Annotated in this window: 58 protein-coding genes (2 of these 58 cut by a window edge); 25 read left to right on the plus strand and 33 right to left on the minus strand. The window is 37.3% G+C overall.

What is annotated here, in order from left to right:
* The 4 genes from FW768_RS22825 to FW768_RS22840 form a co-directional block, all read right to left on the minus strand.
* A protein-coding gene (locus FW768_RS22825) for a serine hydrolase domain-containing protein (protein WP_153399546.1) crosses the window boundary here: on the minus strand, positions 1-384 show its beginning. 867 nt of this gene lie to the left of the window's left edge; only the first 384 of its 1,251 coding nucleotides appear in the window; its start codon is at positions 382-384; its stop codon lies off the left edge, out of view.
* An 87-nt stretch (positions 385-471) separates the two neighbouring features.
* The gene (locus FW768_RS22830; RefSeq protein ID WP_153399548.1) at positions 472-1,350 is read right to left on the minus strand and encodes a hypothetical protein; all 879 of its coding nucleotides are present in this window, start codon (positions 1,348-1,350) and stop codon (positions 472-474) included.
* Between the two features lie 299 nt (positions 1,351-1,649).
* Positions 1,650-2,303: a hypothetical protein gene (locus tag FW768_RS22835; RefSeq protein WP_153399550.1), complete on the minus strand. Its 654-nt coding sequence runs from the start codon at positions 2,301-2,303 to the stop codon at positions 1,650-1,652.
* A gap of 525 nt (positions 2,304-2,828) precedes the next feature.
* A complete protein-coding gene (locus tag FW768_RS22840) occupies positions 2,829-3,257 on the minus strand; it encodes a DUF4268 domain-containing protein (RefSeq protein ID WP_153399552.1) in 429 nt (142 codons plus the stop codon).
* A 300-nt stretch (positions 3,258-3,557) separates the two neighbouring features.
* On the opposite strand from FW768_RS22840, the gene FW768_RS22845 reads away from it, so the two are divergent.
* The 3 genes from FW768_RS22845 to FW768_RS22855 all read left to right on the plus strand — a co-directional run bounded on the left by FW768_RS22845 (position 3,558) and on the right by FW768_RS22855 (position 5,434).
* A complete protein-coding gene (locus tag FW768_RS22845; protein ID WP_153399554.1) occupies positions 3,558-3,965 on the plus strand; it encodes an RrF2 family transcriptional regulator in 408 nt (135 codons plus the stop codon).
* 201 nt (positions 3,966-4,166) lie between these two features.
* A complete protein-coding gene (locus FW768_RS22850) occupies positions 4,167-5,054 on the plus strand; it encodes a sulfite exporter TauE/SafE family protein (protein WP_153399556.1) in 888 nt (295 codons plus the stop codon).
* A gap of 89 nt (positions 5,055-5,143) precedes the next feature.
* On the plus strand, positions 5,144-5,434 hold the full coding sequence (locus tag FW768_RS22855) for a putative quinol monooxygenase (RefSeq protein WP_153399558.1): 291 nt from the start codon (positions 5,144-5,146) through the stop codon (positions 5,432-5,434).
* A 93-nt stretch (positions 5,435-5,527) separates the two neighbouring features.
* Here FW768_RS22855 and FW768_RS22860 read toward each other — a convergent pair whose 3' ends face one another.
* Both FW768_RS22860 and FW768_RS22865 read right to left on the minus strand, forming a co-directional pair.
* Positions 5,528-6,832, minus strand: coding sequence for a T9SS type A sorting domain-containing protein (locus FW768_RS22860; RefSeq protein ID WP_153399559.1), 1,305 nt, complete (start codon positions 6,830-6,832; stop codon positions 5,528-5,530).
* Between the two features lie 194 nt (positions 6,833-7,026).
* Positions 7,027-7,836, minus strand: coding sequence for a T9SS type A sorting domain-containing protein (locus FW768_RS22865; RefSeq protein ID WP_153399561.1), 810 nt, complete (start codon positions 7,834-7,836; stop codon positions 7,027-7,029).
* Positions 7,837-7,932: 96 nt separating this feature from the next.
* Here FW768_RS22865 and FW768_RS22870 point away from each other — a divergent pair, with 96 nt between their 5' ends.
* The 9 genes from FW768_RS22870 to FW768_RS22910 all read left to right on the plus strand — a co-directional run bounded on the left by FW768_RS22870 (position 7,933) and on the right by FW768_RS22910 (position 17,616).
* Positions 7,933-10,053 (plus strand): TonB-dependent receptor plug domain-containing protein, encoded by a 2,121-nt coding sequence (locus FW768_RS22870; RefSeq protein WP_153399563.1) that lies wholly within the window; start codon positions 7,933-7,935, stop codon positions 10,051-10,053.
* A 10-nt stretch (positions 10,054-10,063) separates the two neighbouring features.
* Positions 10,064-11,167 carry an HmuY family protein gene (locus FW768_RS22875; RefSeq protein WP_153399564.1) on the plus strand — a complete coding sequence of 368 codons (1,104 nt, stop codon included), beginning with the start codon at positions 10,064-10,066 and terminating at the stop codon, positions 11,165-11,167.
* Positions 11,168-11,184: 17 nt separating this feature from the next.
* Positions 11,185-12,063: a heme/hemin ABC transporter substrate-binding protein gene (locus FW768_RS22880; RefSeq protein WP_153399566.1), complete on the plus strand. Its 879-nt coding sequence runs from the start codon at positions 11,185-11,187 to the stop codon at positions 12,061-12,063.
* Entirely contained in the window at positions 12,047-13,087 is a 1,041-nt protein-coding gene (locus FW768_RS22885; RefSeq protein ID WP_153399568.1) for a FecCD family ABC transporter permease, read from the plus strand. Before FW768_RS22880 ends, FW768_RS22885 begins: the two co-directional genes overlap by 17 nt.
* Complete coding sequence (locus FW768_RS22890; protein WP_153399570.1) at positions 13,087-13,857, plus strand: heme ABC transporter ATP-binding protein; 771 nt, start codon at positions 13,087-13,089, stop codon at positions 13,855-13,857. Before FW768_RS22885 ends, FW768_RS22890 begins: the two co-directional genes overlap by 1 nt.
* 2 nt (positions 13,858-13,859) lie before the next feature.
* Positions 13,860-14,510 carry a class I SAM-dependent methyltransferase gene (locus FW768_RS22895; RefSeq protein WP_153399572.1) on the plus strand — a complete coding sequence of 217 codons (651 nt, stop codon included), beginning with the start codon at positions 13,860-13,862 and terminating at the stop codon, positions 14,508-14,510.
* A gap of 4 nt (positions 14,511-14,514) precedes the next feature.
* Positions 14,515-15,543, plus strand: coding sequence for a hemin-degrading factor (locus tag FW768_RS22900; RefSeq protein ID WP_153399574.1), 1,029 nt, complete (start codon positions 14,515-14,517; stop codon positions 15,541-15,543).
* Positions 15,544-15,657: 114 nt separating this feature from the next.
* Complete coding sequence (locus FW768_RS22905; protein ID WP_153399576.1) at positions 15,658-16,530, plus strand: ChaN family lipoprotein; 873 nt, start codon at positions 15,658-15,660, stop codon at positions 16,528-16,530.
* A gap of 456 nt (positions 16,531-16,986) precedes the next feature.
* Positions 16,987-17,616, plus strand: coding sequence for a peptide deformylase (locus tag FW768_RS22910; protein ID WP_153399578.1), 630 nt, complete (start codon positions 16,987-16,989; stop codon positions 17,614-17,616).
* 717 nt (positions 17,617-18,333) lie between these two features.
* Here the strand turns inward: FW768_RS22910 and FW768_RS22915 are convergent.
* From FW768_RS22915 to FW768_RS22925, 3 genes are read right to left on the minus strand one after another with little or no spacing between them, the layout of a single operon-like run.
* Positions 18,334-18,756, minus strand: a complete 423-nt coding sequence (locus tag FW768_RS22915; RefSeq protein WP_153399580.1) for an organic hydroperoxide resistance protein — start codon at positions 18,754-18,756, stop codon at positions 18,334-18,336.
* Positions 18,757-19,191, minus strand: coding sequence for a MarR family winged helix-turn-helix transcriptional regulator (locus tag FW768_RS22920; protein ID WP_153399582.1), 435 nt, complete (start codon positions 19,189-19,191; stop codon positions 18,757-18,759).
* 31 nt (positions 19,192-19,222) lie between these two features.
* Positions 19,223-19,855: an NAD(P)H-dependent oxidoreductase gene (locus FW768_RS22925; RefSeq protein ID WP_153399584.1), complete on the minus strand. Its 633-nt coding sequence runs from the start codon at positions 19,853-19,855 to the stop codon at positions 19,223-19,225.
* Between the two features lie 234 nt (positions 19,856-20,089).
* Here FW768_RS22925 and FW768_RS22930 point away from each other — a divergent pair, with 234 nt between their 5' ends.
* Positions 20,090-20,842, plus strand: coding sequence for an SDR family oxidoreductase (locus FW768_RS22930; protein WP_153399586.1), 753 nt, complete (start codon positions 20,090-20,092; stop codon positions 20,840-20,842).
* Between the two features lie 118 nt (positions 20,843-20,960).
* Here FW768_RS22930 and FW768_RS22935 read toward each other — a convergent pair whose 3' ends face one another.
* The 17 genes from FW768_RS22935 to FW768_RS23010 all read right to left on the minus strand — a co-directional run bounded on the left by FW768_RS22935 (position 20,961) and on the right by FW768_RS23010 (position 33,856).
* Positions 20,961-21,278 (minus strand): hypothetical protein, encoded by a 318-nt coding sequence (locus FW768_RS22935; protein WP_153399588.1) that lies wholly within the window; start codon positions 21,276-21,278, stop codon positions 20,961-20,963.
* Between the two features lie 70 nt (positions 21,279-21,348).
* Entirely contained in the window at positions 21,349-22,299 is a 951-nt protein-coding gene (locus FW768_RS22940; protein WP_153399590.1) for a protein-glutamine glutaminase, read from the minus strand.
* Between the two features lie 217 nt (positions 22,300-22,516).
* Positions 22,517-22,648 carry a hypothetical protein gene (locus FW768_RS23880; RefSeq protein ID WP_262885791.1) on the minus strand — a complete coding sequence of 44 codons (132 nt, stop codon included), beginning with the start codon at positions 22,646-22,648 and terminating at the stop codon, positions 22,517-22,519.
* A gap of 26 nt (positions 22,649-22,674) precedes the next feature.
* Positions 22,675-23,403 (minus strand): lipoyl(octanoyl) transferase LipB, encoded by a 729-nt coding sequence (gene lipB, locus FW768_RS22945; RefSeq protein WP_153399592.1) that lies wholly within the window; start codon positions 23,401-23,403, stop codon positions 22,675-22,677.
* A 78-nt stretch (positions 23,404-23,481) separates the two neighbouring features.
* Entirely contained in the window at positions 23,482-24,216 is a 735-nt protein-coding gene (trpA, locus tag FW768_RS22950; RefSeq protein ID WP_153399594.1) for a tryptophan synthase subunit alpha, read from the minus strand.
* The gene (locus tag FW768_RS22955; protein ID WP_153399596.1) at positions 24,213-24,755 is read right to left on the minus strand and encodes a DoxX family protein; all 543 of its coding nucleotides are present in this window, start codon (positions 24,753-24,755) and stop codon (positions 24,213-24,215) included. The genes trpA and FW768_RS22955 overlap by 4 nt, the downstream gene beginning before the upstream one ends.
* Positions 24,748-25,938 carry a tryptophan synthase subunit beta gene (trpB, locus tag FW768_RS22960; protein ID WP_153399598.1) on the minus strand — a complete coding sequence of 397 codons (1,191 nt, stop codon included), beginning with the start codon at positions 25,936-25,938 and terminating at the stop codon, positions 24,748-24,750. The genes FW768_RS22955 and trpB overlap by 8 nt, the downstream gene beginning before the upstream one ends.
* 17 nt (positions 25,939-25,955) lie before the next feature.
* Positions 25,956-26,492 (minus strand): hypothetical protein, encoded by a 537-nt coding sequence (locus tag FW768_RS22965; RefSeq protein WP_153399600.1) that lies wholly within the window; start codon positions 26,490-26,492, stop codon positions 25,956-25,958.
* Positions 26,464-27,000: a hypothetical protein gene (locus tag FW768_RS22970; protein WP_153399602.1), complete on the minus strand. Its 537-nt coding sequence runs from the start codon at positions 26,998-27,000 to the stop codon at positions 26,464-26,466. Before FW768_RS22970 ends, FW768_RS22965 begins: the two co-directional genes overlap by 29 nt.
* 78 nt (positions 27,001-27,078) lie before the next feature.
* Positions 27,079-27,531 carry an IS200/IS605 family transposase gene (tnpA, locus tag FW768_RS22975; protein ID WP_153399603.1) on the minus strand — a complete coding sequence of 151 codons (453 nt, stop codon included), beginning with the start codon at positions 27,529-27,531 and terminating at the stop codon, positions 27,079-27,081.
* 55 nt (positions 27,532-27,586) lie between these two features.
* Positions 27,587-28,279 (minus strand): phosphoribosylanthranilate isomerase, encoded by a 693-nt coding sequence (locus FW768_RS22980; protein ID WP_394349968.1) that lies wholly within the window; start codon positions 28,277-28,279, stop codon positions 27,587-27,589.
* Between the two features lies 1 nt (position 28,280).
* Positions 28,281-29,060: an indole-3-glycerol phosphate synthase TrpC gene (gene trpC, locus FW768_RS22985; protein WP_153399605.1), complete on the minus strand. Its 780-nt coding sequence runs from the start codon at positions 29,058-29,060 to the stop codon at positions 28,281-28,283.
* A 55-nt stretch (positions 29,061-29,115) separates the two neighbouring features.
* On the minus strand, positions 29,116-30,105 hold the full coding sequence (gene trpD, locus FW768_RS22990; protein WP_153400039.1) for an anthranilate phosphoribosyltransferase: 990 nt from the start codon (positions 30,103-30,105) through the stop codon (positions 29,116-29,118).
* 42 nt (positions 30,106-30,147) lie between these two features.
* Positions 30,148-30,747, minus strand: coding sequence for an anthranilate synthase component II (locus FW768_RS22995; protein ID WP_153399607.1), 600 nt, complete (start codon positions 30,745-30,747; stop codon positions 30,148-30,150).
* A 45-nt stretch (positions 30,748-30,792) separates the two neighbouring features.
* Positions 30,793-32,217, minus strand: a complete 1,425-nt coding sequence (locus FW768_RS23000) for an anthranilate synthase component I family protein (protein ID WP_153399609.1) — start codon at positions 32,215-32,217, stop codon at positions 30,793-30,795.
* A 242-nt stretch (positions 32,218-32,459) separates the two neighbouring features.
* Positions 32,460-32,933, minus strand: coding sequence for a hypothetical protein (locus tag FW768_RS23005; protein WP_153399611.1), 474 nt, complete (start codon positions 32,931-32,933; stop codon positions 32,460-32,462).
* Between the two features lie 278 nt (positions 32,934-33,211).
* Entirely contained in the window at positions 33,212-33,856 is a 645-nt protein-coding gene (locus FW768_RS23010) for a hypothetical protein (protein WP_153399613.1), read from the minus strand.
* A gap of 139 nt (positions 33,857-33,995) precedes the next feature.
* Between FW768_RS23010 and FW768_RS23015 the strand changes: the two genes are divergently transcribed.
* The 4 genes from FW768_RS23015 (at position 33,996) to lysS (ending at position 37,429) form a co-directional block, all read left to right on the plus strand.
* Entirely contained in the window at positions 33,996-34,217 is a 222-nt protein-coding gene (locus tag FW768_RS23015) for a hypothetical protein (RefSeq protein ID WP_153399615.1), read from the plus strand.
* On the plus strand, positions 34,217-34,591 hold the full coding sequence (locus tag FW768_RS23020) for a c-type cytochrome (protein WP_153399617.1): 375 nt from the start codon (positions 34,217-34,219) through the stop codon (positions 34,589-34,591). Before FW768_RS23015 ends, FW768_RS23020 begins: the two co-directional genes overlap by 1 nt.
* Before the next feature lie 3 nt (positions 34,592-34,594).
* Positions 34,595-35,527: a 23S rRNA (adenine(1618)-N(6))-methyltransferase RlmF gene (gene rlmF, locus FW768_RS23025; RefSeq protein WP_153399619.1), complete on the plus strand. Its 933-nt coding sequence runs from the start codon at positions 34,595-34,597 to the stop codon at positions 35,525-35,527.
* A 204-nt stretch (positions 35,528-35,731) separates the two neighbouring features.
* A complete protein-coding gene (lysS, locus tag FW768_RS23030) occupies positions 35,732-37,429 on the plus strand; it encodes a lysine--tRNA ligase (protein ID WP_153399621.1) in 1,698 nt (565 codons plus the stop codon).
* Positions 37,430-37,576: 147 nt separating this feature from the next.
* On the opposite strand, the gene FW768_RS23035 is transcribed toward lysS, so the two are convergent.
* From FW768_RS23035 to FW768_RS23045, 3 genes are read right to left on the minus strand one after another with little or no spacing between them, the layout of a single operon-like run.
* On the minus strand, positions 37,577-38,086 hold the full coding sequence (locus FW768_RS23035; protein ID WP_153399623.1) for a ClbS/DfsB family four-helix bundle protein: 510 nt from the start codon (positions 38,084-38,086) through the stop codon (positions 37,577-37,579).
* An 8-nt stretch (positions 38,087-38,094) separates the two neighbouring features.
* A complete protein-coding gene (locus tag FW768_RS23040) occupies positions 38,095-39,099 on the minus strand; it encodes a cytochrome d ubiquinol oxidase subunit II (RefSeq protein ID WP_153399625.1) in 1,005 nt (334 codons plus the stop codon).
* The gene (locus FW768_RS23045; protein ID WP_153399626.1) at positions 39,096-40,439 is read right to left on the minus strand and encodes a cytochrome ubiquinol oxidase subunit I; all 1,344 of its coding nucleotides are present in this window, start codon (positions 40,437-40,439) and stop codon (positions 39,096-39,098) included. Before FW768_RS23045 ends, FW768_RS23040 begins: the two co-directional genes overlap by 4 nt.
* Before the next feature lie 145 nt (positions 40,440-40,584).
* Between FW768_RS23045 and FW768_RS23050 the strand changes: the two genes are divergently transcribed.
* The 6 genes from FW768_RS23050 (at position 40,585) to FW768_RS23075 (ending at position 49,864) form a co-directional block, all read left to right on the plus strand.
* Positions 40,585-41,982 (plus strand): T9SS type A sorting domain-containing protein, encoded by a 1,398-nt coding sequence (locus tag FW768_RS23050; protein ID WP_153399627.1) that lies wholly within the window; start codon positions 40,585-40,587, stop codon positions 41,980-41,982.
* Positions 41,983-42,151: 169 nt separating this feature from the next.
* Positions 42,152-44,086: a DNA topoisomerase (ATP-hydrolyzing) subunit B gene (gene gyrB / locus FW768_RS23055; protein ID WP_153399628.1), complete on the plus strand. Its 1,935-nt coding sequence runs from the start codon at positions 42,152-42,154 to the stop codon at positions 44,084-44,086.
* A gap of 127 nt (positions 44,087-44,213) precedes the next feature.
* A complete protein-coding gene (locus tag FW768_RS23060) occupies positions 44,214-46,106 on the plus strand; it encodes a DUF3857 domain-containing protein (RefSeq protein ID WP_153399629.1) in 1,893 nt (630 codons plus the stop codon).
* Between the two features lie 9 nt (positions 46,107-46,115).
* Entirely contained in the window at positions 46,116-48,050 is a 1,935-nt protein-coding gene (locus FW768_RS23065; protein ID WP_153399630.1) for a DUF3857 domain-containing protein, read from the plus strand.
* Positions 48,051-48,140: 90 nt separating this feature from the next.
* Positions 48,141-48,968, plus strand: coding sequence for an RsiV family protein (locus FW768_RS23070; protein WP_153399631.1), 828 nt, complete (start codon positions 48,141-48,143; stop codon positions 48,966-48,968).
* Between the two features lie 5 nt (positions 48,969-48,973).
* Positions 48,974-49,864: a diacylglycerol/lipid kinase family protein gene (locus FW768_RS23075; protein WP_394349969.1), complete on the plus strand. Its 891-nt coding sequence runs from the start codon at positions 48,974-48,976 to the stop codon at positions 49,862-49,864.
* A gap of 37 nt (positions 49,865-49,901) precedes the next feature.
* Here FW768_RS23075 and FW768_RS23080 read toward each other — a convergent pair whose 3' ends face one another.
* Positions 49,902-51,182 (minus strand): dicarboxylate/amino acid:cation symporter, encoded by a 1,281-nt coding sequence (locus FW768_RS23080; protein ID WP_153399632.1) that lies wholly within the window; start codon positions 51,180-51,182, stop codon positions 49,902-49,904.
* 371 nt (positions 51,183-51,553) lie between these two features.
* Entirely contained in the window at positions 51,554-53,242 is a 1,689-nt protein-coding gene (gene ggt / locus FW768_RS23085) for a gamma-glutamyltransferase (protein ID WP_153399633.1), read from the minus strand.
* A 285-nt stretch (positions 53,243-53,527) separates the two neighbouring features.
* On the opposite strand from ggt, the gene FW768_RS23090 reads away from it, so the two are divergent.
* Positions 53,528-54,493, plus strand: a complete 966-nt coding sequence (locus tag FW768_RS23090) for an NAD-dependent epimerase/dehydratase family protein (RefSeq protein ID WP_153399635.1) — start codon at positions 53,528-53,530, stop codon at positions 54,491-54,493.
* Between the two features lie 84 nt (positions 54,494-54,577).
* Entirely contained in the window at positions 54,578-55,330 is a 753-nt protein-coding gene (locus FW768_RS23095) for a polysaccharide deacetylase family protein (RefSeq protein WP_153399637.1), read from the plus strand.
* Positions 55,331-55,663: 333 nt separating this feature from the next.
* On the opposite strand, the gene FW768_RS23100 is transcribed toward FW768_RS23095, so the two are convergent.
* Positions 55,664-56,869 carry a metallophosphoesterase gene (locus FW768_RS23100; RefSeq protein ID WP_153400043.1) on the minus strand — a complete coding sequence of 402 codons (1,206 nt, stop codon included), beginning with the start codon at positions 56,867-56,869 and terminating at the stop codon, positions 55,664-55,666.
* 67 nt (positions 56,870-56,936) lie between these two features.
* Positions 56,937-57,671 carry the 3' portion of a 3-oxoacyl-ACP synthase III family protein gene (locus FW768_RS23105; protein WP_153399640.1) on the minus strand. Its footprint extends 333 nt past the window's final position, so 735 of the gene's 1,068 nt are visible here — the last part of the coding sequence; its start codon lies beyond the right edge, outside the window; its stop codon occupies positions 56,937-56,939.

Below are 57,671 nucleotides of genomic sequence, written 5' to 3' on the forward strand. Positions count from 1 at the left end.
TTTCGTAAAATGCGGGTTGACAACTTTAAACGGCAGGTATTTATTAACAGGATCGTTCAGATTGAGTTTTCCCAGTTCCTGTGCTTTTAAAACAGCAATCCCTACAAATGTTTTGGAAACGGAAGCAATATTCTGAATGGTTTGATCTGTATAAGGATTTTTCTCTTTAACATCAGAAAAACCAAATCCTTTCTGATAAAGAACAGACTGATCATCCACTACCGAAACGGCAAATCCGTTGAACAGCTCCTGCTGGTAGATGTTGCTGATGGCTGCATTCAAAGAATCCTTTATGCTTTTATCTTTACTATCTGAGCCGATTTTCGCAGATTGGCAGGAAAAAAATACAGAAGACAGGATGGTGAAAAATAGAATCCTTTTCATATGTTTTTTATAATAAGACACTTATCCGGTGCCTGTTGTTACAAATAGATCCGGAAAAGAACAAAAAAAGAAACCCGGAGGTTTCAGTTAATAATATTCTATTTCATAAAAGTATTCATAAAAATTACTATTGGCATCGGGGCCGGAAGCTTCATAAATTTTATTATTGTAGGAGTCAAATGTATATCGGATAATCCTTGAACTCTTACTAACAGGGTTTTCATACGAAAGATGCGTCATATAACCGTTTTTACCATAAGTTTTTGTATCTGCATCCCACGTTTTACCGTTTCGGATATTGATTTCTCTTATATTCTGACCGAGCTTATTATAACTGTAAAAATAACTGTATTGATTGGACTTTCTGCTGATCAAGCGGTTGTTTTCCGAATAAGTGATTTCAACTCCGGCATCCGCAAATAGTTTTCCGTCCATATATTCTTCAGATTTCACTTTATTTCCGTTATAAGTCAGTTTTTTGACGAGCAGTAATTTTTGATCAGCCTGAACAGCATAGACTAAGATGGTATGATTGCCAGGATCATAATCGACTTTCCAGTGAGCACTCCTGCGCTTACCATTTTCAAAAAGAGATTCAATATATTCTGTGACCTGATTCTTATTGTTATAAGAGTACTGCCTTATATTAAGAGTATCACTGTCATTTCTTACAGTTTCCTTTCTGATAAGCCTGTTTTGGACATCATAGTGAAAATGGACATTGGTCGTGGTGTGAAAATTCCTCTTGATAAGCAGTCCCTCTTTGTTATAAAAATAAGAATCTACAACTTGTTTCTGAGGATCGTTCGGGTATTTATTGAATCTTGTGATTTTCTTTATTTTTCCGTTCCAGGTGCGTTCTTCATACTGATTGGGAAGGGTAACTTTTGCTTCAGGGACAAAATCATCCACCATACGGTTGAAATCGATCGTTGGGTTTACAAACTTATGGTTGGGAAGATACACTTCTTTGAAGCTGGAAGGTTGATAATCTTTTATCTGAGCGTATACACTGTCTGCCTGAGCTTACCCGTGAATATAACATAGCAGGAAAGATACTAAGATTAGAATGGCTTTGATTATTTTCATGGTAACTATAAACTCCGAATTTAAGGAGATTTTTCAAATATATAAACTGAAGGTGGTGTAATAAAAAAGAAACCCGAAGGTTTCTATTTATTTGATCATATTGATTTATTCTTTAATAAGTTTTGAATGCTGCTCACTAATGGATATAATCAGCTTTCCTGTAGTATCCAAAAAAATTAATAAGATGTAATTTCTTCCTGAACCAAATTTTTAGGAAGAAGTGTTGCTGTTTTATAATAGCTTATATCTGTTGAAAACCGGTTCTGAAGTTCTTTAAAAGTACTGTAATCATAGTGTTCCCAATTCAGTTCATTTTCAGGATCGGGTGTTTTATCTATGGCAAGCTCCAGCTTTCCGTCCTCCTGATAGCTGAATTCTATGGCCGCATACTTTTCACCGCTTTTGTCGGTTGTATACCAGCATTTTGTTGTTCTTTCCATGATAGGCTTCAGGGTATCATTGTCAATAATCTGGGAGCAGATGAAGTTTTCAGGATCATCATGATAAAAGATTGTTTTGGAGATCAGTGGTTTTTCATCTGAGGATAATGAATATACTTTATTGGTTGCAATAATAAAATCTCCGGCAGATTCTCTTTTTTCAATATCAAAAAGTTCAGATTTCTCTTTCAGGTATTTGAATACCTGGTTCTCGTCTTCAGTATCATTCATGAAGTAATTGATGCTGTATATCTCATCTTCGGTCAGAAATTCAATTTCTTTTACCCTTTCAGAGCTCTTCTCATAATAATACAGATGGTAGTCGTCCAGTTTTTCGGCTTCAGCCTTTGAAATGACGTCGCCAAAAATATTTTTGTATACTTTTTTCATGGATTAATTGTGTAAATTATGTTATCAATAGCGTGTTTATTCTAAAACAGAGGTAAGTCAGAACTCTGTTTGCTTTTCAGATTTATTACTTTTTTATTTTATTCTCCCCCTTTAGATAGAATTTCCTTTCATAAGTTAAAAGGTTAAAGCCCATAAAGATAGAAAAGACTCAACCAATTAAATATTGAACTACATCAATAATTGTATCTTGTCTCAACTTAAAGTTTGAAAAAGTGGGCTATAAAAATTTCAGGTATATTTTCTTTACAAAATAGATATTTTTACAATGTAAATTTTAAAAAGAATAATTATGGCCTGGCAGTATTTGTTTTTCGGGCAGTATTTTGGAGTAAAAAAAGAGTTTTGCGGTTAATTATCATAGTTAGTTTTTTGAAAGCTCAAATATATTTAAAATCAGAGAATTAAAGAACCTAATTTGTGTTTTTATGATGAAATTTTAAGTTTCTGTGGTACTTATTGTACAGCTATTTGTACATATTAGTTAAAATGGTGCGGCTGGTTCTATTATACATCTTTGATAAAATCCTCATATTCATAGTAAAACCTTTCAAATCCATCCATTTTTTCTACAAAAAATTCAAACATTTCCTGCCATGAATTTTTGTTGAAAATAGAAACTCCATGTTTTTCAGTCCAGATTCTGCTGATGATCTTTCCGTTGTCGAGCATAAAATGTTCCTCTTTCTGAAAATTTCCTATGAAATCTTTCAGAATATCTTCCAGGGACCAGATCTTTTCATAATAAGCATTCCGGTAGATTTCATCTTTCATCTCTATGTCCAGGGAAACTTCTGCTTTTTTGTTATCTGCATAAAATTTGAATGACATATCCTTGATCTTCGTATCATATAAGATCCACTTTCTTGGAAAAGATTTCCCAAAGGCCGTCCAAAACTCCTTTTTTAACTGCTGTGCTTCCTGTTTACTGAACATAAAGACAAACTTAAGAATTTAATGGGGAAAAGGCAAATAGGAAAGGAGTAGCAGGAGGTTTGTTTATTGTATTTCTCGCTGATAATACAGATTTTTTGGTGGTTTTTTTCCCTCGCGGATCTGGCATATTGGGCAGATTTTTTATTGATGACTAATAGAAACTATAAATTTTTAAAACCTTAAATGAATTTCTGTACAAGGCTTAAGTATTATATTTTTATTAGGTATTCGTGCCAATTACCATGTTTGCTTTTTTACAGCTTCTTACACATTTCAAACTATTTTCTTACTTTTGCTGTAATGCTTTCAAAAAAATCCCAATATGCTTTTAAAGCGCTGTCGTACCTGGTAGAAAAAAGGAATGACGGCCCGGTTCTTATTTCCGAAATTGCCGAACATAAAAAAATCCCGTTAAAGTTTTTAGAAAACATCCTGCTGGAATTAAAAAAAGCGGATATCCTTGACAGTAAAAAAGGAAAAGGAGGAGGTTACTTTTTAAAAGAAAATCCTGAAAACGTTAAGCTTGCCAAGATTATTCGTTTGGTGAACGGACCTATTGCCATGCTGCCATGCGTCAGTCTGAATTTCTATGAAAAATGTGAAGATTGCAATGAAGATCACTGCGGGCTGCATGATGTACTGATAGAAGTCCGCGATGCATCGCTGAATATTTTAGAAAGAAAAACTTTAATGGATCTGGTCGATTGACCCGATCCTTTTTTTTGAATAAATAGTCTACTTTTTTTGTAGAGTAATATTTTTATCTGATATTTGCATTACTTCAAATAACCGGATTATGATTTCAAAAGTAGATACAGATATCCTGAAAAGCACTTTATTACTTATCTTTTATGGTTGGGGAGAAGAGAATGCAGTCGGTATTAATGAAACAGAAACCACGATATTATTATGATTATTACCAATAAAATTCGGGTAAGGCTGAATGTCTTTTTTATAGCAGCAGTAATAATAAGTATTGTAGTTTCATCGCTGTATGGTATGGGATTTCTGGACGAACTGCAGGTTGTTTTGGCGAAAGATAACTATATTTTTTACTGGATGATTCTGGTTGGGGTGTTAGCTGAAGTAGTGGCCGGATCTATGGGAATGGGGTATGGAGTAATCTGTACAACAACGCTTTTATTCCTGAATATTCCTCCGCATATTGTAAGTGCAAGTATCCATTCTGCTGAAAGCTTTACGACAGCTGCAGGGAGCATAAGCCATATCAAGCTGAAAAATGTAAGCAAAAACCTGGTGAAAAAACTGGCTGTTCCTGCTGTTATCGGAGCAGTTATCGGAGCAGTTTGTCTTACCTATCTTGGTGAGTATTATGCTAAAATCACCAAAACAATCATTGCCTTTTACACCTTATACCTGGGAGTCCAGATTTTTTTGAATGCTTTTAAGAAAAAACAGGATAAAGCCATGAAGAAAAAAACCAATCTTACCCGGCTTGGAGTGATCGGAGGCTTTATAGATTCGTTTGCAGGCGGAGGCTGGGGACCTTTGGTTACCGGAACACTGATTAAAAATGCATTTACTCCCAGATTTGCAGTCGGCAGCTCCACAGTAGCCAAATTCATTCTTACCATCACCGCGGCCGTTACTTTCTTTTTTACTCTGGGAATCCAGCACTGGAATATTATTCTTGGACTTCTGATTGGTGGAATTTTTACCGCTCCCTTTTCAGCAATGCTTACGGCAAAGCTTCCTGTGAAAAAAATGTTTCTGGTCATAGGAGTTTTAGTCATTGTGATGAGTTGTATAACGATTTATAAATCAGTATTAAGCTGAAATAAATACTCTTTTTAGCAAAATAAAAGCCCATAAAATACTTTTCAGTTTTGAAAATATTTTACTTTTACACCACAAAACAATAGAATATGAATTTACATATCGTAGCACTTTTTAAGTTCAACGAAAATTATCTGATGGAGGCTGTAGAGCTTTTTCAGAATCTGGTGAAAGAGACAAGAAAAGAAGAAGGCTGTCTTCAGTATGACCTTGTTGAAGACAAAGACAACAAAGGAACCTTTTTTCTGATTGAGCTTTGGGAAAGTGTTGACCACCATAACAGACACAACGGACAGGATCATCTTCTGGATTTCCGTAAAGATGCCTCAAAGATCATGGAAAGCTCGGTAGAGGTATATAAAGGTTTTAAGATTTATTAATTTTTGATCTTTTCATTCAAAAAATAAAAGGCGGTTTTCAGAATTCTGAAGCCGCCTTTTGATTAGAAAAAATAGAAAGTATTGAAATTGAGTTTATTTCACAATAAGCTTTTTGGTTTCCGTACTACCTCCGTACGTAATTTTTACCATATAGTTTCCGGAGGTAAGGTGGGATAAATTCAGATCCTGTTTGTAGAATCCTGTTTGGTTGGTTAGTTCTGCTGTATATACTTTTTTTCCGGTAAGATCATATACTTCTACATTACCTTTACTATCTGCTCTCTCTTTTACATCAAAAAGAACCGTTACTTTTTTGTCAGATGCGGTAGGATTCGGATAGATCCCGAAAGAAGCTTTTTTACTTACTTCAGTGATTCCCAGACTGCCGGTTATTTTTTTGTATTTGAAATACATATTTCCGGTTGAAGCGCCCTCATTCGATGTAAAGTACATTCTGTAATAGTCAGAACCCTTTTTTACATAATATACCACATTGGAGAATGGAGCGCCCATTGTAGGTTTCCATGAATATCCGATCGTACTGATGTTTTTTGAAAATGCAGTAGAAGCAGGAATGGTTGTTGCAGCCGTTTCCTGAGTTTCCGGCTGTACTTTGGCAACACTGATGGCCGGGTTTTGAAGAACGCCTGACATTCTGTATTTCATCGTAAGCTGCTGGCCTGTATCCGGATCGATATAAGGGTAATCTGTGTAGAATCTTGTAAACATCATGTCCCAACTAGCTTTCGGCGGTTCAAGATTAGCTACTTTTTCACCTGTATTGAACGAGAAATAATTGAAATAAGCATCATCAGAACCATTAGCTATTGTTTTGGTCTGGGTAGCATCCCATGAAGAAGTTGCTGTATTCCATTTTGCATATTTAAAGGTATAACCAAAGTAATAATCTTCAATCATGAATTTTACAGTGGCTCCGGAAGGGTATTTAAGGATAAAAATTACTTTTCCTTCAACGTGATGACTTCCGAAGTTGTACTCTCCCCACCCTGAAGATTCACTGCCCTGTTCAAAAGCACCTTCCTGGATAGAAGTTGTATTATCAGCGTTGAAAAGCGGAGCACCATAAGAGGCTACACTGTTGCTTGTTATATTGTTCCAGTCTGCAGGATTATTGGAAGCCTGATATACTTTGATATCATAAGCATCATTAATTCTTGTTCCAAAATTGGTGCTTGAAGCTCTGTAGAAAGCTACATCCCAGGTAGTGGCAGGCTGGGAAACGGTACCGTTCGTTCCAAGATCAAAAAATACCCTGTTTTGGTATTGAGGTCCCATCGTCATATTCACAGTTGTGTATCCGTTGGCGTCGGTCTGAGATAAAACAGTCTGCTGGATACCCAGAGTTAATAATGAAGCCAAAAGTAATTGTGTTTTCATAATGCTTTTATATTTTCTTATTTAGAATCGTTCCACAAAAGTATATTAATTGTTTTTAATCATTCTAAATAAAAACATGATTTTTATCGTGTTTTACTTTTGGATGTTATAGGGAATGCCTTTTAATAAGGAAAAAGCCGGGTGATCTGTTGACCATCCGGCTGTATAAAAGGCAAATAATAGTCTAATAAACCTTATTTTTTGATGAATTTTGATTTAATTACAGAACCTTCTGTAGTTTCAATCAGCATATAGTATACGCCTGTCTGAAGTTCACTGATATTAAATCTTTGTCCGTTCAGTTTTCCTTCAGCAGCTTTTTGTCCTGAAGCAGAATAGATCTCAATGTTTTTCGGATCTTTTCTTGTGACGAACTGTAATGCAGTATTGTCCGAAGTAACAGCGAATTTAATGTCTTCTTTTGATTTAGCAGCATCGGAAACTCCTAATGAGCCGGCTGAAGTTAACACAACATTGTCCATACGTAAAGCCTGGTGAACAGATGTTGCAGAAAATTTAAAGGCAATGTACTGTTGGGTAGAAGCAGGAACATTTAAGGTAGTTACTACAGGTGTGCTGGTTGTCATAACAATAGCTTCTCCCAGAGAAGTAAAGGTAGACATATCAGTAGGACTTGTTACAAGACCGATTTCCAGAGATCCTTTACCACCAGGTACACCACCAATTCTTAATGTAGTTACAGATATAGTCTGGCCTCCTGCCGGAGCAACAATTTGAGGCGATACCAGATAAAATGGGGTGTTGGGAGAGGTTAAGGAATAAGCCTGAATATACTTGTCAGCAGCTCCTGGAGCTTCTACTGTAAGAACCGGGGCAACAGATGGGTCCAGAGCAGGCATTACTTTTGTCCATCCGTTTTGCGGAAGAGATTCCTGGCCTTCATTTACTGTAAATGCATCAAAGTTTTCATTAATAGAAGGTAATTGCGCTTTAGCAGTAATGGCTGTCAATATAAAAGCTCCTAGAAGTAGTTTTAATTTCATAACGTTATTTTTATTTAGAATTATTCCACAAAAATAATATTTTATTTTTAATTGTTCTAAATAAAGCACTATATTTGTCGAAAATTTTTTGTGTCTATGAAGAAGAAGGTACTTTCCATACTGTCATTATCTGCCGTTCTATGGGTGAATGCACAGGAAAAAGATTCTCTTAATCAGAAGAAAATAGAAGAGGTTGTCGTTACGGGACAATATAAACAGCAGTCCATCAATAATTCCATTTATAAAGTAGAGGTTATCAATGCAGAACAAATTAAGAATATGGCAGCTACCAATGTATCGGATGTTCTTAATCAGAGCCTGAATATTCTGATCATTCCGGAGAGGAATTCAGGGAATTCTACAGCTAATCTGATGGGGTTGGGAGGTGAATATACCAAAATCCTAATAGATAATATACCTGTGGTAGGGGATGTAGGTCTTGGAAATAATATTGACCTTACAAAGCTTAACGTAAATAACGTTGAAAGAATAGAAATTGTAAGAGGTTCAATGGGAGTTGATTACGGAAGTAATGCCGTAGCAGGAGTAATTAACATCATTACCAAAAAAGGAAGTTCACAGAAAGTGACTATTAATGCCGCCATACAGGAAGAAACTGTTGGAAAGGAATACGACTGGTATAAAAAAGGGGAAGGGCGACATATTCAAACTCTTAATTTAGGCTATAATATCAATGAAAACTGGTTTGTAGGTATTAATTTTAACCGGAATGATTTTCAGGGCTTTAAAGGTCCGCAGGAAGGCTATAAATATTTTGAACAGGATGGAAAGAGAGGATATTTGTGGCAGCCAAAAGATGTAATCAATGCAGACGGGGTGGTGAAGTATAGCAATAAAAACACTTCTGTCTTCTATAAATTCGGTTTTTTAAATGAACAGCTGAATTATTACAATCCTATTCTCGGGGAATATTTCTATGGGGTTGATAATAATACCTATGCTGCTGTAGACAGGGATTATAAAACAACAAGATATCTTCATCAGTTGAATGTACAAACTAAATTGGGAGCTATCAACTATACCGGAGATTTTTCTTATCAGACCCAGGACAGAAAATACAGAGACTATAAATATGATGTGCCCAACAGAACGGTAATCGGGAATAAAGATCAGTACGAATCTTATAATAAAGCCGATGTTTTTTATTCGAGGGGGGTATTCAGTAACTTTTTAGACAGTAAGAAAATTGATTTCCAGCTGGGCTATGAATTAGACCATACTACAGGATATGCGGGAAATATTGCCGGTTTTTTTAGAGAGACAGATAATGTGAAAAGAAAAATTTTCAATTATGCCAATTTCATGTCCGTAGAATGGAAGGCCACCGACTGGCTCTCAGTTCGTCCGGGTTACCGTCTTGCTTTAAGCGACAAATTTGATACCCAGCACAACTACTCCCTGACTGCAAGAGTAAAAGCAGGTGAAAATGAAAATTTAAGATTGGTGGTTGGAAGTGCCAATCGTTTTCCAAACTTTGATGAACTTTATACCTATAGGGTAGATACCAACCATGATATCCAGGGAAATGAAAACCTGGTGCCGGAGCAGGGGATGACAGCTTCCCTGAATGGCGAGAAAAAATTTACAACTTCTTCAGGATGGGATTTCAAAGCAGGAACAAGTGCTACCTATATGGATGTAAAAGACCGTATTGAACTTGCTGTTGTTAACCAGCAGCCACTGAAGTATAAATATATCAACATCAACAAGTACAGATCCTATATTTTTGAAGCCAACTTCAGAGCTCAGAAAGACCAGTTGAGTGTAGCAGCAAATGCTACTTATTATGGGATTTCCAGAGAACTGTCTGAAGGAGGAGTTGATTCGCCGGATAATTTTTATTATACTTTTGAAGCGAATGCAGCCGTAAACTATACCGTTCCAAAAACGAACACAACACTTTCCCTATTCTATAAATATACCGGGAAAACGCAGATGCCTGTTCTGGTTTCTCCCCTTGGAGCAGATGCCTATTATGATATAGGAGAGAGAGGTGATTTCCATATGATGAATTTTATGGTATCCCAGCCATTCTTTAACAAACATCTGGAACTAGGATTGGGTGTTAAGAATATTTTCGACGTTTCTTCGGTGAGAGATACCACCCTTACAGGAAATGCTCATGAAACGGCAAATACGAATTCTAATCTTTTCTATGGCAGAAGCTATGTTGCCAGACTAAGCTATAATTTCTAAAATTCTAACAATGAAAAAAATACTATTTTATCTCCTTATAGGTTCATCATTTATTGCTCAGTCATGTATCAATAATAATGAAGATCCAGTGGCTGTACCGCCGTCGCAGGGAAAGATCGTGGATCCTTCCATAGGTGGTGACAAAGAGCCCAATCAGGTTTGGATAGACCTTAGTGATGTGAATGATGATGGAACTCCCAAGCAGACGGTGAATGTAAGAACAGACTGGGACCTGGCATTTTATTCAGGAAATAACGGATTTAAGGTAATATTAAACTCATCAATTACCATGGCTGCTGCAAAAATTCCGAATGTAACGGATATTGCAGCTGTGAAAGATTCAGACTTGACAGCTTTAAAGGCTAAGGTAAAAGTAGGAAATTATAATCCTGCGAATTCTATATACGTTGATGATGTAACCGGTAACTTTCCTTCCGGATATACTGCAATAGAAGGAATCGCAGCCAATGATGCTGAGAATGGAGTATACCTGGTTAATATGGGTAAAGAACTTTATGTAGGAAATGTAGCATTGGGTTCAGTTTCTACTGGAGGTGCCGACAGAGGCTGGATGAAAATTCAGGTTGTGAGAAGTGGTGAAGGTTATAAAATAAAATACGGAGGTCTTAATGATACTACGCTGAAAGAAGCCATCATCAGTAAGAAAAGTAACTATAATTATACTTTTTACAGCTTAAAAGAAGGCAAAGAAGTAAGCATCCAGCCGGAAAAAAATAAATGGGATATATCCTTCTCTGTATTTACCAACCTTATTGAAGGAGCGGGAAGCTACAGCTATGCAGATTTTGTACTGACCAATAATATGGGCAATGTAGGCGCTTACGAAGTAAAAGTAGCATCAGGTTCCACAATTGAAGCATTTAATAATTTCGAGAAGGCAGATGTTGTAGACTCCAAGCTGGTATATAATGATCAGAGAGTAATAGGGGGAGGATGGAGAGAAGTAGGACCTTCGGGATATCAGGTAATAGGCAACGTTTTTTATGTGATCAAAGATGCTGAAGGGACCTATTATAAATTAAGATTTACCAGACTTACAAGCAGTGAGGGAGTCAGAGGGCATTCATCATTCCAGTATAAAGCATTAAAATAATCAAATAATAGTATATCATGAAAAAATTCATTCTTGCAGCTTCCATCTTAATGGCAGTGTATTCCTGCAAAAAAGAAGAAGGCGCTAAAACAGAAAATACAACGGAAACCTCTTCAGAGGCTCCGAAAAGCAACAATAAAATTGTCACTCTGAACGGTGGGATTACTGAAATCGTAAGTGCATTGGGACACGAAAAAGAAATCGTAGGAACAGATGTTACCAGTACTTATCCGGAAACATTGAAAGCTACCGCTAAAGATCTTGGACACGTAAGATCCATGACGATCGAGCCGATTATGGCAGTAAGTCCTACACTGATCTTAGCTTCAGACAAAGATATCAACCCTGAATTATTAGGAAAAATCAACTCTTCAGGAATCAAAACAGAAGTATTCAAACAGGAATTTACGGTTGACGGAACTAAAAAGCTTATTGCAGATGTTGCCAAAGCAGTAGGAAACACAGACTATCAAAAATTAAATGATAGGATTGACGCTGATCTGAAGCAGGTACAGCCCATCGCGAAAAAACCTAAAGTATTATTCATCTATGCCAGAGGAAATATGCTGATGGTAGCCGGTAAAAATACACCAATGGCTTCATTAATCAGTCTTGCAGGTGGAGAAAATGCAGTAAATGATTTTGAAGATTTCAAACCGTTGACACCGGAAGCCGTGGTAAAAGCAAATCCTGATGTACTGTTCTTCTTTGCAACCGGACTTCAGGGAGCAGGTGGAAATGAAGGAGCCCTTAAGATGCCGGGAGTTTCCCAGACTAATGCCGGGAAAAATAAGAAAATCATCGCAATGGATGGAGGATTGGTTTCCAGTTTTGGACCAAGATTAGGAGAAGCAGCAGTAGGATTAAACAAACTTTTAATTGAGAACACAAAGTAAACTATACTTTTATCTAACTATAAGCACAGTACTGCTTGTCATCATAGCAGTACTGGCGCTTAATACAGGAGTCTACGATTTTGGAGGCAATTCACCTTTCAAAGTTTTGTGGCAGTATATAAAAGGAGAACCGGGAATATCTTTAAGCGATAAATATGTAATCTGGGATGTGAGAGCAGCCAGAATTATTATGGCTATTTTAATAGGAAGTATGCTGTCGGTATCGGGAACAAGTCTTCAGGGACTTTTCAAAAACCCTCTGGCGACGGGAGATTTAATAGGACTTACATCGGGAGCAACGCTGCTGGCGGCAATTGCCATTGTTTTAGGAGGACATTTCAAACAGTATCTTCCTGAAGCCGTACAATTTTCACTGGTGGGAATTTCCGCATTTATAGGATCTTTTTTATCAATGATGCTGGTGTACAGAATTTCAACAAGCGGAGGAAAAACCAATGTAGTGATGATGCTTCTTACCGGTGTTGCCATTACAGCGATCGGGTTTTCAATTACAGGTTTCCTGATCTATATTTCAAAAGATGAACAGCTTAGGGATCTTACATTCTGGAACCTGGGAAGTCTTGCCGCAGCAACTTGGACGAAGAATATTATTCTGGCCATCGTCCTGATCATTTCCTATATCATACTTCTTCCGAAAGGAAAAGCACTGAACGCAATGATGTTGGGAGAAAAAGACGCTCAGCATCTAGGAATTAACGTAGAAAGACTGAAAAAACAGATCATTATCACTGTAGCTCTTATGGTGGGAAGCTGTGTGGCATTTTCAGGAACAATAGGCTTTGTAGGACTGATTGTCCCGTATATTTTAAGGCTTTTATTTAAATCCAATTATACGTTTATTCTGCCTTTGTCGGCTTTATACGGAAGTATACTGCTTCTTACGGCAGATACTTTCAGCAGAAGTATTGTAGAACCTTCGGAACTGCCGATCGGGATTCTTACAGCACTTATGGGAGGCCCCATTTTTATCGCTATTTTAGTTAAATTCAAAAAATCGCTGTAATGATAAAGGCACATCAGATCAGTTATAAGCACAAAGATTTTTATATTCTGGATGGCGTAGATGTTTCTTTGGAATATGGAGAATTTCTTGCCATTGTAGGACCGAACGGGGCCGGAAAATCAAGCCTGCTGAGTGTTCTGGCCAATGAAATAAAGAACAAACAGAAGGTGCTTTTTAAAGATAAACCAATCAGTGAATGGAACGTACAAGAGCTTTCAAAGCATAAGGCGAAATTTTCCCAGCACAACAGCAATGATATTCCTCTGGATGTAAAAGATGTAGTGATGATGGGAAGATATCCGTACTTCGATGCCCAGCCGGGAAAAGAAGATACAGAAGCTGCAGACGGCATGATGAATGAAACCGATATTTTCCATCTGAAAGAAAGGGAATACAATACCTTGTCCGGAGGAGAAAAACAACGGGTGCATCTTTCAAGAGTGATGGCCCAGCTGCAGAATGATATTGCCCATAAACTGGTTTTTCTGGATGAACCGTTGAATAATTTAGATATAAAACATCAGTATAAAGCACTGGAGATTATTAAAAACTTTACCCAAAAGGCCAATAGTGCTATTGTCGTACTGCATGATCTGAACCTGGCAGCACAGTTTGCCGATAAAATTTTATTAATGAAATCAGGAAAGGTTTCCGCCTATGGAACGCCGCAGGAAGTTTTTACTGCTGAAAATATCAGTCACGCCTATAATTTCCCGTGTACCATTTGCGGACATCCTATTACCAATAACCCTATGATCATTTTTGGATAACCATGGAAAAAGACGATTTAAAGATCCTCGCACAGAATCTTGCCAATCCTCAGGGAGAAAAAGGAATAGAGATCGGTGAGATGATGAATGAAACCAACATCAGCATGACCTTGGAAAGTATCAAAACACTTTTAATAGAAGATCATGAGCATATTCTGGAAATAGGGCATGGCAATGCAGGACATGTAAAACATATTTTCAGCAAAGCCCAAAACCTGAAGTATACAGGAATTGATATTTCCGAAACCATGCATCAGGAAGCGAAAAAGCTGAATAGGGAATTTGAAGGTAAAGCAGATTTTATATTATACGAAGGACAGAAACTTCCTTTTGACGATAAAACCTTCGATAAAATATTCACTGTCAATACGGTTTATTTCTGGAAAGAGCCAGTAGCGTTTTTAAATGAAATCTACAGAGTGCTGAAGAAAGACGGAACAGTAGTTCTTACTTTCGGACAAAGGGATTTCATGGAAAAATTGCCATTCACAGAATTTGATTTTACCCTGTACAGCAATACCGAAATGGAAGAACTGGTTTCCAAAAGCCATTTCAAAAGAATGAAGATCTCCGAAAAAGAAGAAGAAATAAAAAGCAAAACAGGAGACGAAACTATAACAAGAATTTATACAGTTTTAACCATAAAAAAATAAGATAATGAGCACATTAGTTAATGACCTAAAGGAAAAATGGGAAGCTCTGAAAGCAGAAAATCCACACATCAGAATAAGAAATGCAGCAGCTCAGCTGGAAGTAAGCGAAGCTGAACTATTGGCAACAAGTGTGGGAGAAGGAGTAACCATTCTGAAGCCTGAATTTCAGAATATCCTTACCGAAGCAGAGCAGCTTGGAAAAGTAATGGCTCTTACCCGCAATGATGAGTGTGTACATGAAAGAAAAGGAACTTACCTGAACGGAGATTTCAGCAGTCCTCATGCCCAGCTTTTTGTAGGGGAAGATATTGATCTGAGAATTTTCCTTAACCATTGGAAATTTGCTTTTGCTGTAGTGGAAGGAGATAAAAAAAGCCTTCAGTTCTTCGGAAAAGACGGACTTGCCCTACATAAAATCTACCTTACAAAGGACAGTAACGGAGCTGCTTTCGATGCCATTGCTGAAAAATATAAAGCTGAAGATCAGAATGAAGCCTTAGTTTTTGAAGCAGTAGCTCCAAAGGCCGCAGAAAAACCGGATTCTGAGATTGATGCAGAAGGATTCAGAAAAGCATGGACAGAATTAAAAGATACCCACGATTTCTTTATGATGACCAGAAAATTCGGAGTGAGCAGAACACAGGCCTTAAGACTGGCTCCTGAAGGATTTACTAAGAAAATCGATAATGCTAAAGTAGTCAACGTACTGGAAGATGCTTCAGAAAAGAACATTCCGATCATGGTGTTTGTAGGAAACAGAGGAATTATCCAGATCCACACCGGAAATGTAAAGAAAACCCTTTGGCATCAGCAGTGGTTCAATGTAATGGACCCGGATTTCAACCTGCATATGGATGTTACAAAAATTTCGGAAGCGTGGATCGTTAAGAAACCAACAGAAGACGGAGAGGTGACTGCCATCGAAGTATTCAACAAAGAAGGAGATTTCATCGTTCAGTTCTTCGGAAAAAGAAAACCGGGAATCCCTGAACTACAGGAATGGAAAGACCTTGTAACAGAATTAGAAAAATAATAATTAGATGATTTTGAATGAGCCGTTTTGTTTTTTTAATTCAAGGCGGCTTTTTTTAGCAGATTTGCTGTTCATTCAAAAAGATGTAATTTGTGATCAATTAAATAAGAGGAAATGAAGAATATTTTCATAGCCGTATTGCTGGCAGGATTCTGTTCATTAAACGCGCAGAATTTTAAAGCCTATCAGTTCTATGATAAAAAAGGAAAAGAAGTAAAGACCGATAAACTAGTTAAAGAACTGGCAGAATATGATGTTGTCTTCTTTGGCGAGAACCATAACAGTTCTGTCAACCACTGGCTTCAGCTGAAAATTACGGAAGCTTTATCCGAAAAGAAAAACGGTCAGATCATTCTGGGTGCCGAAATGTTTGAAAGAGACAACCAATCCCAGCTGAACAATTATCTGAGCGGGAAGTTTGATGCTAAAACCCTTAAAGATTCAACGCGTTTATGGAACAATTACGCTACAGACTATAAGCCTCTTGTTGATTTTGCTAAACAGAAAAAGCTGAGTTTTATTGCAACCAATATCCCTAGAAGATACGCTTCCCAAACGTCCAAAGAAGGAATCGAATCCTTAAATAAATTAAGTACACAGGAGAAAGCATACATTGCCCAGCTCCCCATAAAAGTTACTTTAGATACACCGGGATATCCTGAAATGAAAGCCATGATGGGTGATCATGCGGAAGGAACAAAAGTAATGAACTTTATTTCTGCCCAGGCTGTAAAAGATGCTACCATGGCAGAGTCTATCCTGAAAAATTTGCAGGCCGGGAAAACGTTTATCCATTACAACGGAAACTATCACAGCAAAGAATTCGGAGGCATTTATTGGTATATTAAACAGAAGAATCCCAACCTGAAAATGGCCGTGATCTCTGTTTTTGAATCCGAAGATCCGGAACTGAAAATCCCTTCAAAGGACTATATCCCCACAGATTTTAATCTGATTATTCCTTCGGATATGACGAAGACTTTTTAATTAATAATATTCTATTTAAAACAGGTTTTGGCCTGTTTTTTTATTTCCCGCAGATTACTCAGATTTCACAGATTTTTAAGGGGATTTTATCTCTCGCATATTTTGCATATGGCGCAGATTTTTTTGTATTGATGTGATTAATTCTGCTTCATCAGAATCAATTAATATTCCTCAGACAAATTTCAGTCCATTTAATTTTACCTCAATTCGGGATAAGAGTTTCTTATTGATACAGGTTTGAAGCTGGGAGCTGGAAGAGGGAAGTTATGAAGCCTGCTGATAATAAGTGTTCATTTATTTAAGATAATCTGATCATGCAGTAGCTTTCAGTATCTATAACTGAAAGTAACTTCCAGCCTCCTTCTTCCATCTTCCAGTCTTTTTATCCCTAAATTCCTTACCCCGAGCTCAGGTTAATTTACAACAATCTTTATCTTTGTATTACATTCAATGAAAATGAAAAAATTATCCTTTCTGTTCGTTTTATTTATCGGGGTTGTTAATGCTCAGAAGCTGACACCGGCTGAACTTTCAATCATCAATCAGGGAGACATCAGCACTGCGCTTCCTATTTACCAGACTACAGACGGTCATCAGCATAAAACATTATTGGCTTTTTCTTCAGAAATTGATGCAACAGACCCTCATACAGCTGTTTTAGTTAAGAGAATGAAAGAGTCTCTTCTTTCTACAGACGGGGGAGTGGGGATTGCAGCACCGCAAGTAGGCATCAACAGAAAAGTAATCTGGGTACAGCGTTTTGATAAACAGGATGAACCTTTGGAATATTTCATTAATCCGGTTATTGTCTGGAAATCAGATATACAAAATCTCGGTCCTGAAGGTGATCTTTCCATTCCTGATTTCAGAGACCAGTTCTACAGAAGCAAAGTAATCCAATTAGAATATGTTGATTTGAAAGGGCAGAGATATTCAGAGATTGTAGAAGGTTTCACAGCTGTTATTTTCCAGCACGAAATAGACCATCTTTTCGGCATCCTGATTTCCGATAAAAAAGAACGGGAAAAGAATGATGCTTACAAAAAAGTTGATGCCTATCAAAAGACTGATCTGATGCGAAGGTAGAAACAGAAAATTTATAAAATTTAATGCGAAGTTTTTTGCCACGGATACACGAATTTTTTGCTTTTAAATCTCTTGCATATGTGGTAGATTTTTTTGAGTTTACTGTTGTTGGTTTGCGCAAGGACGCTATTTTTTTCTTGCTTTATGGGTATAAGGCGCTAAGATTTTATTTCCGATAAAATTTAATACTGTATCAGTTGCTGAAAATCCTTGATTTTCTTGCGCCTTAAAACGTTATCATAGTCAAAAACCTTTGCGCCATCGCGTTTTCCAGCCCAAGGATTGCCACTGATGCACGAGTTTTTTTGCTTTTAAATCTCTTGCATATGTGGTAGATTTTTTTGAGTTTACTGTTGTTGGTTTGCGCAAGGACGCTATTTTTTTTCTTGCTTTATGGGTATAAGGCGCTAAGATTTTATTTCCGATAAAATTTAATACTGTATTAGTTGCTGAAAATCCTTGATTTTCTTGCGCCTTAAAACGTTATCATAATCAAAAACCTTTGCGCCATCGCGTTTTCCAACCCGAGGACTGCCACGGATATACGAATCATTTTATTAGTGCATCCGCGGCATAAACCAGAACATCAATTTTTCCCACAGATTTCACAGATTTTTTATTCCTGAGATCCGCTTCTATTTACCATGTTGATATGATTTAGGCACAAAAAAACATCTTATCAAAGAAATAAGATGTCCTTTATTATATAGAAAATAATTAGTTATTCGTTACGGAAAGTTTCACTTCCATATTATTTCTTGTTGCATTAGAATATGGACAGATCTCGTGGGCTTTCTCTGTAAGTGCCTGTGCTTCTTCAATGGAAACACCAGGAATATTGACATCCAGTTCTGCCGCCAGTCCGAATCCTCCGTTGTCAAGCTGTCCTATGCTTACCTGTGCCGTTACAGTTGTTTCACCGGTCTTTATTTTAGAAAGGCTGATGACGCGGTTAAGAGCACTGTCAAAACAGGCAGAATATCCCGCTGCAAAAAGCATTTCAGGGTTGGCGAAATTATCATTGCTGCCACCTAAAGCTTTAGGCATTCTTACATCAAGGTCCAAAACTCCGTTTTCACTTTTTACATGACCGTTTCTTCCGCCTTGTGCTGTTACTTTTGTTGTATATAACGTTTTCATTTATTTTTCTATTTTGTTTAAAATTTTTTGGATCGTTTCCTTAAGGTGAATAAGATCTTCGGTTTCTATACCGATTTTATTCTGGATTTTTCCGGGAATTTCACAGGCTTTCTTTTGCAGCTGTTTCCCTGATTCCGTTAAAAATACTTCAACCACTCTTTCATCTTCTTTTTTCCGTTTTCGGTCAATAATTCCTTTACTCTCCAATCTTTTCAGAAGGGGAGTTAAGGTTCCGCTGTCCAGGAAAACTTTTTCACCAATATGGCTTACCGTAACCCCGTCACTCTCCCATAATACCATTAGTACAAGGTATTGAGGATAGGTAATATCAAGCTCATCCAGAAAAGGACGGTAAAGACCTGTGATCTCTTTAGCAATAACATATAAGGGAAAGCAGATCTGGTTTTCTAATTTTGGCGGGTTTGAATTATCCATAAAGCTGAGTATGAAAGAAATGTTGAAGATATTACTTTTTGATGATAAATTCCTCCATTGGAATCCTTACTTTTTTCATAGAAGACAGCCAGTCATTCGTTTCATCTCTGTATCCGAGGTATAAAAGGCTTACACTTCTAAGTCCCAATTCTTTTAATCCAAGAATTTCATCCACAACCTGATTGCTGAAACCTTCTGCCGGAGTACTGTCAATTTTTAACTCGGCCGCCTGAGCAAGGGCCATTCCCAGAGCGATATACGTTTGTCTGGCAGTGTGGGCAAAATGTTCTTCAGAACTCTGAGCGTTGTACATCTCCTTAATTTTATCGGTATAAGACCCGAAACGTCCTCTTGGAAGTTCTCTTACATCGGTGTGGTAGTCATATACTTTATCGATCTTTTCATTAGAATAGCTGTCCCATGCAGCGAATACAAGAACATGAGAAGAATCTCTCATCACTTCAGGATTCAGGGCACCGGCCACCATTTTATTTTTTAACTCCTGATTTTCCACAACAATAATGCGGAAAGGCTGTAACCCTGAGGAAGTGGGTGCTAATCTCGCAGCTTCTAAAATTTTGTTCAGATCCTCTTCAGATACTTTTTTGTTGGAATCATATGCTTTTACCGCATGTCTCCATTGTAAATCTTCTATTAATGACATTTCTTTATTTTTAAATTAAATTACTTCAGTTAAAATCTCCTGCTTCATAAGCAAAAGGTTAAAATTACACTGCAAATATACAAACAATTAAATTGTGTACAATTTAATTTTAGAAAATTTAATTGTGCTTTGCATAATTTGTTTTTATTGTTGAATGATTTTTTCCGCAGGAATCGGATTTTTTAGAAGGGGCTGTATTTTAATCTTTGCAGAAGAATTTTTAAACAAAAAAAAATGCAGCGATTTAAAAACAAAACCATTTTAATTACAGGCGGAACCAACGGAATGGGATTGGGCACAGCGGAACAGTTTATCCGTGAAGGTGGAAGGGCAGTTATTACGGGCAGAAGTGAAGAGACTGTCCATAAAGCTTTAGAAAAATTAGGAGAAAATGCTTTTGGAATTGTTTCCAATGCCGGGAAAATGCAGGATCTGATGAATCTGCGTAATGAGGTGCTGAAGTACACCGAAAGTATTGATGTACTCTTTCCCAATGCCGGATATGGAAGGTTTGCTCCAATTGAAAATGTGGAGACAGAGCAGTTTGACGAACTTTTCAATATGCTGGTGAAGGGCCCTTTCTTTACCGTTCAGCAGATCCTGCCGATGATGAAAAGAGGAAGTTCGGTGATTTTCAATACTTCTGTAGCAACTGAAATTGCGATGCCGAATTTTTCGGTGTATTCAGCAGCGAAATCGGCGGTACAGTCTTTTATTAAAACCTTTGCAGTAGAATTAACAGATCGTGGGATACGGGTGAATGGAATCAGCCCCGGCCATATTAAAACCAATATTTTTAATAATACAGGTCTGACCGCTGAACAGATTGATCAGGCGGTTATCGGTATTATCCCTACAATCCCCTTTAAAAGACAGGGAGAACCTACAGAGATTGCCAATACAGTCCTATTTCTGGCTTCGGATGATGCCTCTTATATTCATGGTGCAGAAATAAAGGTAGATGTGGGAATTTCTGTGATCCGTTAATAGAAAAAGATCCCGCCGAGAACTGAACGGGACCCTTTAAGAACAGTCTGCTGAGAAGAATGCAGACTGTTTTGAAATCAATATTTTAATCAAAATGTATAGAAAGAAATCAACAGGATTATTGGTTCTTTTTTACTTCTTTCATTTCTTTAATGATGTTGGTATTATTCTCGATACCTATATCAAAAGCTTTTCCTTTTTTATAGCTTTGAGTTGCCTTGTCCAGGATAATACCATCATCTTTCTTTTTGGATACATAGAATACCTGCTGGCTTATTCCTATGGATACGCGCATGAAATTTTCCGGATTGTCCGGGTCTTCTGTAATATTGCTGATGGTTGAATTATTATACCATGTCAGATTTTTTTGGCTTGAATTACCGGAGCAGGAAGTAATCATAACAAATAATAAGAGTATATAAGTCCAGGCTTTCATAAAATAAAGTATTAAATAACAGTTCCTGCAATTTATCAATAAAATAGATACAGGAACTGCTAAAATTTAGTTAAAATCCACAGTGTCCCACATAAGGAGCCGGGGAAGGAGAGCATCCTGATAAGGAGCTGAAAGTGGTCAGTACACAGTTGGTGTTGATGTAGCTGTTATCATACATCAGCGCACCTGCCGGGCTTCTGTAATACACATTTCCTGCTGTATTAGCATATGAACTTACCGATACCGATCCACAGCTGGAATTGGCACATGCAGCTCTCCATACAGCGTCTGTAACCGGTCCGCTTGGGAAAAGGGAAGGGTCAAAGATTCTTTTCTCTGTAACACCGGAAGCGTTTTTATAGCTTACAAGAAGAGCAACGTGGTAGCTCCATGATACACAGCAGGTACCTGTAGAAGCTTTTAAGTTGCCATAGACAAATTGTTTTTCAGCATCATAACCATTATTGATAAGGATCTGTCTCATTTTGTGGGCTCTGGCATAGCATCCGTCAACAGGATATCTGAAAGTAATACAAGGTGAAGAAGCTGTTGAGGTTCCACAAGCCTGATTTTTGATCAGGGTGAACATACTGTTTAAAGTCGCAACATTAGGTAGAGCGCTGGTCAGTTTATTGGTTTCTTCTTTTACTTCTTTTGATAAAACAGATTTAAAATAACGAAGATCTTCATCGGTCGCTTTTTCAATTTTTGCAATTTCAGAGGTATTTGGCTTAAGGAAAACATGAACAGGGGTTTCATTTTTCACGGCTTGTCGGAGCATTTCGACATAACCTTCATTTTCTTTGGTCTGCTGAATGGTATAGAACTGTGCGGTAACAATGAATGAAACTTTAAGGGTTCCGTTTTCTTCCTCAATCCCCACCGGAATGGTTTTTCCAAAGTCTTTTAAAGCAACGTTGCTTTCTTTGGTGGTCAGGTCCTGATTCGCATTGGAATCGGCACAGGCATTAAGTGACAGAACGCTCACAAATGCCATCATGGATAGGATAAGATTTTTCATAATTCTCATGATTTTGTGGTTTATAATATATTAAGTTGGTGTAGTTTTTATTTTTATTTAAAATTAAATTAGTTCACCTAATTGTGATATTAAATGTAAATAAAAATAAAATATGAACCAATTATTTTGAAATAAAAATCAAAATATTTTTGCTTTGAATGAGGGTTGTATGGTTTGAAAACCAGTGATATAAATGATTTTCTCATCTTTCGGTGCTTTAAACTGTTTTTAATACATCCTGATAATAGGTTCCGGACTGGTCTACCATATCATCATTCTCAAGTCCTCCCTCTGTTTTCGTTATGGTTATTAAATAAAAAATTCCCCATGCATCAGTGTGATGATACATAGGGAATATATATTTTTGTTAATAAATTATTTGTAAAGAAGCTCAGCCTGGAAAACATCTGCAAAATGCTTTCTGATCTTGGCTTTTACGTCTTCCATTTCCTCTGGTGTCAGATCTCTTTCAAGTTCTCTTTTTAAAGAAGTTACCTGCTTGTCTTTGATACCGCATGGAATAATATATTCAAAATAGCGCATATCTGTATTTACATTCAGGGCAAAACCGTGAAGGGTAACCCATCGGGAAGCTTTCACTCCCATGGCGCAGATCTTTCTGGCATAAGGTTTACCTACATCCAGCCATACTCCTGTTTCTCCCGGAGAACGCTCTCCTTTAAGACCGTAGTCACCAATGGTTCTGATGATTACTTCTTCCAGATTTCTCATATACAGATGAATATCCGTAAAGAAATTTTCAAGATCCAGAACCGGGTAGCCTACAATCTGTCCATAGCCGTGATAGGTAATATCACCACCGCGGTTGGTTTTCACAAAAGTAGCTTCAATCTCTTTTAGCTTGTCAATTCCGGCAAGCATATTTTCTTCATGTCCGCTTTTGCCCAATGTGTAAACGTGAGGATGTTCCACAAAAAGGAGGTGATTAGGCGTAGTAATATGCTGTTCTGCAGGAAGGTCGCGGTTTTTAATTTTGGTATCGATGATATTTTTCATCAGACTTTCCTGGTAATCCCAGGCGGGCTGATATTCTTTGATGCCCAGATCTTCAAATGCGACTGCTTTATTCTGATTTGTATTCATATACTGATGTCTGTTTTATTTTAATGGATGAAACCATGATTTCATACCACTTTTTTGACCGTACAAATTTAGTGAATTTTACCCTTTTACAGCATGGATAAAATCTATGGCAACATTCTTCCAGTCTTTATGCTGCAACAGGATATTCACAAATGCGGTTCCTATAATACCACCGTCTGCTTTTTCCGTCACATTTTCAAAATCTTCCTTCGATTTGATTCCAAAACCGATCATTACCGGATTTTTTAATGGAAGAGAGGCTAACCTTGTCAAATAGCTTTCATTCTTTAAAACAGCATTCTCATTACCTGTTGTAGATGAGGAACTTACTGCATACAGGAATCCTGAACTTAAGGAATCCAGATACAGAATTCTCTCGTCGGAAGTTTCCGGAGTAACCAGGAAAGTAAAGTTGAGGTTGTATTTTTTTAAGATCTGCTGATAGTTTTTTTCGAATTCAATAGGAGGAAGATCCGGAATGATTAATCCTGAAACCCCACTTTCTGAGCATTCAAGGCAGAATTTTTCAAACCCAAAACTTAAAACCGGGTTGATGTATCCCATCAGAATTACTGGAATCCTGATTTCCTCTTTAATCGTTTTTAATTGTGAGAAAAGCTTTTCAATGGTCATTCCGTTTTGTAAAGCTAGTTCATGAGCCTGCTGAATTATGGGTCCGTCTGCTACGGGATCAGAGTAAGGCATTCCTATTTCAATCATATCAGCCCCAGAATCCTGAATAAGTTGTATAACGTCTGCAGTATCTTCCAGTTGCGGAATTCCTGCTGTAAAGTATATGTTTAGTTTTTTCATATTTTTAAAAAGGTTAATAACGATCCTAAAGCTTCCTGAATAACGGCCAATACTACAAAAAGCCCAAGAATTAATAAGATACTTATGATTTTCTTTTTTCCCGGAATGCTGAATTCAATCGCTGCGTTTTTAATCATGAGCAATACTTTTTCCCTGTTAAACCAAAGCACTCCAATCACTAAAAGCTGGTAAAATACAGCGTTGGCCATGGCACCCCGGTGAACCCCATAAAAATAATCCTGCATGATGATATTAATGAGGATACTTGAGAGAACGATACATCCTATTATTCTTGTTTTCGGAACTAATAACAGCAATGCTCCGAGGATTTCAAATAGGCCCAAAATAGTAGAGTAGCTTTTGGAGTAAGCATAGAATGCCCACATTAAACTCATTCCGTCGTAGGAAAAAAGCGGACGTTTATATTGGGAAATGTTCCCGAACTGTACATATTTTGCACTTCCATAAATACACATATTAAATGCTGTAAAGAGTACAAAAGACCATTCCAGAACGGCAACTAAATATTTTTTATTCATTATTATTAAGATGTTTAAGATAGGTCTCCATGTCTTTATCACCTCGTCCGCTCAGACAGATAACGACGATATGATTTTCCTTGAATTTCTTTTTATCTAAAACAGCAAGAGCATGGGCGCTTTCGAGCGCCGGGATAATTCCTTCCAGCCTTGTCAGCTCAAAAGCCGCTTTTAGGGCTTCATCATCGTTAATACTGAAAAATTCGGCTCTTTTTTCTTTGAATAAATGGGCGTGAAAAGGGCCAATTCCCGGGTAATCAAGCCCTGCGGAAATCGAGTGGGGTTCAATTACCTGCCCGTCTTCCGTCTGCATCACAAGACTTTTGCTTCCGTGAAGAACTCCTGAAGTTCCCAGAAAAGTGGTTGCAGCAGATTTTCCGGAATCAATACCGTAACCTCCGGCTTCTGCGGCAATAATTTTTACGTCCTTTTCTTCTACAAAATGATAGAAAGTCCCTGCAGCATTGCTTCCTCCGCCTACACAGGCAATAACGTAATCAGGATTTTCTTTTCCCGTCTGCTCCAGAAGCTGTTCCTTAATCTCTTTTGAAATAATGCTCTGAAATCTGGCTACCAGATCAGGAAAAGGGTGAGGGCCCACTACACTTCCGATTACATAATGGGTGGTGACCGGATTGTTGATCCAGTCTCTTAACGCTTCGTTTACGGCATCTTTGAGTGTTTTGGAACCTGAAGTAGCTGCAACAACTTCTGCTCCGAGCATTTTCATTCTTGCTACGTTGGGAGCCTGTCTCTGAATATCGATTTCTCCCATGTAAACGATGCACTTCATCCCAAGAAGAGCGCAGGCGGTAGCAGTAGCCACACCATGCTGTCCGGCTCCTGTTTCTGCAATAATTCTGGTCTTTCCTAAACGTTTTGCGAGCAATACCTGTCCTAAAGCATTATTGATCTTATGAGCTCCTGTATGGTTAAGATCTTCTCTTTTAAGATAAATCTGAGTATTGTATTTTTCACTTAAATTTTTAGAAAAATAAAGCGGAGTAGCGCGGCCTACATAGTTTTTAAGCAGATCCTGATATTCTTTCTGAAATTCTTCAGATTCTATAATTTCAAGGTAGTTTTCCTGGAGCTCTTTTACATTCGGATAAAGCATTTCAGGGATAAAAGCACCTCCAAATTCTCCATAATATCCGTGTTCATCGGGGTTTTTATAATTCATTTCTTTTTATTCTTTTATTAATTAAAATAGGCATTGTTTTCAGGGCCGAGGGATTTCAGCAGTTCTTTTCTTTCATCAGACAGATGGAAGATCAGGATGTCATCATCTTCAGAAGAGTTGCATACTGTTCCGTTATTTTCCATAATGTTTTTGGCCTTATTCTTTAAAATTTCAACATCACACTGTTGATAGAACGGGCGCAATTCTTTGAGACAGAATCCTATGACTTCCAGATTTCTCTGTTCCGTATTTTCTTTTAAAAATTTTACCAGAATAGAGCCATATCCTTTCTTTTCCTGTGCCGAAACCAATCCTACAATTTCAGCAAAAATATACTGTTTTCCAGAGATATCAAGAGTGAAATCAAAATTGAGCCGGCTCAAAGCCAATATTTCATCACGCTGATTCACCAGAAAATGAAACTCCGAATTTCTAAAAGAAAACCGAAAATCTGAAGTATTCATGGTCATCCATTCAGAAATATCCCAGAGTTTAAGGATATACTCGATTTCCGGGTTGCTTAATTCATTCGTTTTTTTGATCAAGTAATTCATGGATAAACTTATTTATAAAATCCTGATTGTACTGATATTGCTGTGCAGGGATCAGTTTTTTGTGATAAAGCATTTCAATTTTGTTTGCCAGATCAATCCATGTAGCCATATCTATTTTAGAATCATACATGGTGACTGCAATTTCAAGGTTATCAATTAAAAAATACGGATCGGAATCTTCATAAAGCAGAAAAACTTTAGCGTAAATTTTCCCGAGATCATATTTAACATTGGCTTTGACATGGCTGTCTAAAAATTTATCAGAAATAATCACCAGATAATAGCTGTTCCACAAGCCGATCCGTTCAAAAAAGTACTGAATATCACTTTCATTAAAACCTTTGATGATATTGATAAATTCAAGAAGTGGTCCGTCTATGGTCCAGTATTCCACATCCCTGTCATTTTGGGACACAAAATTATATAGAGCCTGTATTTTTTCATTCCCGAACTTTGGCGGAAACAGGGTTTTGTAAAATGTTTTTTTTAACTGATGGATATTCATCATTTTATTTGTTGTTTTTTTAGAGTTCCCGAAGGAATAATTTAATTAGGGACAAAAAAATCTATTTTCATCTAACCTCTTTCAGTCCCATAAATATTTTTCATCATATTCAATATCATGTTTCTTCAGTATTTCAAGAAGTTCATCCTTAAACTTCTGCTCCTGATGATGAAGACGCTGATTTTTGATATAGTTAATAATGTTATTAATTTCACTCCGGCTCACCGAAAATGCAGCATAACCATCCTGCCAGAAGAAATTTTCATATTTCGATCCTTTTGTTTTGATCCATTTTGATGAATGCGCTTTAATTTCCTGAACCAGTTTCATCAAGGCTGTTTTTCTTGAAAGCAAACACAAAATATGAATATGATCGCCCGTTCCGCCAATCTGAAGTGCCGGACTTTCAAAATCATGACATAATACAGCAATGTAGGAAAACAATTCTTTTTCTATCGCTTCATCAATGAAATCTTCCCGATATTTTGTACTGAAAACAATATGGAGATAATTTTTTACTAATGACTGGGGCATTTTTTTGTGTTTTTATGTTTTTTGTTTCGTTATTTTAATCGGATTGCATCCGATTCTATGTTAAGTCGTCCCTTCGGAACTGGTTTTGGAATATCTTTTTTATTTTATTCAGGTCTTTAATGCCTGGTGATGTTTCAAATTTGGAATTAATATCTACCGCAAATGGTTTTTGCTGCAAATGATTGATATCGTTAATATTATTTTCGGAAATGCCGCCGCTCAGGAAATAGGGAAGGGATATTTTCAGTCCATTTAATAGAGTCCAATCAAACTGTTTTCCCGTCCCTCCGAATGCACTGCTGTCTGTATCAAAAAGAATATAACTGATGGCAGAGATTTGAGAATTCAATATCTTTTGTATCTTATTTCTGGTTTCGTGATTATTTTCACCCACTCTTATCACCTTTATAATTTTAGTTTCAGAGGATAATTTTTCTTTTAACTGACTTGTAAAATCTTCGTTTTCGTCTCCATGGAGCTGGATGAGGTGAAGACCTGCTTTTTCTGCAATGTCTGCAATTTTATTTATTTCCTCATTCACAAAAACACCTGTTTTCCCTGAATGGCTGATGTTGGAAATATCTTCCAGCTTCAGGTGATTCAAAACATATCTTGGCGATTTTTCATAAAAGATAAATCCCAGAAAATCAACTTTCATCGAAATAAGTTCTTTGATTTGATCAACTTGTGTTAAACCGCAGACTTTCAGTTTAGTATTTATATTGCTGGTAATAGATTGCATACTCATCTTACTTACGAATTTCAACACTGAATTCTTCAAACGCTTTCATCGGATTTGCATTTCTCATAAAATATTCTCCCATCAGAAAACCTTCAAATCCTTTATCTTTTAAGTAATGAAAATCTTCAATACGGTAAATTCCGCTTTCCGCAACAGATACCGTATCTTTAGGAAGCTGGTCTTTTAGACGGACAGAATGCTGAAGATCAACCTTAAAATCCTTTAAATTTCTGTTATTGATCCCAACCAGGTCGATGTCTGGATTGAAATGTCCAAGTTCCTCTTCTGTATGGATTTCCAGTAATACATCCAGATCAAGCTGATGGGAGAGTTCTGTGAATTCCTGAACCTGTTGTGGTGAAAGACATGCGGCAATCAGTAAAACGGCATCAGCACCCATACTTTTTGCCTCATAAAACTGATATTCATCAATCATAAAATCTTTTCTGAGGATTGGAATATTGAGTTGGCTTCTAACATTTAGAATATCATCAAAACTGCCGCCGAAAAAATCTTTATCGGTTAGAATTGAAATTCCGGAAGCTCCGAAATTTTGATACGCTGTTGTTACTTCCAATGGTAAAACCAGGTCATTAATGGTTCCTTTGGAAGGTGATTTTCTTTTAAATTCAGCAATAATTCCGCTTTTATTTTGTACAGATTCTTTCAGAGAAAAGCTTTTTCTTCCGAAAAATGCCGATTCTTTCAATTGATCCGTTGAAATTTCTGCTTTTGAAACGGCAACTTCTTCTTTTTTTCTCGCAATAATGGTATCCAGGATCGTCATGGTTTTCTATTTATAAGGTATAAAGAGATCATAAGTTCACTTTTAATGTATATGATCAGCCGTTGATCAATAATTCCAGGCTTCTCAATGCTTTTCCACTGTGCAGGCTCTCCCGGGCCAGCTGCAGACTTTCTTCATATGTTCCGAATTTATGGGTGTGGTAAAGGGCAGTGGCTGCATTGGCAAGGACTACTGAATTTTGGGATTCTGTTCCTTTTCCTTCCAGGATATTTCTAAAAATCCGGGCCGATTCTTTTGGGTGTTCACCTCCTTTTATACTTTCCGGAGTGACAGGCTGGGAGCCTAAATCTTCCGCAGAATAAATTTCCTCAGTATTTTGGGTGATCATCTTACTGTCCTGGGTAAGGCTTATTTCATCATAACCGTCCAGTCCGTGCAGAAGAATAAATTCCTGGTTCTCTTTCTGAAGAAGATACTGGTAGATTCTTGCGATTTCCATATTATAAACCCCGATCACGGAATATTTAGGCTTTGCTGGGTTTACCAGTGGTCCTAAGAGATTAAAAAATGTTCTTAGTCCTAAAGCTTTTCTCAAAGCACCCACAGACTGTAGGGCAGGATGAAAATACGGGGCATGAAGAAAGCAGATATTGGCTTTTTCCAGATCATCATTCAGCTGGTCGGAATTATTTTTAAACTGGTATCCCAATTCCTCCATCACGTTGGATGATCCCGTTGTGGCAGATGCTCCGTAATTTCCGTGTTTGGCTACCTTTTGTCCTGCTCCGGCAACGACAAAGCTTGCCAGGGTTGATATGTTGATTGTGTTTTTTCCATCGCCTCCGGTTCCTACAATATCCATTGTATCATCGGTGTAAAGATTGACGGGAACAGCCATCTGCAGCAAAGCTTCTCTAAAGCCTTTCAATTCGTTAAGAGTGATGTTCCTCATCAGAAATACACTGATAAAAGCGGTAACCTCCGCAGAATTGAATTTATTTTGAGCGATCTCAATCATCGTAGCTTTTGCTTCAGATTTAGATAAGGTATGATGATTGAACAGGTATTGAAGAATTTCTTTCATCTGTGGAGTTTTTACGGTTGTTGAAGAAGAGTTTGTCATTCTTTAATCATTTAAGAAATTTCGGATAATAACTTCCCCGTCAGGAGTTAAGATACTTTCAGGGTGAAACTGCACCCCGTGTACGTCATAGGTTTTATGCTGAAGAGCCATGATCATTCCGTCTTTATCTACGGCTGTGATTTCCAGTTCTTCGGGAAAACCTTCGGGATTAACGGCCCAGCTGTGGTATCTTCCGACTTCCAGCCCGCTGGAAAGATTTCTGAAAAGCTTGGTATCTTCTTTTATCAGTTCCGCAGAGGTTGCTACCCCGTGAAAAATTTCAGAAAGATTGATCAGATTTCCTCCAAAAGCTTCAGCAATAGCCTGCTGCCCGAGGCATACTCCTAAAATACTTTTGCTGGGTGCGTATTCCCTGATAAGATCAAGTAAAATCCCTGCTTCTTCAGGAATTCCGGGACCCGGAGAAAGAATGATTTTGTCATATTTTCCGATCTCTTCTAAAGTAATTTCATCATTTCTTACCACATCTACTTTTTGGTTCAGAATTCTTTCGATAATCTGGACAAGGTTATAGGTAAAGCTGTCGTAATTGTCGAAAACGAGAACTTTAGTTGGGATTTGAGAGCTTATATTATTGTTCATTTTTTTATTTTTAATGGTTTGGAAGATGAATTGGAACACTGCATTTTAATTGATCACTAATTTGCCTGCTTTATCTACTGCTTTTTTCAGTGCATTTAATTTATTGTTAACTTCCTGCAGCTCATTTTCAGGTACTGATCTGGCCACAAGCCCGGCTCCGGCTTGATAATACAGGGTATTGTTTTTACTTAGAAAAGTACGGATCATAATGGCCTGATTACAGCCTCCGTTGAGCCCGATCATTCCAATACATCCCCCGTAATAGCCACGGGAATTCTTTTCATACTGATTGATGAGCTGAAGGGCTTTATGTTTTGGAGCACCGCTTAACGTTCCCTGCGGAAAGGTAGCGGAGACCATTTCCAATGGATTGATGTCTTCCTGAATATCGGCGGTAACTTCACTTACCATATGAATGACGTGAGAGAAAAGCTGGATCTCTTTCAGTTTGGTAACAGTTACATTTTTACCTAATTTGCCAAGGTCGTTTCTGGCAAGATCTACCAGCATGGTATGTTCTGCATTTTCTTTAGGATCATTTTTTAATGCTTCAATGGATTGAAGATCAGTTTCAAAATCTCCCGTTCTTTTAAAAGTTCCTGCAATAGGATGGATGATAGCCTTTCCGTTTTTAATGATGAGCTGGCTTTCCGGGCTGGAGCCGAATAATTTGTAATTTCCGTAATCAAAAAAGAAAAGATATGGAGAGGGATTGATATTTCTTAAAGCACGGTATACATTGAATTCATCACCTTTAAACTTCTGTTCAAATCGTCTGCTTAGCACCAGTTGAAATACGTCACCTCTCATACAGTGTTTCTGGGCTGTTTTTACCAGCTCTATATATTCTTCATCGGTAAGATTAGAGGTTTCATCACCGGTTTTTTCAAAAGGGTAGACCGGAGTATTCTGGTTTTTGATCAGATTTTCCAGCAGATAAACTTCAGATTTTATACCGCTGATCTGGTTTTCAATGATATGCATTTCATCATTGTAATGGTTGATGGCAATAACATATTGGTATAATCTATACCGCAGAATGGGAATTTCTACTTCCGGGCTTTGCGGCTTCAGGCTGATGGTCTCAAAAAACTGTACAGCCTCAAAGCTGGTATATCCGAAGAGGCTTTGGGCAGTCTGTTCAACCGGATCTGTGGAAGCTTCACATTCGAAAGTAGTACGAAATTCATCAAATATTTCTGTAATATTCCGGTCTCCGATAAATTGTTTTACGGGATCGGAACCGGGAAGCTTGACTTCAAATTCGCTGAGGTTTTTAACTTCTATTCCGGCTATGGCATTGATGGCAATAAAAGAAAAATTATTATCAATGTTTTTAGAATCCGAGCTTTCCAGAAGGATGGTATCACGGAAACGGTCCCGTATCTGAAGATAAATATTCATCGGGGTATGAAGATCACCCAATGTTTTTTTCGAAACGGTTTTTATTTTAATTTTTTGAATAGACATCTGCTGTTTTTTGTTTGTTTATTGAGATTGAATCATAAAAAAAGGCTTCAACGGAATCCGTCAAAGCCTCTATATTGTTTTTGCTTATTTCTATTGTAAAATTAACAACAGGACAATACTTCCAGACCCGACGAAGAGTTTGAAAGCCACCACCACATATTGTTGTTGATATTTAACATGGGACAAATGTAGAAATTTTTTTTGATACAGAAATAAAAAAAATAAAAAAACTTTAATACACTTTACCGGTAGTTTGCCCGGTAATATCGTACCCCTTTCATCCCGACAAACAGCATAAGAACTCCCATGACTCCCAAAAAGACAATTATTAAATACGTGTTTTTCTGATGGGTGTTATTGTAATCATTCACCGTTAAATACTGAAAGTTGTTCTTATGAATTTCAACGATGCTTATGGTGTTTTTGCGTAAATAATTTTCCGGAAACGGAACATTTTCTGATCTTAAAATCTTCCTCCTGAATTCTTTACTTTCAATGAAGAAACTAAGAGTATCATACTGCTTGTTTTCGGACATTAATTCGTGAGTATAAGTTTGATCTATGGAAATACTGCCAATCACGAACTTTATTTCCGGATACTCTTTTAATCTGATAACTAAAGTTTCGCTTCCACTTTTTCCTTTTTCAATTATAATATTTTCTTTTAAAATTCCTTTTATTTCAGTAATATTATCAAGGGTTATCTGTTGGTTCATAAAAGCCTTGACCGCAATAAAAAAGAAGATGAAACATGAAATGGAACAAATCCAGATCATTTTCAAAATAGTTTTTTTTTCTATAAAGTCTGTTTTCAATAGATAGTGGTTGTAAAGGGGATAAAGGGCAGGTTCAGTTCAAATGATAATTAAAAACTCTGGACTAAATTTAGAATTATTTTTAAATAAGATTTATTGAATTTCATCAAAGGATAAAATATTTGATAATCATGGATGTATTGAGTGAATTTAAACAGACTTTTAACGCTCCAAAACTGCTATCTGGAGCTGTTTGATTCTTTTTTTAATTCCTCAAGTTTATTCCTGTATTCAGGATCGTCATATAACTGTAAATACTCTTCCAAAGCGGCAGAATATTCTTGAATAAATTCTTTATTGGTCCTGTCTGTTTCATATTTTATTCTTGCAGAATTCACCGGAGCCAATTTTTCATATCTGAGCAGATTTTTTCCTGCTTCCGATTGATAATACAGGATGACAATATTTTTTTCATAGCCCGGAATATATTTTACCGGGAATGGCTTTTCTACCTCTGGAATTCTGATCGCATTTTCAATAGGATAAATAGAGGCCGTTGTGGTAGAAAAGAATGTGGGGGTATATTTTCCGTTCTGATTTTTTACAATAGCTTCATAATCATGAATGTACATGTCATTTAATGTAGAATTGGTCTCAACATCTGAAGTGATAACAGCAATACTTTCTACTCCGTATTGATTTAAAAACCAAGCGTTCAGGTATTGTCCGGCAAAGCCGTTCAGAATAGCCAGCGGCAAAATCGGAGCAAGAAGCCATGCTTTTTTTGTCAGAAATGAAAGCAACCCAAAGAACAGCAGAAGAACGATCACAGTATAAAAACCATGATGGCTGGTGAAAAACAGGATTTTAGAAATGAAAATCATAGTTTAAATTTAAAATTATCTGCGGATATAGCCGTTATAAAATCATTAAATTTCTGTATAAATATCATGAATGTGGACATATGTCATGAGTTTAAACGCTAATTTTTTATATTTTTGTCTAAATTTTATAGAAAAAATAATGAAAAAAGTATTAGCAATCGCATTTATCGGAGGTTTATTGGCTGTTAGCTGTTCTAAAAAACCTGATCACACATTACAGGATAGCAACACCATGCTGCCAGAACCTGATGCTCCAACTGTAGCTGCAGATTCTACAGCTAAACCAGCCGCAACGCCAGCCGCTGCTCCTGCAACTTCCGCTCCTGAAGCTGCTAAAACAGATTCTACAGCGAAAAAATAATGAAAAAATTACTTTTGGCAGGAGTTACAGGATTTCTGATCCTTTCCTGTTCTAAAAAAGAAAATACGGCGGTAGAAAGTATACCATCTGAAACCACTGCGGCTTCAGAGCCTGCAAAATCAGATCTTTCCGGTGAACAGATTATCGGGACATTAGACTGTTCAGGATGCCATGCCGTAAATGAAAGAATGATAGGACCTTCTTATAAGGAGATCGCAGAAAAGTATTCTGATAAGGATATTGAACTTCTGGCTTCCAAGATTATAGAAGGCGGAAGCGGAGTTTGGGGAGGCGTTCCGATGGCTGCCCATCCACAGGTTTCTAAAGAAGATGCCAAAAAAATGGTAGCCTATATTTTAAGCCAGAAAAAATAAAATATGGCCGCTGAAAAATCCAGTCTGCACACAAGAAATCTGCATCGGGATCCTTATGATTTTGAGCAGCTTATTTCTTGTGTGCCGGAACTGAAGCATTATGTTTTTGTAAATACTTACCATACGGCAACTATCAATTTTAGCATTCCTAAAGCTGTAAAATTACTGAACAAAGCCTTACTGTTACATTTTTATAATATCAAAGACTGGGATATTCCGGAGACTAACCTATGTCCTCCTATTCCCGGGCGGGTAGATTACATTCATTATATTGCTGATCTGCTGGCAGAACAATATCCGGAAATTCCGACAGGAAGTTCAGTAAAAGGACTGGATATCGGAACAGGAGCTAATCTGATTTATCCTTTGCTGTCCTATAGGTCTTACGGATGGACAATGACCGGAACGGATATTAATAAGGATTCACTTAAAAATGCACAGCTTATTTTGGACCAGAATCCTGATTTATCATCTTTTATTCATGTGAAGCAACAACCCGATTCCAATCATATATTCAAAAATATTGTTGAGCCTGGTGAGCGGTTTATATTTTCGATGTGTAATCCTCCTTTTCATGATTCTGAAGAATCTGCGTTAAAAGGAAGCGTAAGAAAAAGAAAGGGCTTGGGACAGTCAAAATCCCGGAAGCCTCTGCTTAATTTTGGAGGACAACAGTCCGAATTATGGTGTGAAGGCGGTGAACTGGCCTTTATCTCAAAAATGATTGAGGAGAGTTCTTCTTATTCATCTCAGGTTTTATGGTTTACATGCCTGGTTTCAAAAGGCGATAACCTTTATAAATTAATGACGCTCATCAAAAAAGTGAAAGCCGCTGATTTTAAAATTATCGATATGGCACAGGGGCAAAAAGTCAGCAGAATATTGGCCTGGACATTTGTTCCGGAGAAGGACAGAGCGGGGTTTAAATGTCAATAGTCAATTGTTGTATGTAAAAATTCACAGCAAAGCAGATTCACCATTGCCCATTCACATTTTCAAAAGTCTCTCATCTCTCCGTCTATTATCTCTCATCTCAATAAAAATTCTCCTTCACCACCGTCATTTACTAAATTTCTGATAAAAGACATTGATGGTCAACTCAAAAATGCCTAAATTTGTACGCTTTTAGAAAAATAAGAAATGCAATTATCAGAACAAGAAATCATTAGGAGAGAAAAGCTGAACAAGCTTACTGAAATGGGAATTAATGCGTTCCCTGCGGATGAGTATACTATTACAGATACTACAGAATCTATAAAACAGGATTTTTCTGAAAATAAACAGGTGAAGATCGCTGGTAGATTAATGTCCCGCAGAATTCAGGGAAAGGCTTCTTTTGCAGAATTGCAGGATTCTAAAGGAAAGATTCAGGTTTACTTCAACAGAGACGAAATCTGTTCGGGAGAAGATAAGGAATTATATAACGAAGTGTACAAGCACCTTTTAGATATTGGTGATATCATCGGTATTGAAGGTACTTTGTTTACTACTCAGGTAGGAGAGAAGACGGTTTTAGTAAAGAACTTTACGCTTCTTACTAAGTCACTTCGTCCGCTTCCTCAGCCGAGAACTGATGATAACGGAGTAGTACACGATGGCTTTACAGATCCTGAACTAAGATACAGACAGCGTTATGTAGATTTAACGGTAAATCCTCAGGTGAAAGAAATTTTCGTGAAAAGAACAAAATTGTTCAATGCTATGAGAACATTCTTCAATGATGCAGGATATTTTGAAGTGGAAACACCTATTTTGCAGTCTATTCCAGGAGGAGCAGCTGCAAAACCGTTTATCACGCATCACAATGCTTTAGATATTCCATTATATTTAAGAATTGCTAACGAATTATATCTAAAAAGACTGATTGTTGGAGGATTTGATGGTGTTTATGAGTTCTCGAAAAACTTCAGAAATGAAGGAATGGACAGAACCCACAACCCTGAGTTTACTGCAATGGAAATCTATGTAGCTTATAAAGACTACAACTGGATGATGGATTTCACTGAGAAATTATTGGAGTTCTGTGCCATTCAGGTAAATGGAACTACTACAGCTACGTTTGGAGAGCATAATGTTGATTTCAAAGCTCCATATCCAAGAGTTTCCATGACGGAAGCGATCCTGAAATTTACAGGTTTCGATATTACAGGAAAAACAGAGCAGGAATTATATGATTTCGCGAAGTCTATCGGTATCGAAGTGAACGAAACAATGGGTAAAGGAAAATTAATTGATGAGATCTTCGGCGAAAAATGTGAAGGAAACTTCATCCAACCGACTTTCATTACAGATTACCCGGTTGAAATGTCTCCACTGACTAAGAAACACAGAAGCAAAGAAGGCTTAACGGAACGTTTTGAGTTGATGGTATGCGGAAAAGAAATTGCCAATGCCTATTCAGAGCTTAATGATCCAATTGATCAGAGAGAGCGTTTTGAGGCACAGATGGCTTTGTCAGAAAGAGGAGATGATGAAGCAATGTTCATTGATCAGGACTTCTTAAGAGCCCTTGAATACGGTATGCCGCCAACTTCAGGATTAGGAATAGGTATGGACAGATTGATCATGTTCCTTACCAATAACGCATCCATCCAGGAAGTATTGTTCTTCCCTCAGATGAGACCTGAAAAAACGGTTCCTCAGATTGAATTGGGTGAAGATGAAAAAGTAATTCTTGAAATCCTTAATTCTCAGGAAGAACCAATGGCTTTGACAGAAGTGAAAGACAGAAGCCAATTGTCAGGAAAGAAATGGGATAAAGCTTCCAAAACTTTAACGAAAAATAACCTGGTGAAAGTAGAAAAGATTGATGAAAATCTTTTGATGAAACTGGTTTAAAAATAACTTTAAAGAAGTATAAAACGGGCTGCCTCAAATTTGAAGCAGCCCGTTTTTATGTAGTAACGGCTACATATCGTTTCTGATATTCTGCATGATAATAATAAAAGGAAAATAACTTTAAGATGTTATCATACTCTTCAAAATTCATTGATTTTCTTTTTTCCATTTCCGAAGCTGTGCCCTGAAATTCTTAAATGGAGCTGCAGTGTTAATATGGATCCATTTCCAAATTGGCCATTTTGCAGGAGTGGTTGCCCATTTTCTCTGTTCCGGAAGAAATAAGGTTTCATGATCAAGATTTTCTATCCATTGGACAATCTCATCTACTTGTTTTCTCAGAAGATCTCTTTGCTGCTGCAGGCTGTAAGAACTGTATTTTTCGTAAAAAGATTCATATAACCCTTTTAAATTATTCCATTTGTATTCCGATGTGGGAGTTTTTACTTCAATACCTTTCTGCTCATCAGATTCCCATTGTAAAAGAAGACTAGTCCAGCCCAGCTGATAGGAAATATTTTGAGCAGGTGTTTTATCAACTCCCGGTTTCAGCAGATCTTTTTCTTCTTCTTTGATATCGTTGAATTCCTGATCATAAAGCAGGTAATTCTTTTTTATGGTATCAATCAGATCCGTCTTATTTTCGTATTGAATCATATTCTTATTTATTTTCTCTGTTTGCTGAATGAAGCCATCAGATAAAACAAAAACGGAAGAATAAACAGAGAACCCAGCATCAGAGCCCATCCTAAAGCTGAGATGGTTTTAGGAGGAGCTGTATGAGCCAGTAATGAAAGGTGCTGTCCGTTTCCTAATAAAATGATATCCGGATTGTGCTGATAGGTAGCGGCAACAAGGATCATCACCATCTGGAAACCTGCAAGAGCGCGTACCGGAAGCAGTTTTTGTGTATTCATAGCCCGAAGAATAAGCAATAAGGCAATGGTCGCAAAAGCAATCGCCATAATTCCCAAAGGCTTTGAAAATACCCACATCAAAAGAGGAATGTCTGAAAGATAGGCGGTTAAAAATACCAATGCCCCCGTGATGACCACAAAGATCATGGTCTGTTTGGATTTTCTGATCATCAGGAGCAGGTCTGCTTTATCCCGCGTCTCTCTTAATGAGAATATAGAAGCCAGATAAGCGCAAAGGGCTACAGTAAATAATCCCACAGAAACCCCGAACCAGTTCAGCCAGCTGAAAATATACAGATCCAGAAAACCAACGGCATCAGGATTGATAGAATGTGAAACGGTAGCTGCAGCAATCAGACCCAGAAAAAAGGGGGTCAGAAGGCTGGCATAATAAAAGATCTGGGTATATAAAACCTGCCAGTTGTCTTTCACCGCATCATAATGTCTGAATGTAAAAGCCGTTCCTCTTGCGATAATTCCTAAAAGCATTAGTACCAGAGGAATATGAAGGTAAGTAGACATCGTCGTATAAATTTCAGGAAAACCTACAAAAAGAATCACAATAGCGATGATCAGCCACATATGATTGGCTTCCCATACCGGAGCAATAGATTCATACATGATCTCTTCGGTTTTATGGCGAGCTTTTTTATGGGTAAAAAGTTCTACAATTCCGGCTCCGAAATCGGCTCCGCCTAAAATAATATAAAGACAGATAGAAAGCCAGAGAAAACCTATAACAATGTAGATCATGATTTTTTGTTTTTATCGTTAAACTGAGGATCGGTAGGATCATAAAGCTTCGGTACCATCTGGATTTGTCTTCTCAGCAGGAAAATAATAATCAGGGATAATGAAACGAAAATGGCAGTAAAGAAATAAAAAGAATACTGTATTCCCGGCATTGGAGTTACGGCATCTATTGTTCTCATCACTCCGTAAATAATCCATGGCTGGCGTCCTACTTCAGTAACTGTCCATCCTGCTTCTAAAGCAATATATCCAAAAGGAGTCGCAATCAGAAATGTTTTTAAAAGCCAGTTTTTGGTGAGCCATTCTTTCCTGAAAAAATGAGCATACAGGTAAACGGCTCCAATACATATCATGACCACCCCAAAGAAGATCATAATCTGAAAAGCATAATGGGTAACAGCAATTGGAGGCCATTCATCTCTTGGGAAATCATTCAGACCCTTCACCTCGGAGTTGAAGTCATTGCTTACCAGAAAACTCAAAACTTTAGGGATCTTTATAGCATATTTTATTTCACCTTTTTCTTCATCAGGAATACCTCCAATAACAAATGCCGCTCCTTTTTCAGTTTCAAAATGAGCTTCCATTGCAGCAAGTTTAATAGGTTGTCTTTCAGCAACAGATTTGGCGGCAACATCACCGCTTAAAGGGGCTCCGAACGCCCCTATTAATGCAAAACCGGCAGCTATTCTGAATGCTTTGGTATGAAATTCCACATTTTTCTTCTTCATAATCAGAAAAGCATGCACCCCGGCTACCGCAAATCCTGTAGCGCAAAATGCAGCAACAGTCATATGAAGTGCCTGCGGAAACCACGCATCATTGAACATTGCTTTGATTGGGTCAATATTCAGATACTGTCCGTTGATATAATCGAATCCGGAAGGAGAATTCATCCATGCATTGGCTGCAACCACCAGAATTCCGGAAGCCAAACCACTTAACCCTACAAGAAATCCGCAGAACCAGTGAAACCATTTGTTGAACTTCTCCCATCCATATAAAAAGAATCCTATCGCAATAGCTTCAATAAAAAATGCTGTTCCCTCTAAAGAAAACGGCATTCCGAATATAGGTCCGGCATGTTTCATAAATCCGGGCCAGAGAAGCCCCAGCTCAAAGGATAACATTGTTCCGGAAACGGCCCCAGTTGCAAACAGGATCGCAACACCTTTACTCCAGGCTTTAGTGAGCCCTTTATATACTTCATTATTGGTCTTAAGGTATTTCCAGTGAGCGAAAGCCATCAGAAAAGGCATGACCATTCCCACACAGGCGAAAATGATATGGAAACCTAGTGATATGGCCATCTGCGCACGGGCGGCAATAAAATCATCCATAATATCAACTTTTGAGTAAATAAATTTACGGATAAATTATTGATGATGAATATGATTTACAACAGCATGAATTTTAGAAATCGGTTTTAACTTTGGTGTTTTTTGAGAATAAAACTATATTTGCCAAAATTAAAAACACATAACCATGGAAAAAAGACTCATTCTGGCGGCAGCCTTATGCTTTTCATCTGTATTGTATTCTCAATTATCTTTAACGAAAGATGCCTCTTATGGAACGAATGGTACAATAGATTTTACCGTAAATAATAGTAACGACCTTGTATGGAACAGACATTACGTGACTTCTGACAATTATGTTGTAATCTGTCCATTAGATGCTGCTTCTAATGCCAATTTTATGACCTATGATGCCAATGGAACGCTGCTAAGTACGATAACATTGCCTGCACAGGGTGTTGCTTCTGTTTTATATGCTGATAGTAATACTGTATATCCGGTTGCTGATGGTAAATTATATAAGTATTCAATCAATGGAAGTGCTGATCCTTCATTTGGTAATGATGGAGAGTTGCTGATTGGTAGTAACTTTTCTGCGACCAACTATTCAACAGCATCTTATCTTTCTGATGGTAAAATCTTAGTGCGAAATCAGGATAGCTTTACAAGGTTTAACGCTAATGGAGCTGTTGATATCTCATATGGTAATAACGGAACCGTAAATATTACAGCAGCTTCACCATCTTCCTCTGTTCTTAATGAGGGAATCAACAGTACTTATTTTTTTGAAAACTCAGGAGGAAGGAGAAAAATTAATGTAAATACAGGAGCTCTGGATGTATCGTATGGAAACAATGGATATTCGGTATACTCCAACCAATCGGGATATGTTCCCTTTGATCCGGAAGCGGTGACTAATAATTTTGAAATTTTTACACTTCTTTTTAAGAATGGAAGCAGTTTTGATTACGCACTTTCCAAGACTAAAAATGACGGAAATATTGATAATGCTTTTGGAAACTCAGGAATTGTGAGTCTTCCTCAGACATTCAATAACAAAGTTCTTTATTATGGATTAACAATGGGAATGGATGACTACAATAACAATGTTTTTCTTCCTTTAACAGTAAGACAGCAGCAAGGAGATGATACTGATGCTAAAGTAGGATTTTCATGTTATGCAGCCGCAGGAAACCTTATTAAAATTAACGGATCTGATATTTTTGAATCTGATATCCCAGGAAATAGCAATAATATAAGCGTTGAAGTAAAAGGTAATTACTTATATCTGTTTACTCAGACTTCCGTAAGCCGATATATTATCAGCGGAGGAACATTAAATCTTAAAGAAAGGATTACAGACTATAACCAGATTCATTTTAACAATCCATTCAGTAGCGAGATTATTCTGAATTCAAAAGAAAAGATAAAACAAATAGAAATTTATGATGGAAATGGCCGTTTAATGTTGAAAGAAAAAGGACAGGATCGTATTAATACCACTCAACTGAACACAGGGATTTATCTGATTAAATTCATAACAGAATCCAATAAAATTATTTCCAGACAGGCAATAAAAAATTGATTCTTAAATGGTAATGATTTTTGTGAATTACTCTAAAAACACAAGCAGGCTCAGGTCTGCTTTTTTTATGCTGATAACAATACTTTTTTGACATTTTTTAACTTTCATACCTCGAAAAAAATCACGATATTTGTAGGTCTTTGCATTTGGCAGGATTTAATAATTTAATATGAGTCAGAAACAATATACAGCTAGTAGTATTCAGGCATTGGAAGGAATGGAGCACGTTCGTATGCGTCCTTCAATGTACATTGGTGATGTAGGGACAAGAGGTCTCCATCATTTGGTTTATGAAGTAGTAGATAACTCTATTGACGAAGCGTTGGCAGGATACTGTGATACGATCTTTGTTGCTATTAAAGAAAGAAACGGAATTGAAGTAAGCGATAACGGTAGAGGTATTCCTGTGGATTTCCACGAAAAAGAGCAGAAATCAGCTCTTGAAGTTGTAATGACAAAAATCGGGGCCGGAGGAAAGTTTGATAAAGATTCTTACAAGGTTTCAGGAGGTCTTCACGGAGTAGGGGTATCGTGTGTGAATGCACTTTCCAACGAAATGATCACTACCGTTTACAGAGACGGAAATGTTTATCAGCAGATATATTCCAAAGGAAAAGCACAAACCGAAGTTGAAGAAATAGGAAACAGTGACAAAAGAGGAACAAAACAGTTTTTCCAGCCTGATGATACTATTTTTACAGAATTAGTTTACAACTATGATACTTTAGCCAACCGTTTAAGAGAACTTTCTTACCTTAATAAAGGAATTACCATTACCCTTACCGATGAAAGAGAAACTTTGGAAGACGGTTCTTTCAGATCAGAGATTTTTCATTCTGAAGGTGGTTTAAAAGAGTTTGTAGCCTACATCGACGGAAACAGAGAGTCAATCATGGAGAATGTAATCTTCATGGAAGGCGAAAGAGATGATATTCCGGTAGAAGTAGCGATGCGTTACAACACTTCTTTCAATGAGAACCTGCATTCTTACGTGAACAATATCAACACTCATGAAGGAGGAACTCACCTGGCAGGTTTCAGACGTGCTTTGACGAGGACCCTTAAAAAATATGCTGATGATCTGGGAATTCCACAGAAAGAAAAAGTAGACATTACCGGAGATGACTTCCGTGAAGGTTTAACAGCAGTAGTTTCTGTAAAAGTAATGGAACCTCAGTTTGAGGGACAGACCAAAACTAAACTTGGAAACTCTGAAGTTTCAGGAGCGGTAGATAAGATTGTTGGAGAAATGTTGACCAACTTCCTTGAAGAAAATCCTAATGAAGCAAAATTAATCGTACAGAAGGTTGTTTTGGCTGCAAAAGCAAGACAGGCTGCGAAAAAAGCCCGTGAAATGGTTCAGAGAAAATCTCCGATGGGAGGTTCCGGACTTCCGGGAAAACTTTCTGACTGTTCATCCAAAGACCCGGCTGAATCTGAACTATTCTTAGTAGAGGGAGATTCCGCAGGTGGAACTGCAAAACAAGGAAGAGACCGACATTTTCAGGCGATCCTGCCTTTGAGAGGTAAGATCCTGAATGTAGAAAAATCTATGCTTCATAAAGTATATGATAACGAAGAAATCAAAAATATTTATACCGCGCTTGGCGTTTCTGTAGGAACAGAAGAAGACAGCAAAGCATTGAATATGGTTAAATTGAGATACCACAAAATTGTCATCATGACCGATGCCGATATCGATGGATCTCACATCTCTACCCTGATTCTTACGTTCTTCTTCAGATACATGAAAGAGCTTATTGAAAACGGATATATTTATATTGCCCAGCCGCCTTTATATCTATTGAAGAAAGGAAACAAGAAAATATATGCTTACAACGAAAAAGAGCGTGAAGAATTTACTTTGGAGATGTCTCCGGATGGAAAAGGAGTAGAAGTACAGCGTTACAAGGGGCTTGGAGAAATGAATCCTGAACAGCTTTGGGAAACAACCCTGAACCCTGAACACAGAATCTTAAAGCAGGTAACCATTGATAATGCAGTAGAAGCAGACAGTATTTTCTCTATGCTGATGGGGGATGAAGTTCCACCAAGAAGAGAATTTATTGAGAAAAATGCAAAATATGCTAAGATTGACGCGTAATCGTTGAAAAATATAAATTAAAAAGGCTTCAGAAATGAAGTCTTTTTTTTATAAATATTATTCCCGATTAAAATAAAAAAATTAACAGTTATTAAGAATTTACTATTTTTGCACAATTTTAATAACTATGATGAAATTTTTGATCTTGGGGGCATTATCCACAGCCTCAATATATTTCGCCCAGACCTATCCGGTTTCTGCAATCCCCGAAAATTTAAAGAAGAATGCCGATGTTGTCATCAGAAAGGATTTCACAACCATTCAGATCAATAAAATTGATGAAATACAGTATACCAACAATACTGTAACAACTGTTCTGAACAAAGAAGGAGATTCCAAAGCTACAGCATATATTCCCTATAAAAAAGGAGATAATATTTCCGAAGTAAAAGTTACAGTGTATGACGAGAGTGGAAAGAAAGTAAAAAGCTTTTCAAAATCTGATTTCGGAGATTTTGCAAATAACGGACAGGGAGTATTTTATTCAGACAGCAGAGTTTTAGTTTTGTCGTATACTCCGGCTCAATATCCGTATACGATTGATTTCTCTTATAAGACTGAATTAGAGAATACTATTTTTATTCCTGATTTTATGCCATTTTCTTCAACCAATACCTCTTTGGAAGAGAGCCAGTTTAAAATCATCAATAAATCAGGCATTGAGCTGAGAACTAAAACCTATCCGTCAAAATATGACTATACATCCGTTTCATATAATGATAATGGAAGTGAAAAGATTTACTCCTATAAAAATGTTCCGGCTATCGATAATGTGCCGATGTTGCCCCAGCCTGTGAAAATTTTACCCAAAGTAAGTTTTGCGCTTTCTAAATTCAATCTAGAGGGAAAACAGGGAACTTTAAATAACTGGACCGATTTCGGAACCTGGTATTATAATAATCTTGTTGAACCGGTTTCTATAGCTACTCCTGCCATTAAAGCTGAGGTTGAAGCTTTGAAGCTGACAGGTTCTACTGAGGAAAAAGTGAAGAAGCTTTTCCAGCATATGCAATCGAAAACCCGCTATATATTTGTAGGACTTGGGATTGGCGGATGGCTTCCGATGCTTCCTGATGAAGTTCAGAAGAAAGGTTATGGAGACTGTAAAGGCCTTACCAATTATATGAAAACCTTGCTGAATGAGGCAGGAATTCCTTCCAATTATTGTGTAATTAACTCTGGTTCGTCACAGATCTCCTTCGATCCTGATTTCCCTGCAATGGGAGGAAATCATGCTATTCTTATGGTTCCGACTGAAAAAGGAAATATCTGGCTTGAAAATACCTCCCAGCAGATTGCTTTCAACCATTTGAGTTATAGCACAACAGATAGAAATGTTCTGGCCGTAACAAAAAAAGGAATAGAACTCATCAATACTCCTTCCTATACAGCCGAGCAGAATACTGAAAAACAGAAAATTAAAATCAGTCTTAACGAAGATAATAGTATTAATGGTGAGGCTCAATTCGCTTACACCGGAAGTCAGTATGACTTTAACCTGTCCTACGCCTATCGGTCCCCGAAGGAGAAAATAGAAACCGTGAAAGACAGATTTGATGTCTTAAATTTTGAAAAAGTTGAGGTGAAAAATTTTGTCAATGATAAAGATAATGCCTCTATCAAGTTTGATTTAGATTTTAAAGCAGGAAATTATTCTAAAAATGTAGGAAGCGGATTGATTTTCAGAGCGGTACCTATTTTCAGCAATTACAACTACAAAGCCGATGAAAAAAGAGAGCTTCCGTTTGAAGTAGGACAGTCCTATGAAGATCAATATGAGATCAGCTTTGCTATTCCAAAAAACTATAAAGTAGATGAGATTCCTGATACTGTACAGATTAATTCTGAATTTGGAACTTATAAATTGAATATTGACAAAAGTGATAATGAAGTAAAAGTCACCAGACTTATTAAAATGAACAAAGGCTTATTCCCGAAGGAAAAGTATAATGAGTATATGAACTTTAGAAAGAAAATCGTCAACGGAGACAATTCAAAAATTTTAGTAACAAAAATATAAAACATACCCATGAAGAAAGTCTTATTATTGGCCTTTTGCTATTGCAATTTGGCATTAGTCAGCGCTCAGAAACGCCAATTCCTGGATCCTCCTAAATTTAACAATGAGGACCTGAGTAAAACAAAATCTGCTTTGGATGAGAATGCTCCGGCTGAAATTTTATACAGATCAGTTCATTATTATATTGACGGAACTAAAGGAGAATTCCACAAAAATGTGGTCTGTAGAGTGAAAATCTATGATAAAGATAAGGCCGAGGACTGGCTTAACCTTGAAATACCATTGTATCAAAACTCTAGTGCCAGAGAAACCCTGAATAAAATAAAAGCCTTTACCTATAACCTTGAAAATGGCAATCCCGTTTCTATCAAAGTGGATAAAAGCTCAAAGTATAAAAGTAAAGAAAGTAAATATACCACTGTCACAAAATTTGCATTTCCTAATGTGAAGAACGGTTCTATAATAGAATATCAGTATGAGGTTTTATCGCCTTTCTTGTATTCAATACCACAAACCTTGATAGAAAGCGATACTCCTTCACTATATACAGAATATGTCTTGGACAGCCCGGTCAATATTTCATATAATGTGAATTATACAGGATCTTTAATGCCAAAATACAGAATGGTTGAAGATAAACTGATGAATGGTATGGAGTATAAGACTTACAGATTAGGTTTTGAAAACTTAAAAGGGTTTAAAACGGAGAAGTTTGTGAAGAATGACAGGAATTACCGTACTAAAATAAGCGCAGAACTTCATTCTACCAATATCGGACAGTTGAAATTATACTCCTCATCCTGGGAAGAAATTAAAGAAAAGCTCTATAGTGACGATGATTTTGGTGGAGAATTAAAAAAGACAAGATTGGCAAAAGAAAATATGCCCGCTCATATTGCCGGATTAAAAACAGATGAAGAAAAAGCAAATGCGATTTTCGATTATGTAAAAAATACCTTTACCTGGAATAATGACAGAGGAATTTATACAGAGGAGGGATTGAAAAAATTAATAGAGACCAAAACAGGAAATGCAGCCGAAATCAATCTGTTCCTGGTGATGATGCTTAGGGAAGCAGGTATTAAAGCAGATCCGCTTCTTATTTCTACAGTAGATAACGGGTTGATTAACCTGGCATCTCCAAGTCTTATGAGTGTCAACTTTGTGCTGGCTGCAGTAAGCAATAAAGAAGGTTATAACCTGTATGATGCTACGTCAAAGCAGTCTTCAATGAATAATCTTCCTCCCAGAGACTGGAATGAGTACGGAATTTTGATGGCAAAAGATAAAGCACGGCAGATGCAGGTGTCAAATGCTACAGCGAGTCTCAATTATCTTATGGCTAATGCCAAGATTAATGATGATGGCAGTATTTCAGGAACTTATACTGATAAAGATACCGGAACTTATGGAATGTTTGCTAAGGAAAGTTATGATGAAAATGCTGAAAAATATAAAAAGCAGTACAAAGAAAATTTCTCAATAGATTTTACAGATATCAACTGTAAAGTTTTGGATAAGGGAGAATTTGAAAGCACGATGAAATTCACCTCTGAGAACCTGATAGACAAAATAGGAAAAAAAATGATCATCAATCCTATGCTTTTCCTGGGAAAAACTTCCAATGAATTTGATCAGACAGAAGCAAGAAAATATCCTATTGATTTAATATCTGCTTTTGCCAAAATAAAAAAAATCACTTTGGAAATTCCGGAAGGGTATACTATTGAAGAAATGCCTAAGAGCAAAAAGATTGTTACAGATGATAAAGAAATAGAGTATAGCTATACTGCCGATTTGAAAGGGAATAAGCTGGAGGTGACTTCAGTCATCAAAATTGCAAGCCCGGATTATCCTAAAGAATATTATCCTGCATTTAAACAAATCTGGAACACTGCTTCAAAAAGTGAAAATCAGGTGATCAGCCTGATTAAAAAATCTTAGTATTCAGATCTGAAATAAAAAAAATAGAGACTTTTTCAAAACCATTCATCTTTTTGAATGGTTTTTGCATTCCTATCGGAAATTGGAGTTATGAAAAAAAGTATTGCTGTTCTGGCTGTTTTGTCTTTGTTGGCCTTTTCTGCGTGTAAAAAAGAAGAAAAAGGAGAAATTCCGGCAGATAAAACAGAAAGCCTGAAACCTGTAAGTTTAAAAATTGATTCAGTGAGTGTATCTGATTCTGTAAAGATCAGTGATTCCCTATCAGTAGCGTTCTCTTCTAAGTTCCTTGTTTTCCCGGAACTGAAGGAGAAAACGCTTTTAGATAGTATTTATTTTGATCATAAAGGAATCAGAGATTTCTCTAAACAAGGACTGGAACTATATCTGAACAACGAAAAAAATAACTATTTCAATTCTGTGAAAAAAGAAAGTAAAGATGTGCTTTCGGATATTTCTTCTGCCCAAAACTGGTATTCCGAATCCCGGATGAACTTGGTTTCTAACATGAATGATTACATGCATATTAAATATGCCCAAAGTTCATATACAGGCGGAGCTCATGATAACTATGGTTTTTCAGAGAGGGTTTTTGACCTTAAAAAAAATAAAAGGCTTATGCTTAAAGAGATCACTTCTATGCCTAAAGCCAAGCTGGAAGCTATTCTGATGAAGAATGTCAATACAATCCCTAATGGAGCTACAGACGAAAAAGGAGAAGTTAAAAACTCTGAAATGCTATTAGTGGAAGCCATTCCTGTAACAGATAATTTCTATTTTGACCAGAAAAACCTGTATTTTCATTACAGCCCTTATGAAATTGCCGCTTTTGCAGCAGGAGATATCATCATTCCTGTTTCCTGGAACGAGCTGGTGGGTACCCTGAATTCTGAATTCAAAGAAAGAATGAAAATAAAATAAATAAAATGCTTCCCGATCAGGAAGCATTTTCTATTTTTGCGGTAATGGAAAAAGCAGCGTTTATCATCAACCCCTTTTCGGCTAAAAAAAATTATCAGCCGTTTCTTAATGAACTTAAAAAAAAGGTCGATAATCCCTTGTACTATGTCTCTGAGTCTATTCCGGGGACAGATGATTTCATCAGAACCCACTTTGATGAGGTGGATATATTTGTAGCGATCGGAGGGGACGGAACTATTTCTACCGTTGCCAAAAACCTGATCAATACAGAAAAGATTCTGGCTATTTTTCCAGCCGGATCAGGAAATGGCTTTTCCAATGAAACCCGGTTTAACAAAAATCTGGATGAACTTTTAGAAAAAATCAAAGCCGGAAAATCCAGAAAGATTGATACCTTTATGGTCAATGAAAGGCTTTCAATCAATGTTTCAGGAACAGGTTTTGACGGTAAAGTAGTCAAAGAGTTTGAAAAAACAAGCCGCGGTTTTAAAAATTACATTAAAGTTTCCCTTAAAACTTTCTTTAACTATAAACCAATCAAGGTTAAGTTTTTTGATGAAGAATACCAGAAATATAACGGAAAATACCTGATGCTGAATATTGCCAACACCCGCCAGTTCGGAAACAATGCCTATATTGCCCCGAATGCAAGTAAAAGTGACGGACTTGTTGATATGGTTTTGGTGAAAAAATTTCCGCTTACTTATTCCGCTCTTTTTGCCTTCAGAATGTTTACTAAACGACTGAAAGATGATGAATATGTAACCTATCTTCCCGTTTCTGAAATATCATTTAAGGTAAATACCAAAAACTGGCATCTCGATGGAGAATTCAACAAAATAAAATCCCCTGTCCATGTAAAAGTGCTGCCTGCCAGCCTGAATATCCTGGTTTAATCCTTTGCTTAAAAAATAGTGATAAATTAAGATCCCATCAAATTTCCAGCTTTTTCTCAATCTCAGCCGGATGCTTCAGGCAGTATTGCAGCTGTTTTTTATCCAGTTGTTTCTCCCAGTTGGCAACCACTACGGTAGCAACAGAATTTCCGATGACATTGGTCAGGGCTCTGCATTCGCTCATAAACTTATCAATTCCCAGAATCAGGGTCATTCCCGCAATCGGGATTTCAGGAACAACAGCAAGGGTAGCTGCTAAAGTAACAAATCCCGCTCCTGTAACACCTGCAGCTCCTTTCGAACTCAACATGGCTACCAGAAGTAGCATCAGCTGTTTTTCAATCGGAAGATCAATATTCAGAGCCTGTGCGATGAATAAAGATGCAAGTGTCATATAAATATTGGTCCCATCCAGATTAAAAGAATAACCGGTTGGAACTACCAGTCCTACAATGGCTCTGGAACAGCCTGCTTTCTCAAGCTTTTCCATAATACCCGGAAGTGCGGATTCAGAAGAGCTGGTTCCTAAAACAAGAAGAAGCTCCTCTTTCAGATAGAACATTAGTTTGAAAATATTGAATCCGTTATACCATGCAACGGCTCCTAAGACCAAAACAACAAACAGAAAAGAAGTAATATAAAATGTAGCGACCAGGAATATCAGATTCAAAACAGAATGAAGGCCGTATTTTCCAATCGTAAATGCCATGGCACCGAAAGCCCCGATGGGAGCCAGTTTCATCAGCATATGAACGATCTTAAAGACCGGTGTTGAAAGATCCTGAAGAAAATCTGTCACTTTCTGGCTTTTTTCCTTTGTTAAAACAAGTGCTACTCCCATTAATATAGCTACTAAAAGTACCTGAAGAATATTTTCACCTACCAGAGGACTGAAAAGCGTTTCAGGAATAATATTCATAATGAATCCTGTAAAAGTAGATTCATGAGCTTTCTGTTGATATTGAGAAACATCTCCTGAAAGAGAAGAAGGATCGATATTTAATCCGTGTCCCGGCTGAAGAAGGTTTCCTACAATCAATCCGATAATCAAGGCTAGAGTGGAAAATGTAAAGAAATAAATCATGGCCTTTACGGCAATCCTTCCAACTTTTTTAAGGTCAGTCATATGAGCAATTCCCAGGGTAAGGGTTATGAAAATCACCGGTGCGATAATCATTTTGACAAGTTTAATGAATCCGTCGCCCAGAGGTTTCATTTTTTCACCCAGTTCAGGATAATAATTTCCTAGAAGAATACCCGCTGCGATAGCGATAATCACCTGGAAGTAAAGCTGTTGATGGAATTTTTTCGCTTTCAAAGATTGGCTTGTTTTCAAAGCACGAAAATTAAGAATTTTTATCTTAAAACATGACGAAAGTCATTAATAATTGCAGGTCTTAGCCTAAACCAACAAATAAAAATACAGGATAATGGTTAACCAGAAAGATTTTTATGCCTTTAACGGATGATTTCAGTCTTGAATTTTGTATACTTTTTTTGACTACGTAGAATCTTCGATTTTCAAGAAAAAGTATAATGGGAAGAAACAATAATTTTTAAATTTCTGCTAACTCTTTTTTGTCTGTCCCCAGATCGCGGAAACTTTAATCTTTCAAATAAAATGTGAACAAAAAATATCCCGGATCATACTACCCGGGATATTTTTATAAAATTATATTCAGATACTGGTTATTCAACAGCAACAGAGTCATCACCACGGCCATCTGCCACAGCATGAATATTTCCGTTGTCATCAAGGACAATCATTTCTGTTTTTCCGATTTGCTTTACCTTTTCAATCACATAGTTCTTACTTTGCAGTTCAGCAATGGTACTTTCGGGGAAATTATTTTCCACTTTTATCGTTTCCGGAAGCCATTGATGATGAAATTTAGGAGCATTGACAGAGATATTGGCATTGAGTTTAAAATCAACGACGTTGACAATTGATTGGTACACAGAGGTAGGGATTGTTGTTCCTCCCGGAGTTCCTACAACCATATAAGGTTTCCCGTTTTTCAGAAGAATGGTTGGAGTCATGGAAGAAAGCATCCTTTTATTGGGTTGAATTGAATTAGCTTCTCCGCCTACTGCTCCGAACATATTCGGTACGCCGGGTTTGATGGAGAAATCGTCCATTTCATTATTTAAGAAAAATCCTGCTCCCGAAACTACGACTTTGCTTCCGTAATAACCGTTAAGTGTTGTGGTTACAGAAGCTGCATTTCCGTCTTTATCCAGAACAGAAATATGGGTAGTCTGGGTAGATTCTTTCGGCTGAGGAATAATTTTTCCAACTTCAGAACTCGGAGTTGCTTTGTTGAAACTGAAACTTTTCCATCGGCTTTTTAAATAATTATCAGAGATCAGATAGGCAGTCTTATCCTGGATAAAGTCTGGATCACCCATGTATTCTGCGCGGTCTGCAAAAGCTCTTCTTTCTGCTTCAGTCATGATCTGAACTGCTTTTGTAGAGTTCTGCTGGTATTTTTCAAGGTTTTCAAAGCTGGCCATTCTGAGCATTTGAGCGAGAAGAACACCCCCGCTTGAAGGCAAAGGCATGGAAACCACATTATTGCCTTTATAATCAAATTCTAAAGCTTTTCTTTCTGCAACTTTATAGTTTTTAAGATCTTCCAGCGTAATAATTCCGTTGCCTCTTTTCATTTCAGCAACCAGAAGTTCAGCGGTTTTTCCTTCATAGAAACCTTTAGCTCCCTGCTTCTGGATTAGTTTCAAGGTTTCGGCAAGTTCTTTCTGAATCAGAAGATCGCCTGCTTTCCATGGATTGTCTTTTATAAAAACGATGGAAGATGTATTGTGTTTTTTGAAATATTCCCTGTTGTTATTGAGCATATCGGCTTCCTGCTCCGTGATGGCAAACCCCTGTTCCGCCAGATCAATGGCTGGCTGGATGATCTTTTCCATGGGCAGTTTGCAATGTTTTAAAGTAGCGAAAAAGCCGGCAACGCTTCCCGGAATGCCTACTGCCAGTCTTCCGTTTTGAGAAAGATCCGTATCTGCTTTTCCTTTTTTATCGATGTACATGTCTCTGGAAGCCTTTTTTGGGGCAGTTTCCCTATAATCCAAAGTAAATTTCTCCCCATTGTTTTTCACCCCGACTAAAAATCCGCCTCCGCCGATATTTCCGGCCTGGGGATATACAACGGCTAAAGCGTATTGTGCAGCTACAACAGCATCATAGGCATTTCCACCCATTTTAAGAACTTTTGCGCCTGCTTCACTGGCTAGAGGATGGGCAGATACTACAACACCTTTGTTCTTTACTTTTACCTCTTTTACAATGCTGATATCAGTGAACTGGGCCCAGTACAATTGACCGGCCAGCAATACCGCAGCAATAAAAAACTTCTTCATAGGATTTTCTTTATAACAAAAGTAGATATTTTTTCAATGTAAAGAGCGGCCTTTTAAACCTATGAGGTATTCCGGATTGACAGGTGTGGTAAACAAAAGAGATGTGAAACCTGATCTTATTGATGATTTTTTACTGAAAGTTAATTATGAGTGGTTTCCCGGAAATCTGAATTCTTATGATGATTTTTTTCAATAGCTGTTATAGAGCCCGTTTTTAAAGTCACCTTTTTTATTATGATAAGCATGATTTTTTTACTTTTGTACAATTCTAAAAAAATCTGAAAAATGGAATCCTATACGGAAAGAATACTGATCACGGGAGCCTTGGGACAAATAGGCACCGAACTTACCAACAGACTTGTTGAAATTCACGGAGCAGACAATGTGGTTGCTTCAGGACTGGACAGATGGCAGGAAGGAATTACTTCTGCGGCTCATTACGAGAGAATGGATGTTACCAATACCCAGTTAGTAAGACAGGTTATTAAAGATTATGATATCACAACAGTGTATCACCTGGCTTCGCTTTTATCCGGGACCTCTGAAAAGCAGCCTATTTTTGCATGGAAACTAAATCTGGAACCTCTTCTTCACTTTTGTGAAATGGCGAAAGAAGGACTTATTAAAAAGATCTTCTGGCCAAGTTCAATCGCTGTGTTCGGAAAAGGAATTCCAAAGCATGATGTAGGGCAGGATGTTGTTCTTAATCCGACTACCGTGTACGGAATCTCTAAAATGGCAGGAGAGAAGTGGTGCGAATACTATTTCGATAAGCATGGAGTAGATGTAAGAAGTATCAGGTATCCGGGATTGATTTCATGGAAAACTCCTGCTGGGGGAGGAACCACGGATTATGCTGTGGAGATTTTTTACAAAGCCATAGAAGATGGAAATTATACAAGTTTCATTTCTGAGAATACAGGAATGCCAATGTTGTATATGGATGATGCCATCAATGCAACCCTGAAATTAATGGAAGCCCCGAAAGAAAGTTTAACCGTTCGTTCATCATACAACCTGGGAGGAATGTCATTTACTCCGAAAGAACTGGCGGAGGAAATCCAAAAAGAAATACCGGAATTTACGATCGATTACAACCCGGATTTCAGACAGGCAATTGCAGATTCATGGCCGGCTTCCATCGATGATTCTGTGGCTAAAAAAGACTGGGGATTAACCTACGATTTCGGAATTTCTGAGATGACGAAGGACATGATTAAAAATCTTAAAGTAAAATTAGCTAAGAATTAATTGCTTAAAGTTAAAGTTTAATTAAAAACTTATTTAACATCTGATTTTTAATTAATTATAAAATCTATCTAAAATTTAATTAATATGATATTGTTAACTTTTAACATCCTGAATATTGAAGCTTCTGTGAAAAAAGAGGCTCAGATCTCCGATGAAGAAAGATTGAAAATTACAGAAGACAATACCAAAGCACTGTTAAGAATTTTAGATATTCATGACGTAAAAGCAAGTTTTTTTATAGAGATTTCTATTGCAGAAAAACTTAAAAATCTAATCAAAGCAATTTCATCCCAAGGGCATGAAATTGCTTTTTATAACAAGGGCTCCAATCTTCAGGAAATTGAAGAGGTGAAAAAAAGTATTCAGGAACTTCTGGAAAAACAGATCCGGGGAATCCGGCAGAAAGATCATAAAGAATCTCAGGAGAATCTGAAATCTCTGGAATTTAATTATATTTCCAATATCGACAATGCGGATATTCTTTTTCCGTTCAAAAGACTGGAAAGGGATACCGAGATCACGGAAGAAGACGGACTGAGCGTCGTTCCGGAAAGTATCTCTCCTTACAGCCAGCTGCCGTATAATGATTTTGTGTTTCAAATCCTGCCAATGAAGTATTATCAGAACATGGTATTTGAAACCCTGAAGAAGGATGATTTTGTTCTGATCTATCTTAATTCCTGGCAGTTTACCGATTTTAATAAATATCGGTTTGATATCCCGTTTTACAGGAGCTTGTTTTCGGGCAAAAAAATGGAGGACAAACTAGATGCCCTCCTTACCTGGATCAACGAGAAAGAGCTGGCTACTTCCCGGATGAAAGATTATATATTTTAGTAATACAATCAGTAATTATAAAGATAGCTCAGAAAGAGCTGGAGATTATTTCGGCTAATTCCAAGGCACAGCTTTACTGCTTGTTGTATTTTGATGTAAAAAATGATTATTATAAATTATTTTAAATGATTTTTTTTATCACTTGGTGGTTTTTAATTCATGTTTGCTTTCAGAGCTCAGAAGCTGTACATAATTGAATTTAAGGCTTTTTATATCTGTTTTTTGAAATTAATAAGGGGTCCTGAAGTAAGTAGGAGAGCAAGAGATAAAAAGCTATCTAATTACTCTGTTTAGCCCCCCTCTTTTTTTAAAAAACCTTACATCAGTATCCTGCTAGCTCAGCTCAAAAAGTGTAATTTCCGGCAAAACACCTACTCTTCCCGGATAGCCAAGGACTCCGAATCCTCTGTTAACGTAAAGCATTTTTCCTTCACTTTCATATAAATCTGCCCATTTGGGGTAACGGTATTGTACCGGAGACCATTTTACATTTTTCAGATCAAGTCCGAACTGCATTCCGTGGGTGTGTCCGGAAAGAGTTAAATAAATGTTTCCGGGGTGTTTTTTCACGACGTAATCAAAATGGGTAGGATCATGGCTCATAAGGATCTTCGGAGCGGATTCCGGAACTCCTTTTAAGGCCTCGTCAATTTTTCCGAATTGAGGGAAAGGTTTTAATCCCCAGTTTTCAACCCCGAGGATGTATAGTTTTTCACCATTTCTTTCAATGATTCTGTTTTCGTTTCTCAGCATATCAAATCCAGCCTGTTTTTCATAATCGATAAGAGTATCGAGATTTTTCTTTTTAGCATCCAGAGAGGTCCAGGTTACATAATCACCATAATCATGATTTCCTAATACGGCCAACTTTCCGTCTTTGGCTTTGATTTTTGAAAATAACGGAATGAAAGGTTTGAACTCATCGGCTACATTATTGACCATATCTCCGGTAAAAAGAACAAGATCAGGTTTCTGTTCATTGATCAGGTCTACAGCATGTTGCAGTTTGCTTGGATCTGGAAAGCTTCCGCTGTGAACGTCAGAGATCTGAATGACTTTGTATCCTTTGAAACTTTTGCCCAATCCCGGGATTTTCACTTTGATTTTTCTTACCTTATGTCTGTATTTCCCGAAAGTAATTCCATCAATAAAAAGTGCTGAAAGTACACCTCCGAGACCTAGTCCTACCAGGCTCAGGAATTTTCTTCTCTCAGGGAAAAAGTTTTCTTTAGGCTGTGTTAGGCCTACTAAATAGCTTCCGGTTCTGAAAATATCATCAATCAGCAAAAACAGGACAATGAAAATTTTCGGAAGAATAAAGATCAGGAATAGAGAGATGGCGATCTGGGCTCTCAGGGAAGTTCTGTCTGCCTTTTGGAAATGAGAAATTTCGTAGGCGAAAAATCCGTAAACAGCTAAAGACACGACCCAATATCCGAGCCGTACCCAGAAATTATCGGTTAAGGTTCTTATTGCCTGATAAATATAAACTTCCAAAATAAAGAAGATACCGGCAACAATTAAAAAATTTTTCATGATCAGATCTAAAAAAAGCACAAAAGAAGACTTCCTTTTGTGCTTTTATATTTTTTAATTAAAATTAGTATTAAGGAAATCTGTAAACGATAGCATTGATGTTCATTCCGGCGCCTACCGAAGTCATCACAATGTTACCATTATCTTTAAACGATTGACCCTCCATTTTTCCTTTAATTATTAAATCATACATGGTGGGAATTGTTGCAACTGACGTATTTCCAAGGTCTTGGATTGTCATAGGAGAGATTGAATGGTCGTAATCTTTGATGTCATAAAGCTTGTGAAGCCTTTCAATCATGGCGTAATCCATTTTGGCATTAGCCTGGTGGATCAGGATTTTATCGATGTCTTCAATAGAAAGTCCGGCTTCATCAATGGTTTCTTTGATGGCTACAGGAACATTTTTAAGAGCATATTCATAAATTTTTCTTCCCTGCATTCTTACGAAAATGCGGTTCTGATCAGCGTCTTTGTTGATAGATGGTCCGTTGGCCAGGTAATTCAGTTCAATACCATTATCACAGATTGTGTTGTGAGAAATGATTCCTACATTTTCGTCATCAGTAGCTTTTACTACTACAGCACCTGCACCGTCTGCAAAGATCATTCTGTTTCTGTCGTACGGATCAGTTACTCTGCTTAATGTTTCACCTCCAATGACAAGGATAGTTTTTGCTGTTTTAGCTTTGATTAAATTATCTGCCAAAATCATTGCTTCCACCCATCCCGGGCATCCGAAAAGCATATCATAGGTAACGCATTTTCTGTTTTTGATGCCTAGCTTGTTCTTCACTCTTGCTGC

Source organism: Chryseobacterium vaccae (genome assembly GCF_009602705.1).
Lineage (GTDB): Bacteria > Bacteroidota > Bacteroidia > Flavobacteriales > Weeksellaceae > Chryseobacterium > Chryseobacterium vaccae.

Coding starts and splice junctions, on each gene's coding strand:
- FW768_RS22870 (WP_153399563.1), top strand. CDS start 7,933: ATGAAGAAGAAGGTACTTTCCATACTGTCATTATCTGCCGTTCTATGG.
- trpD (WP_153400039.1), bottom strand. CDS start 30,105: ATGAAAGAAATTCTTCAATACCTGTTCAATCATCATACCTTATCTAAA.
- FW768_RS23090 (WP_153399635.1), top strand. CDS start 53,528: ATGGAATCCTATACGGAAAGAATACTGATCACGGGAGCCTTGGGACAA.
- FW768_RS22910 (WP_153399578.1), top strand. CDS start 16,987: ATGAAAAAATTATCCTTTCTGTTCGTTTTATTTATCGGGGTTGTTAAT.
- FW768_RS23060 (WP_153399629.1), top strand. CDS start 44,214: ATGATGAAATTTTTGATCTTGGGGGCATTATCCACAGCCTCAATATAT.
- FW768_RS22915 (WP_153399580.1), bottom strand. CDS start 18,756: ATGAAAACGTTATATACAACAAAAGTAACAGCACAAGGCGGAAGAAAC.
- FW768_RS22995 (WP_153399607.1), bottom strand. CDS start 30,747: ATGAACAATAATATAAGCTCTCAAATCCCAACTAAAGTTCTCGTTTTC.
- ggt (WP_153399633.1), bottom strand. CDS start 53,242: ATGAAGAAGTTTTTTATTGCTGCGGTATTGCTGGCCGGTCAATTGTAC.
- FW768_RS22955 (WP_153399596.1), bottom strand. CDS start 24,755: ATGAATAAAAAATATTTAGTTGCCGTTCTGGAATGGTCTTTTGTACTC.
- FW768_RS23040 (WP_153399625.1), bottom strand. CDS start 39,099: ATGATCTACATTGTTATAGGTTTTCTCTGGCTTTCTATCTGTCTTTAT.
- FW768_RS23020 (WP_153399617.1), top strand. CDS start 34,217: ATGAAAAAATTACTTTTGGCAGGAGTTACAGGATTTCTGATCCTTTCC.
- lysS (WP_153399621.1), top strand. CDS start 35,732: ATGCAATTATCAGAACAAGAAATCATTAGGAGAGAAAAGCTGAACAAG.
- FW768_RS23095 (WP_153399637.1), top strand. CDS start 54,578: ATGATATTGTTAACTTTTAACATCCTGAATATTGAAGCTTCTGTGAAA.
- trpC (WP_153399605.1), bottom strand. CDS start 29,060: ATGACGATCCTGGATACCATTATTGCGAGAAAAAAAGAAGAAGTTGCC.
- FW768_RS23035 (WP_153399623.1), bottom strand. CDS start 38,086: ATGATTCAATACGAAAATAAGACGGATCTGATTGATACCATAAAAAAG.
- gyrB (WP_153399628.1), top strand. CDS start 42,152: ATGAGTCAGAAACAATATACAGCTAGTAGTATTCAGGCATTGGAAGGA.
- FW768_RS23050 (WP_153399627.1), top strand. CDS start 40,585: ATGGAAAAAAGACTCATTCTGGCGGCAGCCTTATGCTTTTCATCTGTA.
- FW768_RS22835 (WP_153399550.1), bottom strand. CDS start 2,303: ATGAAAAAAGTATACAAAAATATTTTTGGCGACGTCATTTCAAAGGCT.
- FW768_RS22940 (WP_153399590.1), bottom strand. CDS start 22,299: ATGAAAAATCTTATCCTATCCATGATGGCATTTGTGAGCGTTCTGTCA.
- lipB (WP_153399592.1), bottom strand. CDS start 23,403: ATGAATACAAATCAGAATAAAGCAGTCGCATTTGAAGATCTGGGCATC.
- FW768_RS22895 (WP_153399572.1), top strand. CDS start 13,860: ATGGAAAAAGACGATTTAAAGATCCTCGCACAGAATCTTGCCAATCCT.
- FW768_RS23880 (WP_262885791.1), bottom strand. CDS start 22,648: ATGTATCATCACACTGATGCATGGGGAATTTTTTATTTAATAACCATA.
- FW768_RS22925 (WP_153399584.1), bottom strand. CDS start 19,855: ATGTCATTAATAGAAGATTTACAATGGAGACATGCGGTAAAAGCATAT.
- FW768_RS23045 (WP_153399626.1), bottom strand. CDS start 40,439: ATGGATGATTTTATTGCCGCCCGTGCGCAGATGGCCATATCACTAGGT.
- FW768_RS22935 (WP_153399588.1), bottom strand. CDS start 21,278: ATGAAAGCCTGGACTTATATACTCTTATTATTTGTTATGATTACTTCC.
- rlmF (WP_153399619.1), top strand. CDS start 34,595: ATGGCCGCTGAAAAATCCAGTCTGCACACAAGAAATCTGCATCGGGAT.
- FW768_RS22850 (WP_153399556.1), top strand. CDS start 4,167: ATGATTATTACCAATAAAATTCGGGTAAGGCTGAATGTCTTTTTTATA.
- FW768_RS22845 (WP_153399554.1), top strand. CDS start 3,558: ATGCTTTCAAAAAAATCCCAATATGCTTTTAAAGCGCTGTCGTACCTG.
- FW768_RS23000 (WP_153399609.1), bottom strand. CDS start 32,217: ATGTCTATTCAAAAAATTAAAATAAAAACCGTTTCGAAAAAAACATTG.
- FW768_RS23065 (WP_153399630.1), top strand. CDS start 46,116: ATGAAGAAAGTCTTATTATTGGCCTTTTGCTATTGCAATTTGGCATTA.
- FW768_RS22930 (WP_153399586.1), top strand. CDS start 20,090: ATGCAGCGATTTAAAAACAAAACCATTTTAATTACAGGCGGAACCAAC.
- FW768_RS23010 (WP_153399613.1), bottom strand. CDS start 33,856: ATGATTTTCATTTCTAAAATCCTGTTTTTCACCAGCCATCATGGTTTT.
- FW768_RS22875 (WP_153399564.1), top strand. CDS start 10,064: ATGAAAAAAATACTATTTTATCTCCTTATAGGTTCATCATTTATTGCT.
- FW768_RS22905 (WP_153399576.1), top strand. CDS start 15,658: ATGAAGAATATTTTCATAGCCGTATTGCTGGCAGGATTCTGTTCATTA.
- FW768_RS22855 (WP_153399558.1), top strand. CDS start 5,144: ATGAATTTACATATCGTAGCACTTTTTAAGTTCAACGAAAATTATCTG.
- trpA (WP_153399594.1), bottom strand. CDS start 24,216: ATGAAAAAACTAAACATATACTTTACAGCAGGAATTCCGCAACTGGAA.
- FW768_RS22860 (WP_153399559.1), bottom strand. CDS start 6,832: ATGAAAACACAATTACTTTTGGCTTCATTATTAACTCTGGGTATCCAG.
- FW768_RS22880 (WP_153399566.1), top strand. CDS start 11,185: ATGAAAAAATTCATTCTTGCAGCTTCCATCTTAATGGCAGTGTATTCC.
- FW768_RS22965 (WP_153399600.1), bottom strand. CDS start 26,492: ATGAATTACTTGATCAAAAAAACGAATGAATTAAGCAACCCGGAAATC.
- FW768_RS23070 (WP_153399631.1), top strand. CDS start 48,141: ATGAAAAAAAGTATTGCTGTTCTGGCTGTTTTGTCTTTGTTGGCCTTT.
- FW768_RS22980 (WP_394349968.1), bottom strand. CDS start 28,279: ATGAGTATGCAATCTATTACCAGCAATATAAATACTAAACTGAAAGTC.
- tnpA (WP_153399603.1), bottom strand. CDS start 27,531: ATGCCCCAGTCATTAGTAAAAAATTATCTCCATATTGTTTTCAGTACA.
- FW768_RS23015 (WP_153399615.1), top strand. CDS start 33,996: ATGAAAAAAGTATTAGCAATCGCATTTATCGGAGGTTTATTGGCTGTT.
- FW768_RS23005 (WP_153399611.1), bottom strand. CDS start 32,933: ATGAACCAACAGATAACCCTTGATAATATTACTGAAATAAAAGGAATT.
- FW768_RS22890 (WP_153399570.1), top strand. CDS start 13,087: ATGATAAAGGCACATCAGATCAGTTATAAGCACAAAGATTTTTATATT.
- FW768_RS23075 (WP_394349969.1), top strand. CDS start 48,974: ATGCTTCCCGATCAGGAAGCATTTTCTATTTTTGCGGTAATGGAAAAA.
- FW768_RS22970 (WP_153399602.1), bottom strand. CDS start 27,000: ATGATGAATATCCATCAGTTAAAAAAAACATTTTACAAAACCCTGTTT.
- trpB (WP_153399598.1), bottom strand. CDS start 25,938: ATGAATTATAAAAACCCCGATGAACACGGATATTATGGAGAATTTGGA.
- FW768_RS22920 (WP_153399582.1), bottom strand. CDS start 19,191: ATGGATAATTCAAACCCGCCAAAATTAGAAAACCAGATCTGCTTTCCC.
- FW768_RS22840 (WP_153399552.1), bottom strand. CDS start 3,257: ATGTTCAGTAAACAGGAAGCACAGCAGTTAAAAAAGGAGTTTTGGACG.
- FW768_RS22865 (WP_153399561.1), bottom strand. CDS start 7,836: ATGAAATTAAAACTACTTCTAGGAGCTTTTATATTGACAGCCATTACT.
- FW768_RS22900 (WP_153399574.1), top strand. CDS start 14,515: ATGAGCACATTAGTTAATGACCTAAAGGAAAAATGGGAAGCTCTGAAA.